This window comes from Listeria sp. ILCC797, from assembly GCF_900186185.1.
In the GTDB taxonomy this organism is placed as follows: Bacteria; Bacillota; Bacilli; order Lactobacillales; family Listeriaceae; genus Listeria; species Listeria goaensis.
This window is the reverse complement of the sequence record NZ_FYBS01000008.1, coordinates 1-57671: the sequence shown is the minus strand read 5'-3', so window position 1 is coordinate 57671 and position 57671 is coordinate 1. Positions and strand designations below refer to the sequence as shown.

General features: G+C 41.0%; 54 protein-coding genes. 47 read left to right on the top strand and 7 right to left on the bottom strand.

Features of this window, described 5'->3' with window-relative positions:
* Window positions 1–340: 340 nt before the first annotated feature.
* The 4 genes from BN1609_RS09380 (at window position 341) to BN1609_RS09365 (ending at window position 3576) form a co-directional block, all read left to right on the top strand.
* Window positions 341–1321, top strand: a complete 981-nt coding sequence (locus BN1609_RS09380) for a mannose/fructose/sorbose PTS transporter subunit IIA (RefSeq protein WP_088810786.1) — start codon at window positions 341–343, stop codon at window positions 1319–1321.
* A gap of 30 nt (window positions 1322–1351) precedes the next feature.
* Complete coding sequence (locus BN1609_RS09375; protein WP_088810785.1) at window positions 1352–2158, top strand: PTS mannose/fructose/sorbose transporter subunit IIC; 807 nt, start codon at window positions 1352–1354, stop codon at window positions 2156–2158.
* Window positions 2159–2182: 24 nt separating this feature from the next.
* Window positions 2183–3094 carry a PTS system mannose/fructose/sorbose family transporter subunit IID gene (locus tag BN1609_RS09370; RefSeq protein ID WP_088810784.1) on the top strand — a complete coding sequence of 304 codons (912 nt, stop codon included), beginning with the start codon at window positions 2183–2185 and terminating at the stop codon, window positions 3092–3094.
* A gap of 98 nt (window positions 3095–3192) precedes the next feature.
* Window positions 3193–3576: a DUF956 family protein gene (locus BN1609_RS09365; RefSeq protein WP_088810783.1), complete on the top strand. Its 384-nt coding sequence runs from the start codon at window positions 3193–3195 to the stop codon at window positions 3574–3576.
* A 35-nt stretch (window positions 3577–3611) separates the two neighbouring features.
* On the opposite strand, the gene BN1609_RS09360 is transcribed toward BN1609_RS09365, so the two are convergent.
* Entirely contained in the window at window positions 3612–3890 is a 279-nt protein-coding gene (locus BN1609_RS09360) for an AbrB/MazE/SpoVT family DNA-binding domain-containing protein (protein WP_088810782.1), read from the bottom strand.
* A gap of 158 nt (window positions 3891–4048) precedes the next feature.
* Here BN1609_RS09360 and BN1609_RS09355 point away from each other — a divergent pair, with 158 nt between their 5' ends.
* The 4 genes from BN1609_RS09355 (at window position 4049) to metG (ending at window position 9444) form a co-directional block, all read left to right on the top strand.
* On the top strand, window positions 4049–4414 hold the full coding sequence (locus tag BN1609_RS09355; protein WP_088810781.1) for a BlaI/MecI/CopY family transcriptional regulator: 366 nt from the start codon (window positions 4049–4051) through the stop codon (window positions 4412–4414).
* A 5-nt stretch (window positions 4415–4419) separates the two neighbouring features.
* A complete protein-coding gene (locus tag BN1609_RS09350; protein ID WP_088840783.1) occupies window positions 4420–6393 on the top strand; it encodes a M56 family metallopeptidase in 1974 nt (657 codons plus the stop codon).
* A 135-nt stretch (window positions 6394–6528) separates the two neighbouring features.
* The gene (locus tag BN1609_RS09345) at window positions 6529–7386 is read left to right on the top strand and encodes a GRP family sugar transporter (RefSeq protein ID WP_088810779.1); all 858 of its coding nucleotides are present in this window, start codon (window positions 6529–6531) and stop codon (window positions 7384–7386) included.
* A gap of 63 nt (window positions 7387–7449) precedes the next feature.
* Entirely contained in the window at window positions 7450–9444 is a 1995-nt protein-coding gene (gene metG / locus BN1609_RS09340; RefSeq protein ID WP_088840782.1) for a methionine--tRNA ligase, read from the top strand.
* A 44-nt stretch (window positions 9445–9488) separates the two neighbouring features.
* On the opposite strand, the gene BN1609_RS09335 is transcribed toward metG, so the two are convergent.
* Window positions 9489–10088, bottom strand: a complete 600-nt coding sequence (locus BN1609_RS09335; RefSeq protein ID WP_088815910.1) for a TetR/AcrR family transcriptional regulator — start codon at window positions 10086–10088, stop codon at window positions 9489–9491.
* Window positions 10089–10387: 299 nt separating this feature from the next.
* Here BN1609_RS09335 and BN1609_RS09330 point away from each other — a divergent pair, with 299 nt between their 5' ends.
* The 22 genes from BN1609_RS09330 to BN1609_RS09225 all read left to right on the top strand — a co-directional run bounded on the left by BN1609_RS09330 (window position 10388) and on the right by BN1609_RS09225 (window position 33371).
* Entirely contained in the window at window positions 10388–11269 is an 882-nt protein-coding gene (locus tag BN1609_RS09330) for an ABC transporter ATP-binding protein (RefSeq protein WP_088825827.1), read from the top strand.
* Between the two features lie 24 nt (window positions 11270–11293).
* Entirely contained in the window at window positions 11294–12907 is a 1614-nt protein-coding gene (locus tag BN1609_RS09325) for an ABC transporter permease (protein ID WP_088825826.1), read from the top strand.
* A gap of 71 nt (window positions 12908–12978) precedes the next feature.
* Window positions 12979–13749, top strand: a complete 771-nt coding sequence (locus BN1609_RS09320; RefSeq protein WP_088810774.1) for a TatD family hydrolase — start codon at window positions 12979–12981, stop codon at window positions 13747–13749.
* Window positions 13750–14040: 291 nt separating this feature from the next.
* Window positions 14041–15261 (top strand): G5 and 3D domain-containing protein, encoded by a 1221-nt coding sequence (locus BN1609_RS09315; protein WP_088810773.1) that lies wholly within the window; start codon window positions 14041–14043, stop codon window positions 15259–15261.
* A gap of 94 nt (window positions 15262–15355) precedes the next feature.
* On the top strand, window positions 15356–15928 hold the full coding sequence (rnmV, locus tag BN1609_RS09310; protein ID WP_088825825.1) for a ribonuclease M5: 573 nt from the start codon (window positions 15356–15358) through the stop codon (window positions 15926–15928).
* On the top strand, window positions 15921–16808 hold the full coding sequence (gene rsmA, locus BN1609_RS09305; protein ID WP_088810771.1) for a 16S rRNA (adenine(1518)-N(6)/adenine(1519)-N(6))-dimethyltransferase RsmA: 888 nt from the start codon (window positions 15921–15923) through the stop codon (window positions 16806–16808). Before rnmV ends, rsmA begins: the two co-directional genes overlap by 8 nt.
* 117 nt (window positions 16809–16925) lie before the next feature.
* Entirely contained in the window at window positions 16926–17183 is a 258-nt protein-coding gene (gene veg, locus BN1609_RS09300; RefSeq protein ID WP_088810770.1) for a biofilm formation stimulator Veg, read from the top strand.
* A 525-nt stretch (window positions 17184–17708) separates the two neighbouring features.
* Complete coding sequence (gene ispE, locus BN1609_RS09295) at window positions 17709–18569, top strand: 4-(cytidine 5'-diphospho)-2-C-methyl-D-erythritol kinase (RefSeq protein ID WP_088815908.1); 861 nt, start codon at window positions 17709–17711, stop codon at window positions 18567–18569.
* 18 nt (window positions 18570–18587) lie between these two features.
* Window positions 18588–19325 (top strand): chitin disaccharide deacetylase, encoded by a 738-nt coding sequence (chbG, locus tag BN1609_RS09290; protein WP_088810768.1) that lies wholly within the window; start codon window positions 18588–18590, stop codon window positions 19323–19325.
* Window positions 19326–19433: 108 nt separating this feature from the next.
* Window positions 19434–20255: a pur operon repressor gene (gene purR, locus BN1609_RS09285; RefSeq protein WP_088810767.1), complete on the top strand. Its 822-nt coding sequence runs from the start codon at window positions 19434–19436 to the stop codon at window positions 20253–20255.
* Between the two features lie 185 nt (window positions 20256–20440).
* Window positions 20441–21112 (top strand): efflux RND transporter periplasmic adaptor subunit, encoded by a 672-nt coding sequence (locus tag BN1609_RS09280; protein ID WP_088810766.1) that lies wholly within the window; start codon window positions 20441–20443, stop codon window positions 21110–21112.
* A 26-nt stretch (window positions 21113–21138) separates the two neighbouring features.
* Window positions 21139–21825, top strand: coding sequence for an ABC transporter ATP-binding protein (locus BN1609_RS09275; RefSeq protein ID WP_088825824.1), 687 nt, complete (start codon window positions 21139–21141; stop codon window positions 21823–21825).
* A complete protein-coding gene (locus BN1609_RS09270; protein ID WP_088810764.1) occupies window positions 21822–23018 on the top strand; it encodes an ABC transporter permease in 1197 nt (398 codons plus the stop codon). Before BN1609_RS09275 ends, BN1609_RS09270 begins: the two co-directional genes overlap by 4 nt.
* A 620-nt stretch (window positions 23019–23638) precedes the next feature.
* On the top strand, window positions 23639–23932 hold the full coding sequence (spoVG, locus tag BN1609_RS09265) for a septation regulator SpoVG (protein ID WP_088810763.1): 294 nt from the start codon (window positions 23639–23641) through the stop codon (window positions 23930–23932).
* A 120-nt stretch (window positions 23933–24052) separates the two neighbouring features.
* Entirely contained in the window at window positions 24053–24358 is a 306-nt protein-coding gene (gene spoVG, locus BN1609_RS09260; protein WP_088810762.1) for a septation regulator SpoVG, read from the top strand.
* A 307-nt stretch (window positions 24359–24665) separates the two neighbouring features.
* The gene (glmU, locus tag BN1609_RS09255; RefSeq protein WP_088815906.1) at window positions 24666–26045 is read left to right on the top strand and encodes a bifunctional UDP-N-acetylglucosamine diphosphorylase/glucosamine-1-phosphate N-acetyltransferase GlmU; all 1380 of its coding nucleotides are present in this window, start codon (window positions 24666–24668) and stop codon (window positions 26043–26045) included.
* 57 nt (window positions 26046–26102) lie between these two features.
* Window positions 26103–27062 (top strand): ribose-phosphate diphosphokinase, encoded by a 960-nt coding sequence (locus tag BN1609_RS09250; RefSeq protein WP_088810760.1) that lies wholly within the window; start codon window positions 26103–26105, stop codon window positions 27060–27062.
* Between the two features lie 67 nt (window positions 27063–27129).
* Window positions 27130–29049 carry a transcription antiterminator gene (locus tag BN1609_RS09245; RefSeq protein ID WP_088810759.1) on the top strand — a complete coding sequence of 640 codons (1920 nt, stop codon included), beginning with the start codon at window positions 27130–27132 and terminating at the stop codon, window positions 29047–29049.
* Window positions 29050–29168: 119 nt separating this feature from the next.
* On the top strand, window positions 29169–30464 hold the full coding sequence (locus tag BN1609_RS09240; protein ID WP_088810758.1) for a PTS sugar transporter subunit IIC: 1296 nt from the start codon (window positions 29169–29171) through the stop codon (window positions 30462–30464).
* A gap of 12 nt (window positions 30465–30476) precedes the next feature.
* Complete coding sequence (locus tag BN1609_RS09235; protein ID WP_088825823.1) at window positions 30477–30779, top strand: PTS sugar transporter subunit IIB; 303 nt, start codon at window positions 30477–30479, stop codon at window positions 30777–30779.
* A gap of 69 nt (window positions 30780–30848) precedes the next feature.
* The gene (locus BN1609_RS09230; RefSeq protein ID WP_088810839.1) at window positions 30849–33047 is read left to right on the top strand and encodes a glycoside hydrolase family 3 N-terminal domain-containing protein; all 2199 of its coding nucleotides are present in this window, start codon (window positions 30849–30851) and stop codon (window positions 33045–33047) included.
* A 3-nt stretch (window positions 33048–33050) separates the two neighbouring features.
* Window positions 33051–33371, top strand: a complete 321-nt coding sequence (locus BN1609_RS09225) for a PTS lactose/cellobiose transporter subunit IIA (protein WP_088810756.1) — start codon at window positions 33051–33053, stop codon at window positions 33369–33371.
* Between the two features lie 101 nt (window positions 33372–33472).
* On the opposite strand, the gene BN1609_RS09220 is transcribed toward BN1609_RS09225, so the two are convergent.
* Window positions 33473–33805: a putative heavy metal-binding protein gene (locus BN1609_RS09220; protein ID WP_088810755.1), complete on the bottom strand. Its 333-nt coding sequence runs from the start codon at window positions 33803–33805 to the stop codon at window positions 33473–33475.
* 102 nt (window positions 33806–33907) lie between these two features.
* Complete coding sequence (locus tag BN1609_RS09215; protein ID WP_088810754.1) at window positions 33908–34846, bottom strand: L-lactate dehydrogenase; 939 nt, start codon at window positions 34844–34846, stop codon at window positions 33908–33910.
* Window positions 34847–35226: 380 nt separating this feature from the next.
* On the opposite strand from BN1609_RS09215, the gene BN1609_RS09210 reads away from it, so the two are divergent.
* From BN1609_RS09210 to BN1609_RS09190, 5 genes are all read left to right on the top strand, one after another.
* A complete protein-coding gene (locus BN1609_RS09210) occupies window positions 35227–35853 on the top strand; it encodes a 50S ribosomal protein L25/general stress protein Ctc (protein WP_088810753.1) in 627 nt (208 codons plus the stop codon).
* A 380-nt stretch (window positions 35854–36233) separates the two neighbouring features.
* On the top strand, window positions 36234–36788 hold the full coding sequence (gene pth, locus BN1609_RS09205) for an aminoacyl-tRNA hydrolase (RefSeq protein WP_088840781.1): 555 nt from the start codon (window positions 36234–36236) through the stop codon (window positions 36786–36788).
* A 110-nt stretch (window positions 36789–36898) separates the two neighbouring features.
* On the top strand, window positions 36899–40438 hold the full coding sequence (gene mfd, locus BN1609_RS09200; protein WP_088840780.1) for a transcription-repair coupling factor: 3540 nt from the start codon (window positions 36899–36901) through the stop codon (window positions 40436–40438).
* Window positions 40439–40468: 30 nt separating this feature from the next.
* Window positions 40469–42061: a polysaccharide biosynthesis protein gene (locus tag BN1609_RS09195; RefSeq protein WP_088810750.1), complete on the top strand. Its 1593-nt coding sequence runs from the start codon at window positions 40469–40471 to the stop codon at window positions 42059–42061.
* A 14-nt stretch (window positions 42062–42075) separates the two neighbouring features.
* Window positions 42076–42339 carry an RNA-binding S4 domain-containing protein gene (locus BN1609_RS09190; RefSeq protein WP_088810749.1) on the top strand — a complete coding sequence of 88 codons (264 nt, stop codon included), beginning with the start codon at window positions 42076–42078 and terminating at the stop codon, window positions 42337–42339.
* 20 nt (window positions 42340–42359) lie between these two features.
* Here the strand turns inward: BN1609_RS09190 and BN1609_RS09185 are convergent, their stop codons facing one another.
* Complete coding sequence (locus tag BN1609_RS09185) at window positions 42360–42932, bottom strand: lipoprotein (RefSeq protein WP_088815903.1); 573 nt, start codon at window positions 42930–42932, stop codon at window positions 42360–42362.
* Window positions 42933–42958: 26 nt separating this feature from the next.
* On the bottom strand, window positions 42959–43504 hold the full coding sequence (locus BN1609_RS09180; RefSeq protein ID WP_088839219.1) for a hypothetical protein: 546 nt from the start codon (window positions 43502–43504) through the stop codon (window positions 42959–42961).
* Window positions 43505–43726: 222 nt separating this feature from the next.
* Between BN1609_RS09180 and BN1609_RS09175 the strand changes: the two genes are divergently transcribed.
* The 7 genes from BN1609_RS09175 to cysK all read left to right on the top strand — a co-directional run bounded on the left by BN1609_RS09175 (window position 43727) and on the right by cysK (window position 51843).
* Window positions 43727–44119, top strand: a complete 393-nt coding sequence (locus tag BN1609_RS09175) for a septum formation initiator family protein (RefSeq protein WP_088810746.1) — start codon at window positions 43727–43729, stop codon at window positions 44117–44119.
* A gap of 84 nt (window positions 44120–44203) precedes the next feature.
* On the top strand, window positions 44204–44629 hold the full coding sequence (locus BN1609_RS09170; RefSeq protein ID WP_088840779.1) for a S1 domain-containing RNA-binding protein: 426 nt from the start codon (window positions 44204–44206) through the stop codon (window positions 44627–44629).
* Between the two features lie 79 nt (window positions 44630–44708).
* Window positions 44709–46649 (top strand): hypoxanthine phosphoribosyltransferase, encoded by a 1941-nt coding sequence (gene hpt / locus BN1609_RS09165; RefSeq protein ID WP_088839223.1) that lies wholly within the window; start codon window positions 44709–44711, stop codon window positions 46647–46649.
* Between the two features lie 305 nt (window positions 46650–46954).
* Window positions 46955–49015 carry an ATP-dependent zinc metalloprotease FtsH gene (gene ftsH, locus BN1609_RS09160; protein WP_088815902.1) on the top strand — a complete coding sequence of 687 codons (2061 nt, stop codon included), beginning with the start codon at window positions 46955–46957 and terminating at the stop codon, window positions 49013–49015.
* Window positions 49016–49079: 64 nt separating this feature from the next.
* Complete coding sequence (locus BN1609_RS09155) at window positions 49080–49856, top strand: type III pantothenate kinase (RefSeq protein WP_088810743.1); 777 nt, start codon at window positions 49080–49082, stop codon at window positions 49854–49856.
* On the top strand, window positions 49853–50737 hold the full coding sequence (gene hslO, locus BN1609_RS09150; RefSeq protein WP_088810742.1) for an Hsp33 family molecular chaperone HslO: 885 nt from the start codon (window positions 49853–49855) through the stop codon (window positions 50735–50737). The genes BN1609_RS09155 and hslO overlap by 4 nt, the downstream gene beginning before the upstream one ends.
* A 179-nt stretch (window positions 50738–50916) precedes the next feature.
* On the top strand, window positions 50917–51843 hold the full coding sequence (cysK, locus tag BN1609_RS09145) for a cysteine synthase A (protein ID WP_088839220.1): 927 nt from the start codon (window positions 50917–50919) through the stop codon (window positions 51841–51843).
* 572 nt (window positions 51844–52415) lie between these two features.
* Here the strand turns inward: cysK and BN1609_RS13880 are convergent.
* On the bottom strand, window positions 52416–52514 hold the full coding sequence (locus BN1609_RS13880) for a type I toxin-antitoxin system Fst family toxin (protein WP_117584604.1): 99 nt from the start codon (window positions 52512–52514) through the stop codon (window positions 52416–52418).
* Between the two features lie 437 nt (window positions 52515–52951).
* Between BN1609_RS13880 and folP the strand changes: the two genes are divergently transcribed.
* From folP to lysS, 5 genes are all read left to right on the top strand, one after another.
* Window positions 52952–53737 (top strand): dihydropteroate synthase, encoded by a 786-nt coding sequence (folP, locus tag BN1609_RS09140; protein WP_088839224.1) that lies wholly within the window; start codon window positions 52952–52954, stop codon window positions 53735–53737.
* Window positions 53738–53741: 4 nt separating this feature from the next.
* Window positions 53742–54110, top strand: a complete 369-nt coding sequence (folB, locus tag BN1609_RS09135; RefSeq protein ID WP_088840778.1) for a dihydroneopterin aldolase — start codon at window positions 53742–53744, stop codon at window positions 54108–54110.
* The gene (folK, locus tag BN1609_RS09130; protein WP_088840777.1) at window positions 54111–54590 is read left to right on the top strand and encodes a 2-amino-4-hydroxy-6-hydroxymethyldihydropteridine diphosphokinase; all 480 of its coding nucleotides are present in this window, start codon (window positions 54111–54113) and stop codon (window positions 54588–54590) included.
* 81 nt (window positions 54591–54671) lie between these two features.
* Complete coding sequence (gene dusB / locus BN1609_RS09125; RefSeq protein ID WP_088810738.1) at window positions 54672–55667, top strand: tRNA dihydrouridine synthase DusB; 996 nt, start codon at window positions 54672–54674, stop codon at window positions 55665–55667.
* A 127-nt stretch (window positions 55668–55794) separates the two neighbouring features.
* Window positions 55795–57288, top strand: coding sequence for a lysine--tRNA ligase (gene lysS, locus BN1609_RS09120; protein WP_088810737.1), 1494 nt, complete (start codon window positions 55795–55797; stop codon window positions 57286–57288).
* Window positions 57289–57671: the final 383 nt, after the last annotated feature.

Below are 57671 nucleotides of genomic sequence, written 5' to 3'. Positions count from 1 at the left end.
ATTCTGCTGCAAAAGCAGAATTTTTTCAAATATAAATGCAAGGTTAGGGCTGGTTTTCGTTAAATAATACACTAATATTTATCAGGAAATAGCGTATTAATCTATAATACACTTCGAGAAATTTAATTTTTAAAATTCGACGGATGAGCGGTATACAATGCCATCCGCTTTGATACACTATATTTGGCACGAAACTTGCAATACATTAAATGGATGCTCTTCGTTAAAAAGGGAGTGCATTTAGATTTTTAAGATAGACAAAAACGGAATCACACATTAAATCTGCCTAGACATTTGACTGTCTATTTTAAACAAAATATTTCACTTAGGAGGTAAAAGAATGGTAGGAATTATCCTTGCAACCCATGGAGAGTTTGCTTCTGGCGTCTTGCAATCTGGTACGATGATTTTTGGAGAGCAAGAAAATGTTCAAGCGATTACGCTGATGCCAAATGAAGGCCCTGACGATGTAAGAGCAAAGATGGAAGCTGCGATTGCAACGTTTGATAACCAAGATCAAGTATTGATTTTAGTTGATCTTTGGGGAGGCACTCCGTTTAATCAAGCGAACAACTTGTTTGAAGCGCATGCTGATTCGTGGGCAATTGTAGCCGGTCTTAACTTACCAATGCTCATCGAAGCCTTTGCATCACGCTTCACTATGGAATCTGCGCAAGAAATTGCGGCGCATATTATTGGGAGTGGCAAAGAAGGAATTCGAGTGAAACCGGAAGAACTAGAACCAGCAGAAGCTGCACCTGTAGCAGCGGAACAAGCAGCAGGCCCGATGGCACCGGGAACTGTTGTTGGAGATGGGAAAATAAAATTTGTTTTAGCACGTGTTGACTCTCGTTTGTTACACGGACAAGTGGCAACAGCTTGGACAAAATCAACGCAACCGAATCGCATCATTGTTGTATCGGATGCTGTTTCGAAAGATGATTTGCGTAAGAAGTTAATTGAACAAGCGGCACCACCAGGCGTTAAAGCAAATGTTATTCCAGTTGACAAAATGATTGAAATCTCAAAAGATACACGTTTTGGGAATACAAAAGCACTTTTATTATTTGAAAATCCAGAAGATGTGTTAAGAGCTGTTGAAGGTGGCGTAGACATTAAGGAAGTAAATGTTGGCTCTATGGCACATTCTGTCGGCAAAGTGGTAGTAAGCAAAGTACTTTCAATGGGACCAGAAGATGTGGCAGCTTTCGATAAGCTAAAAGAAAAAGGTATTAAATTCGATGTTCGTAAAGTTCCAAACGATTCTAGCGCGAACATGGAGGACATCATCAAAAAAGCAAAAGCAGAATTAAAAGGGTAAGCGAATAAATTCAAAAATAGGAGGTACATTATGACTATTATATCAATGATTTTAGTAATAATCGTTGCATTTATAGCGGGTATTGAAGGGATTCTGGATGAATTTCAATTCCATCAACCTTTAGTAGCATGTACATTAATTGGTTTAGTAACAGGGAACTTAACTGCCTGTATCATCCTCGGTGGTACGCTTCAAATGATCGCACTTGGATGGGCAAATATCGGAGCAGCGGTTGCACCGGATGCAGCACTGGCGTCAGTAGCATCAGCAATTATTTTAGTTTTAGGTGGACAAGGTGTAGCAGGTATTCCGTCCGCAATCGCAATTGCAATTCCGCTTGCAGTAGCAGGTCTTTTCTTAACAATGATCGTTCGTACTTTAGCCGTTCCAATCGTTCATATGATGGATAGAGCAGCTGAAAAAGGGCATATGCGAGAAGTTGAATGGTTACACATTTCAGCAATCTGTATGCAAGGTTTACGTATCGCAATTCCAGCAGCGGCGCTATTATTTATCCCAGCAGCCACTGTACAAAATTTCCTAGAATCAATGCCAGCATGGTTAACAGATGGTATGGCAATCGGTGGGGGAATGGTAGTAGCCGTTGGTTATGCACTTGTAATCAACATGATGGCGACAAAAGAAGTATGGCCTTTCTTCGTTATTGGTTTTGTTGTAGCAGCAATTTCCGAGTTAACATTAATCGCACTAGGTGCATTAGGTGTTGCATTAGCGCTTATTTACTTACAACTTTCTAAAATGAGCGGTGGAAACTCTAACGGCGGTGGAAAAGGTAACTCAAGTGATCCGCTCGGGGATATATTAAACGACTATTAAGCCTAAAAAAGGAGGAGAATAAAAATGGCAGAAAAAGTTGAATTAACGAAACGAGACCGCCTGAAAGTAGCATGGCGCTCTACGTTTATTCAAGGTTCTTGGAACTATGAACGTATGCAAAATGGTGGCTGGGTATTCTCAATGCTTCCAGCGATTAAAAAATTATATAAATCTAAAGATGACCGTTCTGAAGCGATGAAACGTCACTTGGAATTCTTTAACACGCACCCATACATTGCCTCACCAATTCTCGGTGTAACGCTTGCGCTAGAAGAAGAACGCGCAAACGGAGCAGAAGTTGATGATGTTGCAATTCAAGGGGTAAAAGTTGGTATGATGGGACCGCTTGCCGGCGTTGGGGATCCGGTATTCTGGTTCACACTACGTCCAATGTTAGGCGCTTTAGGTGCTTCTCTTGCTCTTAGCGGAAACATTCTTGGCCCAATTATCTTTTTCGTTGCTTGGAATATTATTCGTTGGGGCTTCATGTGGTACACACAAGAGTTTGCTTACAAAGCAGGTTCTAAAATTACTGATGACCTTTCTGGTGGACTTCTTCAAGACATTACAAAAGGTGCTTCGATACTCGGTATGTTCGTGCTCGCCGCCCTGGTACAAAGGTGGGTAAACATTCAGTTCGCGCCAATCATCTCTAAAGTTAAACTTGATGAAGGAGCTTATATTGATTGGAACCACTTGCCAGCAGGCGCTCAAGGGATTAAAACAGCTCTTGAACAACAAAATGCCGGCTTAGCACTTTCTGAAATAAAAGTTACGACGTTACAAAATAACTTAGATAGTTTAATTCCAGGACTTGCTGCCTTAGCACTTACATTCTTATGTATGTGGTTGCTTAAGAAAAAAATCAGTCCAATTATTATCATTCTTGGCTTATTCGTAGTAGGTGTAGTTGGACACGTTATCGGACTCTTCTAAAAAGGAAACAGTTAAAGTGGTTGGTTCCCGCCAACCACTTTCTGCTTAATTTTTTGGTATAATGAATGTCAAAGTAAAAAGAAATGGAGCGGATATATTTGGTTCAGTCGATAAATACGAAGGTAGATTTAACAATAGATGCTACTGCTTTTACGGGGCTCACGGATTACGGAAAAATCATGATAGGCGATAAGGGTTTTGAATTTTTTAATTCAAGAGACGTGCGCAAGTTTATTCAAATTCCGTGGGAAGAAGTCGACCAAGTCATTGTTTCAGTTATGCTAAAAGGGAAGTGGATTCCCCGCTATGCTATTAAAACGAAGCAAAATGGCACGTACACTTTTTCTTCTAAAAAGCCAAAAGACGCCTTACGAGCAATACGCGTATACGTCGATCCGGCCAATATGACGCCCTCTATCAGCTTCTTTGATGTTGTAAAAAGTGCTTCTAAAAACATATTTCGTAAGTTTAAGAAAAAGTAATTTGAAAAAGGAGCTTGGATACCCAAGCTCCTTTTTCATGTATCAAACTGACGTTTAATTTCTGCAATCAATTGATTCGCCCCGTCTTTACTTAACGTTAGCTTGCCGTCCAAAAAATGCTTATTCTCCGAAGAAATCGTCCCCGTTACATCGCATTCAAGTCCAGCAATATACTTTTTGAAAATGATGGCATTATCATCAATAAAAATCTCCATCGGATCATGGACATTTATATTAAGTGTGCGCCTAATTTCAATTGGAATAACAACACGCCCTAAATCATCAATTTTTCGAACAATTCCAGTGGACTTCATTGGATTACACCTTCCTTTTATTCCAAATATTCTTCTAGACTTTACCCCTCTTTAAGTAAAAGTATACCTAGTGGGGCAATTTGAATAAAAATACTTGACTTTCCAAAACGACAAATGTATTATAAAGAAAAACGACAATTGTAGAAAGAGGTGCACACATGAAAAAATTGCCAGATTCTGAATTTGAAGTTATGCAAGCTGTATGGAAACTAGCAGGGGCGGTTTCAACGAACGAAATCATCGCTGAACTAGCCGACGACAAGGACTGGAAGCCCCAAACCGTGTTAACTTTATTAACGCGTTTAGTGGAAAAGGAGTTTTTAGAAAGCAGCAAAAATGGGCGTGAACGTCGCTTTTCGCCAATCGTTTCGGAAGAAGAATATTTACAAGTCGAAACGAAAAATTTTATGAAGAAACACTACAATAACTCTATCACACAGTTAGTTAATACATTATATGATGGAAAAGATTTGACACATGATGATATTAATGAATTAAAAGACTGGCTAAACAAGGAAGGATAAACAGCATGGAAAAATTTTTATCACAGCTTTTTGAGATTTCACTTGCCATGTCCTTTATAATTCTCGCTTTTATTGCCTTTAATTATTTTTTTGCAAAAAAATATGCAGCAAAGTGGCGTTATGTTATTTGGATAATCATTTTAATAGGACTTCTCATCCCTTTTCGACCAACATTCGATTTTTCACTGACGAATAATAATCCGCCGCTTGAACGTATTGAAACTGCTCAAGAAGCTTCTGTGTTAGAATCAGAAACTTCCGCGGATAATACGGTTGCAGTTCAAAGCGATGCGGAACGAAATAGCGTACTGGATATTTCAATGATTTTATTTGTTATCTGGTTAACTGGTGCGCTGCTATTTCTAGCCTACACACTCTGGAGCCACATTAAATTTTCCAGATTGGTTAAAAGATGGAGCAGTCCCGTAAGAGATGCAGCAATACTTACTGTTTTAGAACAAGAAAAAGAACGTTTGAATCTGTTACATAAAAAAGTCGCAGTTTATACGTGCAAAATGGAAATTAGTCCCATGTTCATTCATTTGCTGCGCCCAACGATTTTAATACCAAATAAAACAATTTCGGAAGATGAACTCGCTTTTATTTTCCGACATGAGCTCGTCCATTTTAAACGAAAAGATCTTTGGGTGAGATACGCGATGCTTATGATAAATGCGATTTATTGGTTTAATCCGGTGATTTATTTTATGGCGAAAGCACTTCAAAATGATTGCGAAGAATCGTGTGATGAAAAAGTAGTCCGCGGGCTTGATCGCTCCGGCAGAATAGAATATGGTGAAACGATTATTGGCGTTATTGGAAGAGGAAAAACACTGAATACTAAACTATCAACGAACTTTTATGGAGGAAAAAAAACAATGAAAAAAAGACTAACAACGATTATGGATACGAGTAAGAAAAAAGTAGGAGTAGCACTATTAGTATCGGTTCTTACCATTAGTGGAATTGCAGTTTCAGGAAGCATTTGGTTAAACGGAAGTGATTCACATGCGGAAGCAGCCGCGGATATTACGGCGAGTCAGGCTAAAAAAATTGCGCTTAAGGAAACTGGCGGCGGTAAAGTCGTGAAGTATAACCTTGATACTGAAAATGGTAGAAAAGTTTATGAAATTGAAATTGTTAAAGGAAATACGAAATATAGTATAGACATCGGTGCAGCCGATTCACGCATTTATAGTTATGAAGAAAAACAAATCAATTCTGGAACGACTTCAACAAATAAAAAAGAAATTACAGTAACAGAGGCTGAACAAATTGCCCTCAAGAAAGCTGGTGGCGGCAAAGTTACATCTTCTAAAGTAGCTGATGAAAACAATAAAAAAGTTTATGAAATTGAGATTTTAAATGGCAATGTCAAACATGATGTTGAAGTTGGCGCGCTTGATTCTAAAATTTACAAGTATGAAAAAGAAACGGTTAACACGTCTGGACAAGCAAGTCCCAAAACAGGTTCAGAAAACAATACGACAAATAAATCTACATCAGGAACAACTGGCATTTCGCTTGCACAAGCCCAACAAATCGCGCTTGCTAAAACGGGCGGTGGCCGAGTAGTTAACGCTTATACGGATTACGATGATGGACGTAAAGAGTACGATTTTAAAATTGTTAATGGCAACACGGAATATGAAGTTGAAATCGGTGCAGCTGATTCGAAAGTTTACAAGTTCGAAAAAGAAACTATCCGCACTTCAGGCAGTGGCAGTCAGGCGCAAACGAAGTCAAATGGAACGCCAAGCCAAACGGCAGAAATTTCTCTTTCTAAAGCCCAACAAATCGCGCTCGGCAGAACGGGCGGCGGGCGTGTAATCACGAGTGAGGTAGACTACGAGAATGGCCGTAAAGAATATGAATTTGAAATTGTTAAAGGAAACATGGAATATGATGTAACAGTTGGTGCGGCAGACTCTAAAATTTATAACTTTGATCAAGAGACCGTAGACGGCGACGATGACTAATCGTTAAATAGGACAGAAACCAGAAATTCTTCCGAGAAGAATCTCTGGTTTTTTTGTTGCGTGCTATCATTCGAAATAAGTATCCGTTATAATAAGAAGAAGTACAAAATTCGGGTTAAAAGGGGGAGCAAAAGTTTGAACATTTTGATTGCATTAATTCCAGCGGTTTTATGGGGGATTATGCCGCTTGTCATTACGAAGGTCGGGGGAACAGCACGCCAACAAACAATGGGAGTCACACTCGGTGCGTTCGTCTTTGCGTTAATTGTATTTGTATTCAGACAACCTGACTACACCGCTCAAACGCTTGTCGTAAGTTTTTTTACAGGGTGTTTATGGTCTGTTGGTCAAATGTTTCAGTTGCAGTCTTTTAAAGTTATCGGTGTTTCAAAGGCGATGCCGATCTCAACAGGCATGCAACTTGTAGGTACAACGCTTTGCGGCGTACTTTTATTTCATGAGTGGGACACGACGCTACGTCTCGTTCTAGGTTTTTCGGCGCTCGTTCTAATTGTTGGCGGAATTTATCTGACTTCTTATGCCGAGCATCAAACGGACGCGGATAAATCGGTTAGTCGCGGTTTAATGCTTCTAACAATTTCATCGCTGGGCTACATCGGTTATGTGGTTATCATTCAAGGGTTCCATATTAATGGTTTTGATGCAATTTTACCGCAGGCTGCTGGTATGGTGGTGTCTGCTTTTGTGATGACATACAATGGGAAAGAAAAGCGCTTCACGAAGCGGACGTGGCTTATTATGATTCCGGGCATGATTTGGGCGGGCGGAAATCTCGCAATGCTCTATGCAAACGGGCTTGTTGGCGTCGCAACTGGATTCTCTCTATCACAACTTGGCGTCGTAATCTCGACACTAGGCGGCATTTTACTTTTAGGAGAAAAGAAAACGAAAAAAGAAATGGCGTTCGTCATTGTCGGCGTAATACTCGTTGTAATCGGCGGCGTTCTAATTGGTGTCACAAAAGGTATCTAAAAATCTGCATCTGAATGTGCTATAATATAACGGAATCGTTTAGAATTTTAGGAGGGGAAAGGGTTGCCGAAAGAAAAAAATACATTTTATATTACAACGCCCATTTATTATCCAAGTGGAAAAGCGCACATCGGGCATGCGTACACAACCGTTGCAGGAGACGCGATGGCGCGTTATAAACGCTTAAAAGGATTTGACGTTTTTTACTTAACAGGCACAGACGAACACGGGCAAAAAATCCAAGCGAAAGCCGAAGAACAAGGGATTTCAGAACAAGCCTATGTGGATGAAATCGCCAGCGGTTTTAAAGGGCTGTGGGAAAAACTAGAAATTACCAATACGGATTTTATTCGCACCACTGAATCGCGCCACAAAATGGGCGTGGAGAAAATCTTCCAAAAATTAGTAGATCAAGGCGACATCTATTTAGGCGAATATGAAGGTTGGTATTCCGTATCTGATGAAGAATATTTCACAGAAACCCAGCTTGAAGAAGTTTACCGTGATGAAAACGGCAAAGTCATTGGCGGAAAAGCCCCAAGCGGGAATGAAGTGGAGCTCGTTAAAGAAGAATCCTATTTCTTCCGCATGAGCAAATACGCGGCCCGTTTAGTGGACTACTACAATTCGCATCCTGAATTCATTTTGCCGGAATCACGTAAAAATGAAATGCTTAAAAATTTTATCGAACCAGGCCTTGAAGACTTAGCTGTTTCTCGCACGACGTTCGATTGGGGAATTAAAGTACCAGGGAATCCGAAACACGTGGTATACGTTTGGATTGACGCGCTTTCCAATTATATTACGGCACTCGGGTACGGCTCGAATGATGACGCGAAATTCCAGAAATACTGGCCAGCTGACGTACATATTGTCGGAAAAGAAATCGTGCGTTTCCATACAATTTACTGGCCAATCATTTTGATGGCGCTCGATTTACCGCTTCCAAAAATGATTTTCGGGCATGGCTGGATTTTGATGAAAGACGGCAAAATGTCCAAATCAAAAGGAAATGTCGTGGATCCATATATGCTCATTGACCGCTACGGACTAGATGCCGTGCGCTATTATTTGCTCCGTGAAGTCCCGTTCGGCTCAGACGGTTTATTCACCCCGGAAGATTTTGTCGACCGCATCAATTACGACCTCGCGAACGACTTGGGGAACCTTTTAAACCGCACGATTGCGATGATTAACAAATATTTTGATGGCGAAATTCCTAGCTATTCTGGAAAAATTACCGAGTTTGATGAACCGCTTCTTGCATTCAAGGACGCGGTCGTCAAAGAATATGAGGCAAACATGGACCACATGCAGTTTTCAGTTGCGCTGCGCGAACTTTGGTCTTATGTGTCACGAACGAATAAATATATCGATGAAACCGCGCCTTGGGTTTTAGCGAAAGACGAATCAAAACGGGCGGAACTAGGCAGCGTCATGGTGCATCTTGCGGAAAGCTTGCGCATCATTGCCGTATTATTAAAACCATTTTTAACAAAAGCGCCTGAATCCATCTTAGAACAACTCGGCTTAGACAAAAACCAGGATTTCGACTCACTTGTTGGCTTTGGCCACATTCCAGCCGGCACAAAAGTAGTCGCAAAAGGCACGCCAATCTTCCCACGCCTAGATGCAGCGGAAGAAGTAACATATATCCAAGAACAAATGAAAGCGACGCAACCAGTCACCGCCGCTGAAGAAAGAGAAGCCGAAATCACACCGTTTGAAACCCCAGAAATCGGCATCGAAGACTTCGACAAACTCGATTTACGCGTGGCTGAAGTGAAACAAGTGGAAAAAGTAAAAAAAGCCGACAAATTGTTGTGCTTTAAGCTTGATTTAGGCGAAGGCGAACTCCGCCAAGTACTATCCGGCATTGCCCAGTTTTATGCACCAGAAGACTTAATCGGTAAAAAAGTCATTGTCGTAGCCAACCTTAAGCCAGTTAAACTCCGCGGCCTAATGAGCGAAGGCATGATCTTATCCGGCGAGTCAGGCGGCAAACTAAGCGTCATTGAAGCCCCAAGCGGCCTACCAAACGGCGCGAAAGTGAAGTAAACAGTAAAACCCCCGAGTTCAAACTGAACTCGGGGTTTTTTTTATCATTTATTCGGCGGCGCAATCCCTTTCACAAGAAGCTCCGTCCATTCCTCCGTATAAGGCAAAATACGCTCATAAATTGCTGGGCTCGAAATGCCTTCGACGAGTGCCTGAAAATAAAGAATTAAGAACTCATCTGAATATTTCAAGTCCACTTTTCCCTCTTTCCGCCCACGGTGAAATAAATCCAGCATCATATTAAAACTTTGCTTCGTGTACTCCTCCATAATGCGCGTCATGCCGTCGTCCTCTTTTTCAGTGAAATACACCATTAAATCCAAATAAAATTGCTTATTTACTTTGTCTAAAAAACGGATTTTATTTTGACTCATTGCAATGATGGTTTCTTCGAATGGTTTATTCTCCGCCATAATCGCCTTTGCCGATTCGCCCATTTCGTTTAAAAACGTATAGAACACCTCGTGGATGATATTTTCCTTGCTACCAAAATATTTAAAAATGGTCGTTTTGCCGACGTTTGCTGATTTTACGATATCATCGACAGTTAAGTTTTTAACGCCAGCTTCTGTATTCATTAATTTGAAAGCCGCTTCCAAAACGCTTTTTTTCTTTTCTTCCGTGCGTTTTTCGAAACCATTCATGATAATCCCTACTTTCTCAAAAGTCTAAAGTCTATTTTAAAGTTCATAATTATTTTCTCTTCTATTATATATAAACCTTGTAGAAACTTCAATAAAAAAATAGTTCATAAAATTATTGACTTATCCTTGAAATGGGTCTATTATAGGACTCATAAATCTTATTTAGTTTTAAATAAAGTTAAATATCTTTAGTTAAGAACGATGTTATAATTTATAGTTCTTAATTAAAAAGTTTTAAACTCTAGTTTAAAAGGGAATGAGAACATTAATAAAACGCGTCAAAAAAGGAGTCTAGTGTTATGACTGAAATTATGAAAGTGCGAGGATTGCAAAAAAAATTCGGAAAATTCCAAGCGTTAGAAGATGTTACATTTACTGTTGGCGCTGGTGAGGTCGTTGGTTTTATCGGACCAAATGGTGCTGGGAAGTCGACAACAATTCGCACAATACTTGGAATCATTAAACGGGATGCAGGTGATGTTACCGTTTTTGATTTAGATGTTTGGAAGGATAGTCTTGAAATTCATAAGCGTATTTCATACGTACCTGGCGATGTAGCGCTTTGGGGCAGCTTGACGGGCGGAGAGATTATTGATTTGTTTATGAAACTTCACGGCGGCGGCGATAAAGCGAAACGTGATCATTTAATCAAACGTTTTGAACTTGACCCTAAGAAAAAAGCGAAGAGCTATTCGAAGGGAAATCGTCAAAAAGTTGGCTTGATTGCTGCGCTTTCGGTTGAGTCCGATTTGTATATTTTTGATGAGCCAACTTCTGGACTGGATCCGCTCATGGAGTCGGTTTTCCAAGATGAAGTGGAAAAAATTAAGCATGCAGGAAAAGCGATTCTGCTTTCCTCTCATATTTTGAGCGAGGTAGAACGTTTAGCTGATAAAGTCGTAATTATTCGGCAAGGGAATATTGTGGAAACTGGTACGCTTGATGAATTACGTCATTTAACGCGTTCAACGATTACGGTTGTAACAGAAGGCGACGCAGGCGAACTTGCGAATGTGGAAGGCGTACATGATTTTGCGCAACACGAAAATAAAGCCACATTTTCTGCCGACAACCAACATATTAATACGATTTTATTAGCGGCTTCTAAGATCGGTGTCAAAAAATTTGAATCTGTACCTCCTACGCTTGAAGATCTATTCATGCGTCACTATGAAGGTTAGGCGATGGGACTGGAGGGGAATCTAATGAAAGAAAAATTTGCTCGCTGGCATATTTTATTTCTACAATATGCCAAACGCGATTATAAGAAAATTATATTTTGGGTAGTAGGTCTAGGCGCTTTTTCTGGGGCTTACGTTCCAGCGTTTGAAGAAATCGCAAAAGGATCAGGCTTAATTGGTATGTATGAAACGATGCAAAATCCGGCGATGATCTCGATGGTCGGACCAACACCTGTTTCCAGTGCGGCCGATTATACGCTTGGTGCGATGTACTCGAATGAAATGCTCCTTTTCTGTGGCTTATTTGCAATGATCGTTTCGGCGCTGCACGTTGTTGGGCACACGAGAAAAGAAGAAGATTTAGGTTTAACTGAACTTGTGCGCTCGTTCCAAGTTGGTCGCCAATCCAATTCGCTTGCGGTCATTCTGGAAACGATTGTAATCAATGTCCTACTAGGCGCGTTTATCGCCATCATGATGGCAAGTTTTGGCGCAACAAGTATTACGCTGGGCGGTTCGATGCTATTTGGGGCATCAATTGCTGCGGCTGGCTTAATCGGGGCAGTTATCGCCTTGGTGATGGCGCAAATTATGCCGAATTCATCAAGCGCGACAGGCGCTTCGCTTGGAATTGTAGGTCTGTTGTATATTTTGCGTGCTGGAACGGATGTCGCCAATGTCGATTTGTCCATGCTAAATCCAATGGGGTGGACATACTTAACCTACCCTTTTACCGAAAATAATGTTTTGCCGCTTTTATATGCTTTGATTTTCAGTGTGGTGATGATTGTCATCGCGTTTGCGCTTGAACAAAAGCGCGATATGGGTGCAGGTTATTTGCCAGAGCGGGAAGGACGCGCTACGGCGAAAAAATCTTTGCTTTCTGTACCAGGATTATTTTTCAAAATTAATAAAGGCGTGATTATCGGCTGGCTGATTGCATTTGCTGTTATGGGCGCAGCGTACGGCTCGATTTACGGCGATATGCAGTCGTTCCTTGAAAGTAACGACGTGTTGAAACAAATGTTTACGCAAACGGGCGTTTCGATTGAAGAATCTTTCACGGCAACGATTATGATGGTGTTAGTGAGCCTCGTTGCGATTCTGCCGATTGCGATTATTAATAAACTTTTTGTGGAAGAAAGCCGGCTTCGCTTAAGTCAACTTTATTCGACGAAGGTAACCCGCAGTAAATTGTACTGGACATCGGTTTCGCTGGCCATCTTGTCGGCGGTAGCCGGAATTTTACTCGCTGTTAGCAGCCTAGGGGGTACAGCCATTTCTGTGATGAAAAATAATTCAACAATGGATATGGGTGACTTTTTAGCAAGCGGCTTTAATTTCTTGCCTGCCGTACTATTTTTCATCGGTCTTGCTGCATTTGTATTCGGCTTTGCGCCTAAACTTGGCAAACTGGTCTATGTTTACCTTGGCTATTCATTTGCGCTCAACTATTTCAGCGGAATTTTAGACTTGCCAGACTGGTTTTTAAAAACGGCGATTCAAAGTTTTATCCCACAAATGCCTATGGAAAGTTTCGACGCCCCAACGTTTGTGACCATAACAATCATCGGTTGCGCGTTAATTATCCTTGGCTACTTCGGCTATAAGAAACGCGATTTAATTGAAGGTGCCTAAAAGAAGGTGAGCTAGCTCACCTTCTTTTTTTATATTATAATAGAAGAAAGATGAATTTTGGAGGAGTAAAAATGCTTTTTGATACGCATGTACATTTAAATGATGACGCGTTTAATGATGATTTAGAAGAAGTGATTAAACGTGCGAAGGAAAATGATGTTACGAAGATGGCGGTTGTCGGTTTTAATCGCAAAACAATTGAACGCGCGCTTGAACTGGCGGATAAATATGAGTTTATTTATTTGATTTTAGGGTGGCACCCTACAGATGCAATTGATTTCACAGATGCGGATTTAGATTGGCTGCGGGAACTTACGAAGCATCCTAAGATGGTGGCGCTAGGCGAAATGGGGCTTGATTATCATTGGGACACGTCGCCGAAGGAAGTTCAATTTGAGGTTTTTCGCAAACAAATTCGGTTGGCGAGGGAAGTCAAGATGCCCATCGTCATTCATAACCGCGAAGCAACGGATGACATTATCCAAATTTTAAAAGAAGAAAAAGCAGAAGAAGTCGGCGGCATTATGCATTGCTTCGGTGAAACGGTGGAGGTCATGGAGGCGTGCCTTGCGATGAATTTTTATATTTCTTTCGGTGGGACAGTCACTTTTAAAAATGCGAAGTTGCCAAAAATTGCGGCGGAAGCTATACCAATTGATCGGATTTTAATCGAAACTGATGCGCCTTATCTCGCTCCACACCCCAATCGAGGCAAAAGAAATGAACCCGCTTACGTCAAGTTGGTTGCCGAAAAAATCGCCGAATTGAAAGAAATGAAATATGAAGACATTGCTACGGCAACAACGAATAACGCCCAAAAGCTATTTCGAATAGACTTTTAATTGTTACATTCCTGTAATAAAAGCGGCTGTCTGTAATGCATTCTTAAGTTTGTTGGATACAAGGGGGATGGATTAGTCCAAACCCCCTGATTTTATGCCTAAGTCTTGAGTCGTAGTTTTTTGACATCTAATTGACATAAAGTCTAATTTTGTCAAAATGAACATTTTCAAGTGGCTTTATATCAATGTTTTTGATGATATATTGAGAAAATGTGAACAAAGAATTGGTAAAATTGACAGTTCTTTCCTCCCTTGTATATAATCACTAGCGAGTAGAAAGGGGAGAAATATATGACCATGGAAAACAGCAGTAACGTAGACCAACCATCAAAATGGAAATTACCTATTTTGATTGCAGGATTTGTTATTGTAGTAGCACTGGTTTTTTATTTCGTTTTCGAAGGAACAAAAAACGATATCACCATTTTAAATGCAGGTGAAAAAATTGAAGCAAAGACACATGCAGCTACAGTTGGTGAAGCTTTAGATGAATCAGGAATTAAATTAGGTGCACACGATGAAGTGTCACCATCTAAAAATACAAAAATTAAAGATGGCATGGAAATTAAGTTTTCTAACGCTAATCAAGTGAATATTACTGATAACGGTAATGAAACAAAAGTGTGGAGTACAAAGGCGACTGTAGAAGAGTTGCTTAAGGATGAAAATATCACAACTCGTCCTCATGATGTTGTTAATGTGGCACTTGATACGAAATTGAAAGACGGTTTAAACATAAAAATCGACCGTGCGATTAATTTGGTATTACAAAATGGTGCTCAAAAAGAACAAGTTTGGTCCACAAAAGCAAATGTTGGTGACCTTTTAGAAGAGAAGAACATTAAGCTTCAAAAAGATGACCGCGTTTCGCCAGCTAAACATACAGCTTTAAAAGAAAATATGGCAATTTTGGTTACATACGTAGATAAAAAGGCAGAAGAAAAGACCGAAAAAATTAATTTTGATACAGTATATCAAAACGATGCTAGTCTTGAAAAAGGTGAAACAAAGGTTGTTTCTGCCGGTAAACAAGGCTCTAAAAAAGTAAAATATGAAGTTGTTTTAGAAAATGGTAAAGAAAAAGCACGTAAACGCATCAGTGAATCAGTTGTTACAAAAAGTGAAAATCAAGTTGTTGCACGTGGAACAAAAGCCGTCCAAACGGTTTCTGTAAGTCATTCAAGCAAGTCGAAAGCGTCGAACGTGAATCGTTCTTCTCAGGCGTCTGCTCCAAGTGGCGGTAAAACTTTCACAATGCAATCAACAGCTTATACAGGTGGCGGAAGAACTGCGACAGGTATTAATTTAAGTGCGAACCCGGGCTTAAAAGTTGTTGCGGTTGATCCAAGCGTCATTCCACTAGGCTCAAAAGTTTGGGTTGAAGGATACGGCGTTGCGATTGCTGGGGACACAGGTGGAGCAATTAAAGGGAATATCGTTGACGTTTATTTCCCAGACCATGGCTCTTGTGTAAACTGGGGACGCAGAACTGTTACTGTACGTGTTTTATAATTAAGTATATCGAGCGAAGCCTAGCGAAATAGGCTTCGCTTTTTTTGTGGGCTGTGGTATGATAACTTTATTGATTTGAAAAAGGACGTTAAAAATGGAGAAACCAATTATTCAAGAAATTATCGTTGTGGAAGGCCGGGACGACACGGCGGCGCTTGGTCGGGCAGTCATTGCCGACACCATTGAAACAGGCGGTTCAGCAATTAATCAAAGCATCTTAGAGGAGATTAAACACGCCAAAGAAAAACGCGGTGTCATTATTTTTACAGATCCTGATTTTCCGGGAGAAAAAATTAGAAAAACCATCGAGGCGTATGTTCCGGGATGCAAACACGCGTTTATTGCGCGCAAGGATGCACTGCCGAAATATGGCCGGGGACTTGGCGTGGAGCACGCCAGTGTTGAAGTTATTCAAAACGCGCTTTTAAGCTATCACTCGCGTGCGGAAATTGCGGCTGAAACGCTAGTGCCACGCGAAAAAATTATCGCCTCAGGGCTCTTATTTGGCGCCGGTGCGAAACAGCGTCGCACGAAATTAGGTGACATTTTGCGAATTGGTTATACGAACGGCAAACAACTTGAGGTGCGTCTAAAAATGTTCGGCATCACAGAACTGGAATTCGATGGAGCACTAGAAGCCGTTTTACAGGAGGAAAAGAATGAGTAAAGATATTGCAACGCCTATTCGGACGACTGAAATTTTAAAAAAATACGGTTTTTTGTTCAAGAAAAGTCTCGGGCAAAATTTCTTGATTGACCCGAATATTTTGCGGCGAATTGTTGGGACGGCTGATGTTACGAGTGAAACAAATGTCATCGAAATTGGCCCGGGCATTGGGGCTCTGACGGAACATTTGGCGCGTTCTGCGAAACAAGTAGTTGCTTTTGAAATTGATCAAAGGCTACTACCTATTCTTGCGGATACGCTTTCGCCGTATGAAAATATTAAAATTGTTCACTCTGATATTTTAAAAGCGGATGTGCTTAACGTAATGCGTGAGCAGTTTGAAAATCCAGATGCGCCACTCAGAATTGTTGCGAATCTCCCGTATTATGTGACCACGCCAATTATATTGCAGCTTTTGCATGAAAAAGTTCCTGCCAAATCAATGACGTTCATGCTACAAAAAGAGGTCGCGGAACGCATTAGCGCGAATCCAGGAACAAAAAGCTACGGCAGTTTATCGATTGCAATTCAGTTTTACATGGAAGCGGAACTGGCCTTCATTGTGCCGAAAACGGTCTTCATGCCGCAACCGAATGTGGATTCAGCAGTTATTCATTTGGTGAAGCGCGAAAAGCCGGCTGCTGAAGTGAACGATGAAATTTTCTTTTTTGAAGTGACTCGCGCGGCTTTTGCTCAAAGACGTAAAACGCTTTGGAATAATTTAGCGTCCAAATTTCCAAAATTAAAGGAACGAAAAGCTGAATTAGAAGCGCGATTTTCGGAAATAAATATCGATTTATCAAGACGCGGAGAAACATTCAGCATTGCTGAATTTGCTAAAATAAGTAATGAATTACAACTTTTCATAAAAAATGATTAATTTTTTATAAGAAAAGATATATTGTTGTTGACATTGTACCATTTCATTGATAAAATATTCTGTTATTGATTTTCCTCTTGCTTTATGCTATAATTTTATTTAGTGAGGTGGAAAATAATGCCAAAAACCATTGCAAGCATTAAAAAAAGCCTAGACGAGAGACTAGGTAAAGCTTTAACATTGAAAGCAAACGGAGGCCGTAAAAAAACGATTGAACGTTGCGGTGTTTTAGCAGAAACCTATCCATCCGTTTTCATTGTTGAACTAAATCAAGATGAAAACAACTTTGAAAGAGTGTCCTACAGCTACACAGACATTCTAACAGACGCAGTCGAACTTGAGTTCACAGACGACAAGACAGAAGTCGCATTATAATGAAGAGCAAGCCGAACCAGTGGTTCGGCTTTTTGCTTGGACTCTTAGGAAGCGTAGTTTGCTTCCTTAGAGTCCAAGTATGAACTTGGAGCAAAGCTCCGAGTTCGAGCCAAAAAACTCTCTTAGGAAGCGTAGTTTGCTTCCATAGAGTCCAAGTATGAACTTGGAGCGAAGCTCCGAGTTCGAGCCAAAAAGCTCTCTTAGGAAGCGTAGTTTGCTTCCATAGAGTCCAAGTATGAACTTGGAGCGAAGCTCCGAGTTCGAGCCGAAAAGCTCTCTAAGGAAGCGCACCTTGCTTCCATAGAGTCCAAGTATGAACATAGTCATCCGAGCCAAAAAGCCCCCTTAATAATCAAATTAGCTTCCATAGCCCCTAATCCCAAGCATAAACCCTCCTCATTTCCTTCCCCCCCCTCCTCAATTCACCCAATCGCACAGCCATCTCACAATTCAAACTACATATTTTTCCGCGCATATGATAAAATAAACGGAGAGATTTTAGAAGGATGTACGGAGGCCGAAAAAATGAAAATAACGATAAAGGCGCCAGCGAAAATCAATTTATCACTTGATGCCCTATATAAACGCGAAGATGGTTATCACGAAGTGGAAATGGTTATGACGACGATTGATTTATCGGACAGTTTGCAGCTAGAACTTCTTTCCGAGGACCGAATTGAATTAGACGTAAAAGCGCACTTTATTCCTGACGACAAGCGTAACTTAGTGTATCAAGCGGCACAGCTTTTAAAAGATAGGTATCAAGTGGAACAGGGAGTTAGAATTACTCTCGATAAGCAGATCCCAGTTTCTGCAGGACTAGCAGGGGGGAGCACAGATGCGGCAGCTACCTTGAAAGGGTTAAACAAACTTTGGAACTTAGGGCTTTCTTTAGAAAAATTAGCCGATTTAAGTGCCGAGATTGGCTCGGACATTGCGTTTTGTCTTTACGGCGGGACAGCGCTTGCTACAGGGCGCGGTGAGCTAATTGAGCGGCTTAAGCGCATGCCCGGGTGCTGGATTATTTTGGCAAAACCGAATATTGGCGTTTCAACCCCGTCTGTTTACAAGGAACTACGGGTGCAGGAAGTGGCGCATCCCGATACGAAAAAAATGCTCGCGGCGATTGCGACGAGCGATTTAGATGGCATTTGTGCGGCCATGGGAAATGTGCTAGAAAGTGTTACGTTAGAAAAAAATAGTCAAGTGAAGCAATTGAAAGAAAAAATGCTTGAATTCGGTGCTGATGCAGCAATGATGAGCGGTAGCGGACCAACAGTGTTTGCGATTGTGAAGCAGCATTCACGCGCGAAACGAGTGTACAACGGATTAAGAGGCTTTTGCGATGAAGTATACATGGTTAGACCATGGTCATATGACGAATAAATATAGAGGAGGATAACGATGAAACTCATTTTTAATGCTGATGATTTCGGAATGACAAAAGGGGCTGTGTACGGCACGTTAGACGCCTATAAGAACGGTGTTGTGCGTTCGACAACAATGCTTGCAAACGGCCACGCGTTTGATCTTGCGGTTCAAATGGCGAAGGAAAACCCGGGGCTTGATATCGGGGTACATCTTGCGCTTACGTTCGGAAGTCCGGTTTTGAAGGATTTGAAGACGCTCGTAAATTATGAGGGCAAGTTTTATCGGAACATCGGTGAGCTGACACAAAACGCACCGGATTTTAGCCTAGAAGAAGTGGAACGCGAATTCACGGCGCAAATCGAAAAAATCAAGGCGGCGGGCATCCCGTTCACGCACTTTGACGTGCATCACCTGCTTGAACCGCATATTTACGAAGTAGAGCATCGTTTGGCAGAAAAATATGGGGTTAGCGTGCGTAGAAGCCTGCCAGACGTGGACTACAAACGATTGAAAACTCCAGACCTATTTTTAAATGATTTCTACGGCGAAGGAGTCACCATGACCACCATTCGCAAAATTGTTGAAGCTTACAAACATACCGACCAAGTCGTTGAAATCATGACGCACCCAGCGTTTATGGATGAGGAATTATTAGGACTATCATCGTATTCGGACATTCGCATGAAAGAAGTGACGCTACTTACATCAAAAGAACTGCAAAATTATTTAGCGCAAGAGAATGTTACGCTAGCTAGTTTTAGGGATTTGTAATAGCTCTTTTAAGTTGTCAAGAATTGCGAAGTCTTTTATAATAAAGAAAAATACGTACAAAGATTTTGATTTTTGATTTAATATACGGAGTTAAAAGGGAGAGAGATTATGAAAATTCGGCGTAGTGAACGTTTAATCGATATGACAGAGTTTCTATTATCGCATCCGCGCAAGTTAGTTCCACTTACGATGTTTGCTGAACGTTACAGCTCGGCGAAATCGTCTATTAGCGAGGACTTAGTTATTATTAAAAAGACGTTTGAAGACCGCGGAATTGGTACGCTTGAAACCGTTCCAGGAGCGGCAGGCGGCGTACGTTATATTTCTATTGCTGGAAATGCAGATGTGCTTGATTTTGTTCAAACGTTATGTAACCGCATTGCTGAGCCGAATCGCCTTTTGCCAGGCGGCTATTTATATTTATCGGATCTTTTAGGTGAACCAGTAACGCTAAAAGCAATTGGTAAAATTTTGGCGACTAAATTTAATGACCAACCGATCGATGCGATTATGACTGTTGCGACAAAAGGTATTCCAATTGCGCAGGCTGTTGCCGAACATTTAAGCGTACCGTTCGTTATCGTACGCCGTGATAGCAAGGTGACGGAAGGCTCAACGGTAAGCATCAATTATGTATCCGGCTCAACAAAACGAATTGAAAAAATGGAATTGTCAAAGCGCAGTCTTGCAGAAGGCTCAAACGTTTTAGTCGTAGATGATTTCATGAAAGCAGGCGGAACGGTTAACGGAATGAAAAACTTGCTTGAAGAATTCAATGCGAAATTGGTTGGTATCGCTGTTCTAGTTGAATCAGAATACGCAGAAGAACGCCTAATTGATGACTACGTATCGCTTGTTAAAATTAAAAATGTCAATGTAAAAGAAAAGCAAATTGAAGTCGTGGAAGGCAATTATTTCACGGTTAAATAGATGAACTAGAGAAGTCTTATAGCAGGACTTCTTTTTTTGTGCCCGCACATTTTAACTTGAATGCTTCATAAAGCGCACGTTTTTTTCAGAAAGAAATCAGTCTGGGGCTGTACGTTGTTTGTGTGATTTTGTGGTAGAATGTATGAATATTGTAGAATTACATAGTTTGAAGAGGAGGAAAAAAATTGAAAAAATGGATTATCGCAATTATTGTCATCGTAGTGATTGGTGGTGGCGTAATTTGGTTTTTAAATAAAGGTGGCGAAAAGAAATCGGCTGATACGAGCGACTTTGTAACAACAAAAGTGAAGCAAGGTGACATGAAAATTAATGCAACCGGGACAGGTGCGATTGTGCCGCAAAATAAACAGTTCCCTGATTATGATGAACTAGAGTTTCAGGCGCAAATGGATGAACTTGATATCCCGAATATCAAAGTAGATCAGGCTGTTACGGTGAGCGTTACCGCACTTCCTGACAAAACTTTCAAAGGAAAAGTTAAAACGATTGCTGATCAGGGGCAAGCCCAAAACGGCGTATCCTCCTTCCCCGTTACGATTTCTTTAGAGAACACGGATGGGTTGAAATCAGGAATGACTGCAGACGCTTCGATTTTAGTGAACGAGAAGAAAGATGCACTCTACGTGCCAATTGAGGCCGTTCAAAAAGATGACGATAACCGTTATTATGTGATGGTACCGAAGAAAGAAAAAGAAGGACGCACGAAAAAAGAAAAACAATTTGTTGAAACAGGATTGCATAACGAAGATAATATCGAAATTACGAAAGGCCTGAAAAAAGGTGATACGGTTATCTTACCTTCCCAAAAATCCACGACAACAGAAGGCGGCTTTTAATCAAGCGGAAAAGGAGGGAACAAGACATGCATCCACTTATTGAGATGAAAAATATCACCAAAAGTTATACACTTGGTGGCGAAACCTTTAAAGCGCTTGATGATGTGACTTTATCCGTTGATGAAGGTGATTTTGTCACCATCGTAGGGCCGTCTGGTTCTGGGAAATCAACACTTATGAATATGATTGGTTGTCTAGACGTGCCGGATTTCGGCAGCTACGAGCTCGACGGAGTTGATGTTTATCGTTTAAACGATAATAAACTTTCTGAAATACGCAATAAAAAAATCGGGTTTATTTTTCAGCAATTTAATTTACTGACAAAGCTTTCCGCGCTTGAGAATGTCGAGTTGCCACTTGTTTATGGCGGTTACGGATCTTCTACGCGGGAAAAAATGGCGATGGACTGCTTAAACCGAGTCGGCCTTGCTGACAAAAAACGCAACCTGCCAACGCAATTGTCTGGCGGACAACAACAACGGGTAGCAATTGCGCGCGCTTTAGCAACCGAACCGTCGATTCTACTCGCAGACGAACCTACCGGCGCGCTTGATTCCAAAACGGGCAAGGAAGTCATGGGCATCTTGCAATCCTTAAACGCAGCCGGAAACACCATTGTTATGATTACCCATGATTTAGAACTCGCAAAATACGGCACGAAAAGCATTCGCATTCAAGACGGCCGTCTGTATAAAGAGGAGGTAAGCAAATGACAATCCTCCAAAGTATGAAAATGGCATTCAAGCAACTTAAAACGAGCAAGCTACGCTCCTTTTTAACCATGCTAGGTATTATTATTGGGGTTGCATCAGTGATTCTGCTCGTTTCGCTTGGAAAAGGCGTCACGCAAGAGGTTAACAGCCAAATGGGTGACCTCGGCTCGAACTTAGTTACGGTCATGAACAATTCCATGAACCCGAACGATAAAATTTCCTATGATGATGCGATGAAATATCAAAGCATCGATGGGGTTAAAAGTGTATCACCTGAACTATCTGGTCAAGTTAATGCCGCTTATGATTACCAAAATAAAAATATAAAAGTTATCGGTACAAATGACCAATATAAGGGCGCACGTAGTTTAGAACTTGAAAGTGGCCGCTTTTTACTGCCGATTGATGTTGAATACGGCCAAAAAGTAGCAGTGTTAGGCCCAAGCGTGGCTAGCGATTTATTCGGCTTTTCTGACCCAGTTGGGAAAACAATCCGTTTAAATGGCCTGCCATATAAAGTGGTAGGCGTCTTAAAAGAAAAAGGTGCATCTATGATGGGCTCAAGTGATGATCAAGTCTTCATTCCTATTATGGCCGCACAACGAATGTTGAAAGATACGAATGTACGCACGATTTATGTGGAAACAGATTCCGCGGATTCCGTTGATTTCGTTGTGAACACACTTGAATCACGACTTTCTATCCAGCTGAACGATAATGCAGAGGATACCTCCTCGCAATTAGGACCGAAGTATCAAGTTATTAATCAACAAGAGATTTTAAATGCCTTTAATACGATTAGTAACACACTTACTACCGCTTTAGGTGCTATCGCCGCCATTTCGTTAGTAGTGGGTGGAATCGGTATTATGAACATTATGCTCGTTTCCGTTAGTGAACGAACGCGTGAAATTGGAATAAGAAAAGCTTTAGGAGCGAAAAAGCGCGCTATTTTAACACAGTTCTTAATCGAATCTGTTGTTATTAGTGTAGTGGGCGGTGTTATCGGGATAATAATTGGCGTCAGTGGCGCAGTCATTTTTGGCAGCGTGGCGAATATTCCTTCCGGTGTAACGGCTGGCACAATTATATTCTCCTTCGTATTCTCGCTTTGCATAGGCGTTATCTTTGGTATCGCGCCAGCAAATAAGGCTGCTAAACTTCGACCTATTGATGCGCTCAGATCAGAATAAATTAAAAAAACACTTGGCCGGTAATCTAAAACGATTATCGGTCAGGTGTTTTTTTGAAAGTTGTAAAAATACCTATCGAAAAAGTATAAAAATATACGAAATGCTGTCTTGTCATCTATTTTTAATATGTTTGTTACACAATGAAAGTAAATGAGGTCTTAAATACTAAGTGGAAAAGTGGGTATTAGTGTATATCCCTTTGTTATCAATGGTTTCAAGGTTTCATTTTGTAGGGGGTTTGAATGAAAAATTATTTTATTTATGAATTTTTATAGAAATATTTTTGGTTTTAAATTGTGCACGAATTGATGGTGAGTTTTACTTTTAGAATATTTAAGAAATCGGAAACGCGGTTAAATTAGTGTGTCGCAACGATTTTGGTATACTTAATTAAAACTTTTTTAAAACAATTCGATTTGTCAATAACGATTAGTGAGATAGCTTGAATTTTTGAATCGAATTCACAAAGTTGTCAAATTTTCATTTTTTTATTATTATATGTATAGGGAAAATAGAGGTGCCTGGTGAAGAAGTGAAATCTCGATTTTCTTGGTTAGCTTTCCGTGAGACTTTAAGGCTTCGGAAAAAGTATGACAACTAGAATTAAGGTGGTGAAGAAAATGGAAATTACAGATGTGAGATTACGACGTGTTGAAACAGATGGAAGAATGAGAGCAATTTCTTCAATCACGATTGATGGTGAATTTGTTGTTCACGATATTCGTGTCATCGATGGCAACGATGGGCTTTTTGTCGCAATGCCAAGTAAGCGAACTCCAGATGGAGAGTTCCGGGATGTCGCGCATCCAATCAATTCAGATACACGTGCGAAAATACAGGAAGCTGTACTCGCTGCGTATGAAGTGGCTGATGAGCCAGCTGTATCTGAAACAACTTCTGCTGATGCAGAATAACAAAAATCCCTGGAAATTAGGAGCTAGTGAGTGAAACGGACAGAGAGGGATACCTGAATCTGATACCGCAAGCGAACCATCCTTGTTGTAAAGGGGCAAATGGGATAAGGAGTGACGGAAATGCAAGTAACAGATGTGAGATTACGTCGAGTTGAAACTGATGGAAGAATGAGAGCAATTGCCTCAATCACTTTAGATGAGGAGTTCGTCGTACATGATATTCGTGTTATTGACGGAAACAATGGACTTTTTGTCGCAATGCCAAGTAAACGTGGTGTTGACGGAGAATTCCGTGACATTGCCCACCCAATCAACTCTGATACGCGTGGAAAAATTCAAGACGTTGTTCTAGCTGAATATGAACGCGTTGGTGAAGAAGAAGCGAGCGAAGTATCAGAAGAAACCGAATCAGTTTCTGCTGAATAAAATGAATTTAATCACCCGAGCTACTCGTTAAGAGTAGCTCTTTTTTGATTCGTAAAACTATGCTATACTAGTTTTAGACAACTTTTTGAAAAGGGGCTTTATAAAGTGAGTGATTTTACAAAGGTAGCACAACTGATAAGTTTACTTAAAAACAACTCATTTAAGGGACAAATCTCCCCTTTTTTAGAAATACTACTTTACCAGAAAAATGGTAAGGTTTTTTTGCGTCGCGTGTAACCTTGAAAAAAAGTAGGTTTTACGGTATCATTCAATATGGAAGAATAGTGGTAATTGGAGGTCTTTTTATATGACGAATCAATATGCAGTCGTGCTTGCAGCGGGACAAGGCACACGTATGAAATCTAAGCTTTATAAAGTGTTGCACCCAGTTTGTGGAAAGCCGATGGTTGAACATGTTGTGGATCAAATTGCGCAACTAGATATGAAAAAAATAGTTACAATTGTTGGGCACGGAGCAGAAGATGTTCGTGAACATTTAAAGGATAAAAGTGAATTTGTTAAGCAAGAAGAACAATTAGGAACAGCGCATGCCGTTTTGCAAGCAAAGGCTTTACTTGCCGATCTTGACGGTGTAACCATCGTTGTGTGCGGGGATACACCGCTTATTGAAAGTTCGACAATGGGGGCGCTTATCAAGTATCATTCGGAAAAACGTGCGAAAGCGACAATCTTAACAACGCGATTAGAAGATCCAACTGGTTATGGTCGCATTTTGCGTGATGATTTAGGAATTGTTGAACGCATTGTAGAACATAAAGACGCTACTGAAAAAGAACAACGCGTCCAAGAAATTAATACAGGAACATATTGTTTTGATAATCGCTCGCTTTTTGATGCGCTTTCTAAAGTTTCCAACCACAATGCGCAAGGTGAATACTACTTGCCAGATGTGATTAAGATTCTAAAAGATGCAGATGAAGTGGTGGCTGCTTATCGTATGGAAAACTTTGAAGAGTCACTCGGTGTAAACGACCGCGTCGCTTTGGCAGAGGCAAGTAGATTGATGAGAAATCGCATCAATGAACGACACATGCGTGCAGGTGTAACACTCGTTGATCCTTCCAGCACTTATATTGATGTAGATGTTGAAATTGGTCAAGACACAGTCATTGAAGCGAATGTTATGCTGCGTGGGAAAACAAAAATCGGCGAAGATTGCTTAATCTCTAGCGGTTGCGACTTTGACAATGCAACAATAGGAAATCGCACCGTTATTCGCTCTTCTGCCATTGAAGATAGCAAAGTTGGCGATGATGTTCAAATCGGGCCGTACGCGCATTTGCGCCCAGAAACAGACGTGCATAACAACGTCAAAATTGGCAACTACGTAGAAACTAAAAAAGCAACTGTTGGGGAAAATACGAAATTACCGCACTTCATTTATATGGGTGATGCCGAAATCGGCAAGAACGTTAATGTAGGCTGTGGTTCGATTTCCGTCAACTACGATGGCTTCAATAAATTTAAAACGAAAATTGGCGACAATGTATTTGTAGGTTGCAACTCCAATTTGATTGCGCCAATTACAGTCGGCGATGATGCTTATATTGCGGCGGGTTCAACACTGACTAGTGATGTGCCAGATGGTTCACTTGCAGTCGGACGTGCACGCCAAGTAAATAAAGAAGGCTACGCTAAAAAGATCGTAGATAAGTTTAATAAATAATTTTTTCAACCTTTTTTGAAGAAATATCATTTATATAAAAATTTGTGGAGGCTGATTATGTCAAACGATTATTTTGATCCAAAGTTGAAAATTTTCTCGTTGAATTCAAACCGTGCACTAGCGGAAGAAATTGCGAAGGAAGTAGGAATTGAGCTAGGTAAATCGAGTGTAACTCATTTTAGTGATGGCGAAATTCAAATTAACATTGAAGAAAGTATTCGTGGTTGCCATGTGTATGTTGTTCAGTCGACAAGCTACCCAGTTAACCAGAATTTAATGGAACTTTTGATCATGATTGATGCGCTAAAACGAGCTTCAGCAGCTACAATTAATATTGTAATGCCGTACTATGGCTACGCGCGCCAAGATCGTAAAGCAAGAAGCCGTGAACCAATTACGGCGAAATTAGTTGCCAATTTAATTGAAACAGCGGGTGCAACACGAATGATTACGCTAGATATGCATGCACCGCAAATCCAAGGTTTCTTCGATATTCCAATCGACCATTTAAATGCCGTGCGCTTACTTAGCAACTATTTTAGTGAGCAAGGCTTGACAGGCGATGATATTGTTGTTGTTTCTCCTGACCACGGAGGTGTAACGCGTGCGCGTAAAATGGCAGATCGCCTAAAAGCGCCAATCGCAATTATTGATAAACGCCGTCCTCGCCCGAACGTTGCCGAAGTAATGAACATCGTCGGAAAAGTAGATGGCAAAGTATGTATTCTAATTGATGACATTATTGATACAGCAGGTACAATTACACTTGCTGCAAACGCACTTCGTGAAAACGGAGCAACACGCGTATTTGCAAGTTGTACGCACCCTGTTTTATCTGGCCCAGCAATGGACCGAATTCAAGATTCACCAATCGAGAAATTAGTCGTAACAAATTCTATCGATCTTGCAAAAGATAAATGGATTGATAAAATGGAGCAGTTATCTGTTGCAGCTCTTTTAGGCGAAGCAATCGTTCGTGTTCATGAAAACGAATCTGTAAGCTCGCTTTTTGAATAAAATGCAGTGAGAATGAGCAGAGTCTAATCTTTAGATTCTGCTCTACTGTTATCAGGAGTGTTTTTTTATGGCAGAAAAGCAAGTTTTAATTCCGCGGTGGCAAAAATTGCTTCAACAACTATACGCAAAAATGGATTTTATGAGCGGAGAAGAACTCGCTTCTAGCCTGCAGGTGAACTCGCGAACAATTCGGAGTGACGTTAAAACGATAAACGCCATTTTTTTAGTTGATGGAAACAAAATCGAGGCTGTGCGCGGAAAAGGGTATCGACTTGAACTTCAAGATGAAACCGCTTTCCTTGGTTGGCTTGCGCCGTTTAAAGAGGAACGTTTTAATTTGCACGTCATTCCGACGCTCGCCGAAGATCGAGTCGCCTACATCATTCGCTATTTGCTTCTCCAAAACGGCTTTACAAAGCTTGATACGCTCGCCGAAGAGTTGTACGTCAGCAAGTCGACCATTAATTCCGACATTTTGGACGTGAAGCGGAAGCTTGCGGAACATCATTTAACGCTTTCGAAAAGAGCCAGCTACGGGGTAAAAATTGAGGGTTCCGAGGTGAATATTCGGTTTTGTTTCTCGAAATATCTGTTAAGTGATTCTGTAAGCCTACTTGTGAGCGAGGAGGAACAGACTTTCTTTGGTGAAATTGATCTGCGGAAAATCCAGACGATTATTTTGGCGAGCCTTGAACAATATAAAGTGCAAATGACCGATATGGCGATTAAAAATTTGATTATCCACGTCGCAATTGCTGTGCGCCGTATTAAAGGTGCGCAATATGTTCACCAAGGAGACCTTCAAGATTTGGAATTTAATATTCAAGAACTGCGCGCTTCGCAAAAAATCATTCGCGAAATTGAAACGCTTGAATCCATCAAGTTCCCAGAAAGCGAACTGACCTATATTTTGCTACATGTATGTTCGAAGCACGTTTTGCAAAGTTATAATGGTTACCGAGAAATCATCATCGTGAATAAAATGCTTGAGGAAATCAAACGCCAATACGGGTATGATTTTTCAGCGCATCAGCAATTTATAGCGAATTTAGCTTTGCACTTAAAGCCCGCAGTGAACCGGATTAAGTTTAATATGAATATTCATAATCCGTATCTTGAAAATATTAAAACGAATTACCCGCTCGCTTTTGAGTTAGGACTTGTCGCCCGAGAAGTTTTAGCACTCGAATTGGACCAGCCCATCAGCGAATCAGAAGTCGGCTATTTAGCGATTCATTTCCTATACGCGTTAAGCGATGCTTCGAAAGAACGAAAAAAACGCGTTTTACTCGTTTGCGCGTCCGGCATAGGCACAGCGAAATTATTAGAATCGAAAATCCAAAAAATATTTGCCGAAGAAATTGACATAATTGGCAGCTACTCACTGTACGAATATAAAACCGGCAACTGGCAAGCCGACTTTGTCATCTCGACCGTTCCGCTTGGCGACGCATTAGGCGAATACGTTCAGGTGACGCCGTTTTTATCCGAAATAGATATCCGCAACATTCAAAAGCGCCTCCCGAGCATAACTAGCAAAAATAACTTCGAGCAGTTCTTTTCCGCGAACTACTTTGAAATTTTGGAAGAAAAGTACAGTAAAGATCAGGTCCTAACATTGCTCGCGCAAAAATTCGAAGAGACGAGCAGCGACCAGAAAGCCTTCCTAGAGTCCGTCAAAGAACGTGAAGATATCGTGGCAACATACTTAGGAAATGGCCTAGCCGTACCGCATCCCATATTTGCCGAAGTAAGCGAAACTAAAATTGCCGTTTGTATCGCTAGAGAGCCCGTTGTGTGGAATGAAGATGGCGATGTGGCACAAATTATTTTCATGCTGGCGATTAAAAATAAGGAACAAGAACACCTTTCGCAAGTATACGAAATGATAAGCCAAGTCGTTGAAACGCCAAAGCTCGCGAAGGAAATAAAAAAAGCGACGAACTTCAATGAGTTTATCCAAATTTTAGCGCGACTGGAAACATGAGGGTGAAAAATGGCTCTCATGTTTTTTTGATTTCCGCTACTTGCCAGAGGTTGCGGAAAAAGACTGCATTTATTTCCAATAAAGAAAGCGCTATATTTAAGTTATAGGAGGGAATGCACATGAAAAAATTCATTGAAAAATTAACATGGCTATCACAAAAATTAGGCAATCAAATACACTTGAAATCAATGCGAGATGCTTTTGCCACAATTCTTCCATTTATTATGTTATCCGGTTTTATGGTTTTAATTAATAATGTCATCATTAAGCCAGACGGTTTTATGTCCAATATTATTAGTTCCGCCACCTTAACCAAATGGCAAGAGCTTGGAACGAGTATCGTGAACGGGACGCTAGGCATCATCACCTTGCTCATCGGCGCGTCGGTTTCATACTTTTTGGCACAAAATCGGAAATTTGAAAATCCATTTGCGCCTGCGCTACAAACCATTGCTCTTATCGTTATTTTTATTCCACTCATGACTTCGGTTGTACCAGTTGGCGCAAAAGAAGCCGTTGAAGTTTCTGGCGTTATTCCGACAGCGCTTACAGGTTCTGCTGGCATGTTTGTTGGGATTGTCACGGCGCTACTCTCGACAGAAGTTTTTATTCGACTTTCAAAGAGCGAGAAAATGAAAATTCGCATTTCGGGGGAAAGCGTACCGCCAGCAGTTATTAAATCGTTTAACGTTTTAATTCCAACAATGCTTACAGTATTATTATTCGCATTTATTTCGTTCATCGTTAACTTAATCTTTAGCTTAGATTTATATTCCATTATTAGCGCTGTCATTCAACAACCACTAACGTTCTTAGTGACAAGCGTACCTGGTTTCCTTACCTTAATGCTGATTTCGCAAATGTTATATTCCATTGGGATTGCAGGAAGCGGTATACTAGGCCCCATTATGGACCCCGTTTTACTCGCGAATATGCAAGAAAATATGACGGCATTTGCAGACGGCACAACAATTCCGCATATCATCAATACAACTTTCCGTGATATTTTCGGCGTCATGGGTGGCGGTGGTAACACAATTGCGCTGCTTATCGCCATCTTCATTTGGAGCAAACGAAAAGATTACCGCGAAATTGCCGGATTATCCGCTGCACCGGGAATATTCAACATTAATGAACCAGTTGTTTTCGGTCTGCCGATAGTGTACAACCTGAGTTTGATGATTCCGTTTATCTTATCAACTCCGCTTTGTCTATTACTTGCTTACATCGCAACAAGTATCGGCATGATTTCCAAAGTCGTTGTACTCGTACCGTGGACGACACCACCAGTCATATCTGGCTTTTTAGCAACAGGTGGCGACTGGCGAGCGGCTGTTTTTCAAGTCTTCCTAATAGGTGTCTGTATCTTGCTATACCTACCATTCCTAAAAGCAAATGATAATTTAAAAGCGTAGGAGCTGATTTTGATGAAAAAATTGATGTTAATGTGTAACGCTGGAATGTCTACGAGCGTTTTAGTTAAAAAAATGCAAAAAAGTGCTGCTGAGCAAGGTATTGAAATTGAGATTTGGGCGATTTCGGAAACGGATTTTGAAAAAAATTGGCGCCATGCAGATGCGATTTTGCTTGGCCCGCAAGTAAGCTATATGAAAGACAAAGTTGCTGAAATCGTGGGTGACAAACCAGTGGACGTCATCGCAATTGTCGACTACGGTCGAATGAATGGTGAAAAAGTTCTAGAACAAGGACTTGGACTGTTAGCAAAATAATGCCAGAAAGGAGTGTTTCATGTGGCGACACAACCGATTTCTGAACGAGTGGAAGAACTTTTGCAAAAAATGACATTACGAGAAAAATGCGGACAACTAAATCAGCGCTTATATGGCTGGGAAACTTTCGCTTGGAATGAAAACGCTGAACTTGAATTGACGGATAAGTTTAAAGACGAAGTTGAAAGATTTGGTGGCATAGGCGCGTTGTATGGCTTATTTCGGGCAGATCCGTGGTCGAAAATGGACGAATCAACGGGGATTCCCCGCGCACAGTCTGCGAAGGCCGCAAATTTACTTCAAAAATATGTAATGGAAAACACGCGTCTTGGTATTCCAATGCTTCTTTCAGAAGAAGTGCCACATGGGCACCAGGCGGTCGAAAGTGAGTCGTATCCGGTCAATCTCGCGAAAGGGGCTTCATTTAATAAGGGGCTTCAAAAACGGACGGCGAGAGCCGTGGGGGAGGAAATTGCCTCGAAAGGCGTCCATCTAGCTTTAGCCTCAGCGCTTGATGTTTTACGTGACCCGAGATGGGGGCGTTCGGAGGAGTGTTTTGGCGAGGATCCGTATTTGGCGGGTGAGATGACGGAGGCGCTTGTTTCGGGCATGCAGGAAAATCAGCGAATTGCTGTCGTGCTGAAACACTTTGCGGCGCAAGGTGAGCCGGTTGGCGGGCACAATTCGGGGCCGGTTTCAATTGGGGAGCGCGAACTTAGAGAGATATTTTTACCGCCGATGGTTGCTGGGAAAGCGGCAAAGGGCGTCATGGCAGCGTACAATGAAATCGACGGCATCCCTTGTCATGCGAACGAGGCGCTCTTGACGGATATTTTGCGAACGGAAATTGGGTTTTCGGGTGTCGTTATGGCAGATGGCTGCGCACTCGACCGACTTTTGATGCTTGGTGGGACTGAAGAGGCGGCCGCTAAAATGGCGCTTTCAGCCGGGGTGGATTTAAGTTTGTGGGACGAAGTTTACCCGCACATTGAATCGGCTTTTCAACATGGTCTTTTGGAAGAAAAAATAATCGACCGAGCTGTGCGGCGGGTTCTCACCCTGAAATTTGAACTTGGCCTGTTTGACAATCCTTACGTAGATGAGGCAGTTCCGGAAGTTGATTTTCGGGAGATAAATTTGGAGGCAGCCAGAGAAAGTGTTTGCTTGCTGGAAAACCGAAATCAAACGCTGCCTTTTTCAAAAAAAGTAAAAAATATTGCGGTCATCGGCCCGAACGCGGATGCGCTTTACAATCAGCTTGGCGATTATACGGCGCCGCAAAAAGCTGGGCGCGGTGTGACCGTTCTAGCTGGCATGCGGCAGGTGGCGCCTGATGATGTGGTGATTACGCATGAAAAAGGTGCTGAAATTCGCGAACGACTTCCAGAGAGTTTAAACCGCGCGCAAGAAGCTGCGGCGAATGCCGATCACATTGTGCTTGTGCTGGGCGGTTCAAGCGCGCGAAATTTCGATATGGAATTTCTGAAAAACGGCGCGGTTAGCTCAAAGGGGCCGAACATGGACGCTGGCGAAAACGTCGATGTGGCAAGCCTGGAACTCCCGGAATGTCAGATGGAGCTGTACCGAAAGATGCGCGAACTACACATTCCACTCACCGTTGTCATCATTGCCGGTCGACCAAATGCAATCGCTGAAATCGCGGAAACTACAGACGCGCTACTTATGTCGTTTTATCCGGGCGCGCAAGGCGGCGAAGCAATTGCGGAAACGCTATTCGGACACAACAATCCGTCGGCAAAACTGCCTGTTAGCATTCCGCGCCAAACGGGGCAACTGCCCGTGTACTACAACCAAAAGGACGTCGTCTACCAAGAAAACTACTTTGACGGAAGCGGCGCCGCACTATACCCATTCGGCTACGGAAAAAGCTACAGCACGTTTGAATATCAGTCGTTAACCACTGAAAAATCAATTCTTTCTGTAGAAAAACTTGAACAAGGCGAGACTTTTATTTTGAAAGTAGGCGTAGCAAACGTTTCAGCGCGCACTGGAAAAGAAGTCATCCAACTATACGTGCATGGCAGGACTGGTAGTATCACAAGGCGCAAACGCGAATTGAAAGCCTTTTGCAAAATGGAACTAAAAGCTAATGAACATCAAACGATGTGCTTTAAAATTGGAAAAAAAGAACTTGAAGTTTGGTCTAGTCAGAAAAAATACCAACTTGAACCCGGGAAAGTCGATATTTTCATTGGAAACGGCCGGGAAACTTTTTTAGAAACAGTGATAGAGATTGAGGAGGCTTAACTCATGGAAGGGATGGAATTAGCGTCGTTTGAAATTATTAGTTCAGTCGGCGCAGCTAGAAGTTGTATTATTGAAGCCATGCAGCTAGCGAGGCAGGGGAAGTTTAAAATCGCCTACGGGAAAATCGATGAGGCGAATCGCTATTTAAGTGATGGGCACAAGAAGCATGTTGAACTCATTCAAAAAGAATCTGAAGGCGACGAAGTGCCTGTTTCCATTCTTTTTATGCATGCAGAAGACCAATTTATGACCACATACTCATTGCGCGATGTTGCGTATGAAATGATTGCAATATGGGAAGAACTCAAATCAGAAAAAGTTTAAGCTATAGTTAGATTTTATTCTGTAAAAATAAAGAAGCATACATCTAGTGATAATGCCATCTTGGATAATGGTTTTCATTAGATGTATGCTTGTTTTTACGCTTAATAATCTTGAACTTCAATCACAACCGCAGTGCCAGATGCTGTGACCATCAGCATACCATTGTCAGCGCCGAGTACCTCATAATCGATGTCTACGCCGATAATCGCATTCGCTCCAAGTTGTTCAGCGCGGTTTTCCATTTCGCGAATCGCTTCTTCACGCGCCGCAATTAATTCGTCCTCATAGCCTTGCGAACGACCGCCGAAGAAATTCCGCAAACCAGCACCGATATCTTTGACGAAATTCACGCCTGTAATGACTTCACCGAATACAATTTTCTTATACTCGACGATTTTTTGCCCTTCAATATTTGGAGATGTTGTTGTAATCATATGTCAGCCTCCTTTATTTTTCTTTAGTGTACCTCGTTTTAAAAAGAAAATCAAAGAAGCTAGGAAAGTGATTCCTAGCTTCTTTACGTGGGTGTTGTTCAATTAAATTTCTTTCATTGCGTCACTTAAAACTTTTTTAAGTGTTTCAGCTGAGTTGCGCATTTGTTCTTTTTCTACGTCATTTAGTTTCATTTCAACAATGTGGCGCACGCCTTGGCGGTTAACGACCGCTGGAGCACCAATGTAGATATCGTTTAAGCCGTAGTGGCCATCTAAATAGACAGAAAGTGGCAAAATTGCGTTTTCGTTGTTTAAAATCGCTTTGGAAATACGTGCTAGAGCTGCTGCAATACCATAGAAAGTTGCGCCTTTTTTATTGATAATTTCATAGGCTGCATCACGCACGCTGATGAAAATCGTATCCATCGCACCTTGTTCATTTTCTGAAATCCATTCTGTGATAGGAAGTCCGCCGACAGTTGTGTGGCTCCACGCTGGGAACTCTGTGTCACCATGTTCGCCTAAAATGTACCCGTGTACATTACGCGCATCTACTTTTAAATAATCAGCAATAGACATACGGAAACGAGCAGTATCAAGACTTGTGCCAGAACCGATGACGCGTTCTTTAGGAAGTCCAGAGAATTTCCAAGTCGCATAAGTAAGGATATCAACTGGATTTGAGGCAATTAAGAAAATCCCGTCAAAGCCACTTGCCATAACTTCATCGACAATCCCTTTCATAATTTTTATATTACGATTAACAAGATCAAGACGTGTTTCGCCTGGTTTTTGAGCTGTACCAGCTGTGACAACTACTAAATCTGCATCGTGGCAATCGCTATAATTAGCGGAATAGATTTTTTTAGGTGCGGAAAAAGGAACAGCATGACTTAAATCGATAGCATCTCCGATAGTTCTGTCCTTATCGATATCGATAATACCGAATTCTTGGCCGATATTTAAATTTACACAAGCAAATGCGTAACTTGAACCAACAGCTCCATCACCGACTAAAATTATTTTTTGGTGGTCTTTCATAATTAAATTTCCTCCTTAGCAAACTTTTTACTAATACAGTATAACACTTTATTACACATTGTGAAACCCTGAACGTCCTTAATTTGGAAATTTGTACTAATAAATTTATGAAAACGCTGTAATACAGTTTGAAAGCTCTTCCATTCCAAATATTTCTATAATTAACGCAGTAATTTTTTGAGAAATACATCGGATTGCGCTAAAATTGAAGTATGATAACTAAATTTCACGCTAGTTTCTGTTTACCTTTTATGAAAGAAAATAAACCTTGTTTGCCGAAAAACTTGGTTTAAGGCGACTTTCTAATTGTTTTAACTTTTACTACTAGGGTAAAGATAGTTATTGTAGAATACAAAATGAATGAGTGGAGTGAATTTTTTATGGCAACTAATTTAGAAGTTCAAAAAAGAGATACGAAACAACATTCGCAAGTGACAGAAATCCGTGTGGCAGGTCGTATTCCAGGTATTATTTACGGTTATCAATCTGAGAATATTACGATTTCAGTTGATTCCCTTGAGTTAATTAAAACGATTCGAGAACATGGGCGTAATGCAGTATTCTCAGTAACTATTGATGGAAAAAAATTAAATGTTCTTTTACACGAATACCAAATAGATCCACTAAAAGACGAACTAATCCATGTCGATTTCTTAGCCGTGAACATGAGCGAAGAAGTTGAAGCAGATGTGCGTATTGATTTAGTAGGAGAATCTTCTGGGGTTAAAGAAGGCGGCGTCTTGCAACAAGTCCTTTATGAAGTGACGGTTGCCGCAACGCCAGATAAGCTTCCAGAAGCAATTGAAGTAGATATTACAAAATTAGCGATTGGTGACTCACTTGCAGTGGGTGATATTCCTAAAAATACCGATTTTGAAATTAAAACAGACGTGGAAGAAGCTGTAGTAACTGTTGCTGCACCACGTACCGAAGTTGAAACAACAGCCGGTGAAGAAGTTGCCGAACCAGAAGCAGCTCACGGGTCAGCAGAAGAGCCAGTTGAATAAATAAGAAAAAGCGCAAGGTTTTTGTTTTGAAAACCTTGCGCTTCATTTTTGTTTACGGAAATGAAGTAAGGGTTTAGAATGCAAACAGCGAATAAGTAATTTAAATGGGGTAAAGCTCATCAATAGAAGAAAGTATAGAATCACCAGATGAATTCTTGCTTAAAGGCTGCTCAACTTAATTGTTGAGTTTTTTTATTTTATAGAAGTTAATATCAGGCATTGCAATGTCTATCTGCCCTTTTTTAGTTAACTGATATTTACATTCTGTTATATGAAAAACTTTCAAAACTCTAAATCGCATGTTATAATTTAGGCAATAACTTTCTAGTGAAACCAGTTCATTTATGAAGTGGTTTTCGTGTGCATAGGAGAATAAATGGATGAAGATGATTGTTGGACTGGGAAATCCAGGAAAAAAATATGAACGAACAAGGCACAATGTTGGGTTCATGGTAGTTGATGAACTTAGCTATCGTTTTAGTGCGCCTTGGAAAAGTTCGAAATTTAATGGCATGGTGAGTCAGCTCGTAATAAACGGCGAGAAAGTGTTGCTCGTAAAACCGCTGACGTTTATGAATGTATCTGGTGAGTGTGTTCGTCCGCTTATGGATTATTATCAAATTGATATAGAAGATTTAATCGTTGTATATGATGATTTGGATTTGCCAGTTGGGAAAATCAGGCTGCGGCAAAAAGGCAGTGCAGGTGGACATAACGGGATGCGTTCGTTGATTCAACATTTAAAAACACAAGATTTTAACCGAATTCGTGTAGGGATTGACCGACCGCCAAAAGGTGAAATCATTCATTACGTGCTCGGGGATTTTCAAAAAATAGAACAACCAGATATAATTGCGGCCATAAAAAAAAGCGCAGATGCCATTGAAGATGCGACTAAAATGCCGTTTCTAGATGTAATGAATCGCTATAACTAAGCGTGCTGAGCTAGTAAGAGTCTAGCTTATGCGTGCTTAGTTGCTCGTGTTGGGAAGAAGGAATTTTCTGACAAATAAGCAATTGAAGATGGGAAGAGGAGAGGTTGACTTTGAAAGGTTTAAAACAATTAATTTTTGAACAAAAAGAAATCCGCCAAATCATTAGTGCGGTTAACGATAAAAAAGAATCACAACTCGTAACAGGATTATCGGGTTCATCGCGCGCACTTTTTGCGAGCGTACTCGAAGGAGCGACACAAAAACAAACGTTGCTCGTCACACATAATTTGTATCACGCGCAAAAATTGTACGATGATTTGCTCACATTAATCGACTTTGACCGCCTATTTTTATACCCGGCAGACGAACTCATTTCCTCCGAACTAAGCGTATCAAGCCCCGAACTTCGCGGTCAGCGCGTAGAAGCACTCGACTTTCTTCTTTCGGAAAAACCGGGAATTTTAGTTGTCCCTGTAGCAGGGCTTCGAAAAATACTTCCGCCCGTTTCGTTATGGAAAAAATACAACCTGCAAATTGTTCAAGGTGAGGAAATTGATCCCGAACAGCTAAAAGAAAGCCTCGTGACAATGGGCTATACAATGAGTGGTATGGTCAATACGCCCGGAGAATTCAGCATTCGCGGTGGCATTATCGATGTCTATCCAATCACAGAAGAATTCCCCGTGCGCATTGAACTTTTTGATACAGAAATTGATTCGCTTCGCTATTTCGATGTTGAAACGCAGCGTTCGCATCAGAAACTTGCTGAATTTCGCATCTTGCCCGCAACGGAAATTTTGCTTGAGCAAGCTTATTTCCCAGATATTGTGACGCGCCTTGAAAAAGGTCTTGCTGCAACGTTAAAAAACATGAAAAACGAAGAAGACAAGCAAGGCTTAATGGAAAATATCGAAACGGATTTGGAACTGCTTCGTTCGGGAATAAAGCCGGATATGTTCTTTAAATATATTGGACTAGCCTACCCAGATCCCGCCTCGATCCTCGACTATGCCGCACAAGATATGCTTTTCGTTTTAGACGAGTATGGACGCATTCAAGAAACCGACGAACGTTTAGAAAAAGAAGAAGCAGAATGGCATACGGAAACGCTCAGCCGGCTAGAAACCGTGCGCGATGTCAAATTGGGTCACCATTTTAAAGAGCTTATGGAAAGCGTGCGGACGCCGAAAATTTATTTGACGTTATTCCAAAAAGCACATAGCGCCATGCGCGTTTCGCAAACAACCAATTTAGTTTATAAACAAATGCAACAATTTCACGGACAAATGTCTGTTTTAAAAACGGAATTAGATAGTTGGCACAAAAATAATTATGCGGTCGTCATTTTGGCGCCTTCCGTAGAACGGGCAACTAAAATGCAACAGACTTTGGCAGATTATGACATGGAAAGTGTCATTTTAACGCGCGAAGAAGATGTGCCAAAATACGGCGCTGTCCAATTTGTCATCGGTACCTTCCAAAACGGCTTTGAATTACCGCTTGCAAAAGTGGTCATCATTAGCGAAACAGAACTTTTTAATAAAAAGACGAAAAAAGTTAAAAAACGCCAGAAACTTTCAAATGCTGAACGAATTCAAAGTTATTCGGAACTTAAAGTTGGTGATTATGTCGTTCACGTCAACCACGGTATCGCACGCTATGTCGGCATGGAAACCCTTGAAATTAGCGGTGTTCATAAGGATTATTTGCTACTGGTTTACCAAGGTGAAGACAAATTATTTATCCCTGTGGAACAGCTCGATTTAGTCCAAAAATATGTAGGGGCTGAGGGGAAAGCACCGAAATTAAATAAGCTTGGCGGTTCAGAGTGGAAGCGCGTCAAAACAAAAGTGAAGGCGTCTGTGCAAGATATTGCGGATGATTTGATTAAGCTTTACGCAGAACGTGAGGCGGAGAAAGGCTTTGCGTTTAGTCCGGATAGCGATATGCAGCGCGAATTTGAGGATTCATTTCCGTATCAACCAACTGAAGACCAAATTCGTTCGATTCGGGAAATTAAGCATGACATGGAACGCATTCGCCCGATGGACCGGCTTCTCGTTGGAGATGTTGGTTACGGGAAAACGGAAGTTGCGCTTCGTGCGGCGTTTAAGGCGGTCATGGACGGCAAGCAAGTCGCATTTTTAGTACCGACGACCATTTTGGCGCAGCAACATTTTGAAACGATGAAAGAACGCTTCCAAGGTTTTCCAATTAATATTGGGCTATTAAGCCGTTTTAGAACGCGGAAACAACAAAACGAAACAATTTCCGGTTTGGCGTCTGGGACGGTGGACATTGTCGTCGGGACGCATCGCCTTCTTTCGAAAGACGTAAAATATCGCGACCTCGGCTTCCTAATTGTCGACGAGGAACAACGCTTTGGTGTGACGCACAAGGAAAAAATCAAACAAATCCGGTCTAAAATTGATGTTTTAACCTTGACGGCGACGCCGATTCCGCGGACGTTACACATGTCCATGCTCGGCGTGCGTGATTTGTCTGTCATTGAAACGCCACCGGCAAATAGATTTCCTGTGCAAACGTATGTTACAGAACAAAATAACGTTTTAGTTCGCGAGGCAATTGAGCGGGAACTAGCACGCGAGGGACAAGTGTATTATTTATATAATCGAGTCGAATCGATTTTGCAAAAAGCAGATGAAATTTCCATGCTCGTTCCAGATGCGCGTGTGGCTGTAGCGCACGGTCAAATGACAGAATCTGAGTTAGAATCGGTCATCTTAAGCTTCCTTGAAGGGGAGTATGACGTGTTAGTGACGACGACGATTATTGAAACGGGCGTGGATATTCCAAACGTGAATACGCTGTTTGTTCAAAACGCCGATCATATGGGGCTCTCGCAGCTCTACCAATTACGTGGTCGGGTTGGGCGTTGGAACCGCATCGCCTATGCTTACTTTATGTATCAAAAGGATAAAATTCTACGTGAGGAAGCTGAAAAACGACTTCAAGCGATTAAGGAATTTACTGAACTAGGCTCTGGATTTAAAATTGCGATGCGCGATTTGTCTATCCGCGGCGCGGGTAATATACTAGGAGCACAGCAACATGGCTTTATTGATTCAGTCGGATTTGACCTTTATTCGCAAATGCTTAAAGAAGCGATTGAAGCGCGCCGGCCGAAGGAAGAACAAGAACCCGTTGCACCAGTTGAAATCGACATTCAAGTTGATGCTTACATTCCAGAATATTATATTACGGACAGCAGACAGAAAATCGAAATGTATAAACGCTTCCGAAATGTCCTAGATGTGGAAGAACTTGAATCGCTGAAAAGCGATATGATGGATCGTTTTGGGGAATATCCAGAAGAAGTGGAGTACTTATTTACGGTGACAGAACTTCGTGTGCATGCGCTTCTTGTTGGTGTAGAGCTAATCAAGGAAGAAGCGAAAAAAATCACGATTCTCTTCTCGGAAAAAGGAACGGGAAATATTCGCGGTGACAAAGTGATGGAAGTGATTTCGGAATACGGGAGAAATGTTGGTGTTGGCATGGAAGGGACTTGCCTAAAACTCACGATGAACGTGCAAAACAAGAGTTTGCAGGAATGGCTGTATGCGGTGAAAGTCATCATCGAAAACTTGAAAACCGCTTTAAAAGAGCCGAGTGAGGTTGAAAACTAAAGGGGAAATGTAGCAGAAAGGCGGCATAGTATGTCAGAACGCTCGATTAAAAACTTAATGCGCGGCGCAATGTGGCTCACAATTGCCTCGCTAATTTCCAAAATTCTAAGCGCCATTTATCGTGTACCGTTCCAAAACATGGTCGGCGATGTCGGTTTTTATATTTTTCAACAAGTTTATCCGTTTTACGGGATTGCGATGACTTTTGCGCTAGGCGGCTTCCCAGTTGTCATTTCGAAAATGATGGCCGAAGCTGAAGGAAACACGAGGCGCCAACAAATTATTTTGCAATCCATTTACCGGACACTCCGAGTAGTGAGCATCTTACTGTTTCTATTTCTATTTGCCTTCGCGTACAGCATTGCAAATATGATGGGCGACTTGCAACTTGCACCGCTCATTCAAACCGTAAGTTTTGTTTTCCTGCTCACACCGCAACTCGCTTTTTTGCGCGGCTATTTCCAAGGCCAAGATGACATGATACCAACCGCCGTTTCACAAACCATCGAACAGCTCATTCGCGTCGGCATCATCATCGTCGGCGCATGGCTCGCAGTCAAAAGCGGCCAAAGTCTCTACACAGCAGGCAGTATGGCCATGAGCGGCGCCTTTTTCGGCGGACTTGCTGCCGTCTTAATATTAAGGCATTTTCATAAGAAAAGACTTTCCGAAGGTGGCTTAAAAGTTTGGGGAAGCTTCCCGAGCAAAACTGAAAAGCGAGGAATTGCTAAGGCGTTTCTCATTCAAAGTCTAGCCATTTGTACAGTTAGCGCCATGCTAATTATTTTCCAACTGCTCGATTCCTTTCAAGTCTATCGCCTAATGATTGAAGGTGGCATTCCAGATTTAGTAGCTAAATCGCTTAAAGGGGTATACGATAGAGGGCAGCCCATTTTACAGCTCGGTCTAGTCCTTTCAACCGGCCTTGCGCTTGCGCTTGTACCAATGATTACCGCGGCACGAGTGAGCGGCGAACGCAAAAAATTGGAACGCTCCGTGCTTCTCGGCATGAAACTCACACTCATTTTATCCGCCGCAGAAACAGTCGGACTTATCGTCATCATGCGCCCGCTAAACCAGATGCTCTTTGAAACGAGCGACGGCACGCTAGTCTTGCAGCTTTTTATGCCCGCCGTCTTTTTGAGCTCGCTTATCATTATGACAAGCAGCATTTTGCAAGGCTTCGGCAAGATTTCCGTTCCCGCAGTGGCCGTTTTAATTGGGGCAATAACAAAATGTGCAGCGAACGCATTTCTTGTCCCCCGTTACGCCACGCTCGGCGCGTCTTTAGCCACGTGTATCGGTCTCTTTGTTATTTTAGTGGTTTGTTATTTTGCACTAAAGCAGAATGCCGACGTGCCATTTTTCGAACGGCAGACCATCTTCAATTTATGCGGCGCCCTTCTTGTGATGTGTGTGTTCCCAGTGTTGTGGGAGTGGCTTGCGCCCGCCGTAACAAGAACAGGCAGCGCCGTACAAGCAGTCCTAAGTGTAGCACTTGGCGGCGGCGTATTTTTAATCTTCGCGCTCCGCTACAAACTGCTCACTGCTCGTGATTTCACATACCTACCATTTGGCGCCAGATTATTATGGCTCAGTCAAAAGGTAGTAAAAAATAAATAAAGAGGTGTAAAAAAATGCGTTTAGATAAATTTTTAAAAGTTTCTAGATTAATAAAACGCCGTACAGTTGCAAAAGAAGTAGCTGAAAAAGGGCGAATTGCAATTAACGGAGTTGTTGCCAAACCAGGTACAAATGTAAAAGTAGGTGACGAGCTTGTTATTCGCTTTGGTCCAAAAACGGTGACAGCGAAAATCGACCGTTTAGAAGAAAATGCCAGAAAAGAAGCAGCTGCAGAAATGTATACGATTATAAGCGAAACGCGAAATGATGCTGAATAAAAAAAGCCCAAACCAAGTCGTTAATTGGTTTGGGCTTCTTTTTGTTTTGTAAAAGATGAGCGGACGTTTGTTATTGAAGAAAAGTCTTCATCTTCTTGCTCATATATAAGTGTATCGTCTAATAATTTGAACGTCGCTGAAATGTTTTCTTTTGTAAACTCGATATAATATTTATCATTTTTTTCGGTTTCTGTTATTTGACTTATATTTTTATTTTTTTTAAGACTATTTAAATGAGTAGGGATGCTCCCTCTGTCGGAAGCGGTTTTATATGAATAGATTTTAAGTACTTTTACTTCGCCTGTTAACTCATATCCCTCTTTATCTTGGCGAGGTTTCGTCTGATACTTCGTGATAGTTGTTTCAACCATATTCTTAACCGTATGCTTCACTTCCCCGTTGGAAGAAATTTCGATATGTGTTTTGACATGGCTACCTTTCGCATCATAAGTCATAGGCTCCTCGTCGTCAAGAGTTACGGTCGATTCTTCAATATTCCAAGTCCCTACATACTGTTTGTCGATTTTGCTCCCACAACCACTGAGAAGTGCAAGGATTAAAATAAATAGAGTGCTAAAAATAAATTTTTTCATATAGTAATTCTCCTAAGTTAGTAAAGTTATTTTGTGAAAATGGAGGTACTTTTTGCATTTCCGTAATTTTTATTGAATTGAGTTTGGACAAGGGTCTTGTTTTTAAATTTTAAATTAATTCGGATGCCCGTAGAAAATTTTTGGGTATATTCGATACGGTACTCGCCATTTTTTTCTTTCCCCGAAACATCGCTAAGCTCTTCTGATGATTTCAAATCGGCAAGTGTACTTTTCGCAAATTCTTTATCTAAATCCGTTTTGTAAGGTAGGGTAATACTTTTTTTATAATCGCCCGTTAACCGATATTTTCCTTTTTCGTCCACAGGCTCAAGCTTATAGTCAGCTTTTGATTTGACATCACCATTGATGGTTTTTTCTTCGACTTTACCATTAGCGGAAATTTTTATATGGCCAACGGGTGTAATACTTCCTTTCCTTTCTTTACCATCGATAAGCAGAGTGAAATTTTTTAGCGACCACTTGCCAGCGTGTGCATCATCAACTACGTTACCGCAACCTCCGAGTAAAGTTAAAGGTAAAACAATTAACAAGCTAAAAATCATTTTTTTCATGTTGTATACTCCTTTTTATGTTTTGACAATTATCGTTTTAGTTTAACATAAAAAATTAACCAATGGGAAAAGAATTTTAAGCCTACGTAGTCATTGTTTTTTCAACGGTTTTTATTTTTGTAAAAAAATAGTCGATTTCACGGATACCAATAGACAAACAGAAAAAAAATTGTTATTATTTTAGATAGGAGAATCTTTTTACTTGACTAGGAGGTGCGATAGATGAAGAATGAAAAAAATGTGACGCGTATGCAGAATCGCTATATTAAAGACACGCAAACGTTGAAGAAAATTAAAAATCGTCGTCGCGTTGCCTTAGCTAGAAGGCTTACAGGCCTTGTAGTTGTTTTAGTCATTGTTTTCGGTGCGTTATTTTTCACTTATACAAAACAAGCATTATTGTTACAAGAGAAAAAAACTGAAAAAGTAAAAACAGAGCAAAAGCTCGCTGATTCAAAAAAGGAAGAAAAAGCTTTGAAGAGTCAAATCAATAAATTGCATGATGATGATTATATTGCGAAACTAGCTAGAAGCGAGTATTATCTTTCGAAGGAAGGCGAGATTATTTTTAATACGCCAACTGGAGATGATGAGAAAAAAACATCGTCAAATTAGTAGAGCAAACTATTTTGACATGGCTTTAAATAACGTTATAATAAATGTTGTAAAGAGTGATTTTTAAGGAGGAAGCTTTTTTTTATGTCGATCGAAGTAGGCAACAAGTTGCAAGGGAAAGTTACTGGGATTACTAATTTTGGAGCGTTTGTGGAGCTTGAAGGTGGCAAAACAGGTCTGGTCCATATTAGTGAGGTTGCAGATAATTATGTGAAAGATATTAATGATATTTTGACTGTTGGGGATGAAGTTACCGTTAAAATTATGAATGTTTCTGATGAGGGGAAAATTGGTCTTTCAATTCGTAAAGCTGTAGATCGTCCAGAGCGTCCAGAACGCAATTACGATAAGAAGCCTAAATTCAATAAGAAGCCGGTAAGAAGTGCGAAGCCAGCGGAGAATTTTGAAGATATCATGGCTCAATTTTTAAAAGATAGTGAAGATCGTCTATCGACAATTAAACGTCAAACAGAATCAAAACGTGGTGGTCGTGGCGCTCGTCGCGGCTAAACCGATTATAGAAATAAATTAGGATGGGTGAAGCCCATCCTTGTTTTCTCATATAAAGATGGAAGAAAGGTCTTTTTTCATGGATGATTTTTTAAGACGTGTTGAAAATGAAATAGTGAAATATGACCTAATCCGGCCAAATGAAAAGTTGCTTGTCGCAGTTTCAGGTGGTCCGGATTCTTTGGCGTTGCTGCATTTCCTAATGAATCGCCAAGGCGCAAACAATCTAGTTGTTCTCCACGTGAATCATTTGCTTCGCGCTGAGTCAGACGAGGAAGCGGATTTCGTTCGCAGCTTTGCGGAGAGGCACAATCTTGCTTTTATCCAAAAGAAAGTAGACGTTCAGAGCTTGGCGGTTTCTGAAAAAAGAGGGATTGAAGAGACGGCGCGTCTTGTGAGGTATCGTTTTTTTGAGGAGTCGATGCTGGAGTCGGGGATTCAGAAAATTGCGCTTGCGCACCATGCTGATGATCAAATTGAAACGATTTTGATGCGTCTTGTTCGCGGAAGTTCGGGTACGGGGTTTTCTGGAATCCGTCCGATGCGTATGCTAGGTGAAGGTCATGTTATTCGTCCGTTTCTTTCCGTTTCGAAAAAAGATATTTTAGCCTATACGTCGGAACATAAGCTTCCATTTGTTGTCGATGCATCTAATGAAATGGATAATTTTACGCGGAATCGTTTTAGAAAACATATTGTTCCGCTACTTGAAAAGGAAAACGTTGGCATTGCTGAGCATTTTAAAAATTTTTCGGATGAAACGTGGGAGGATTTTCACTTTTTAGATGAAATGGCACTGTCCGAATTTGAGAAAATTGCTGTAAAAGAAGAGGGCTTTGTTAAAATAGAGCGAAATGCAGTAGAAAATATGGCGAATCCTTTACAACGGCGCATAATTCATTTACTATTAAAATATCTGTATAATAATGATATTCAAGATATTTCAAAGCGTCATATAGAAGCAATTTATGGTGTTATTCATGGAAATAATCCTTCTGCCACACTCAATTTGCCAAAAAACGTCATCTTTAGGCGTACATATGACCAACTAGAAGCATTTTTCTATAAAGAAGAGGTAAAGAAGGAATTTTATTATCAGATAGCTCCGAATGATCGGATTGAAATGTTAGACGGTTCTGTTTTTAAAATGCGACAAAAAAGCTCTGTCGTTCAAACAGCAGGCCTAAATGGCATTATTATAGATGCTGAGGCCGTTTCCTTACCCCTTGTTATTCGTAATCGCCTTCCGGGTGACAGAATGACACTCAAAGGGACTGGCGGGACGAAAAAATTAAAAGACATTTTTATCGATGCTAAAATCCCTAAATTCTTACGAGATACGATTCCTGTTGTAACAGATGATAATGGGAAAGTTTTGTGGGTGCCAGGTGTTAAGGAATCCTGTTATGTTGTAAAACCAAGTCGCGAAAAAAAGCAATTTATTATGAGGTATAGCAAGAATTTAGGAGGAAAGAAAAGCATGCATAACGATATTCAAAAGGTGCTAATTAGTGAAGAGGAAATTCAAAAGAAGATTCGTGAGCTTGGTGTTGAGTTAACGACAGAATATGAGGGACGTAATCCGCTAGTTATTGGCGTGTTAAAAGGTGCAACGCCGTTTATGACAGATTTAATTAAACGAGTCGACACCTACTTAGAAATGGATTTCATGGACGTTTCAAGTTACGGAAATGGCATGGTTTCGTCTGGTGAAGTCAAAATCATTAAAGATTTAAATACATCTGTTGAAGGACGAGATGTTTTAATTGTAGAAGATATTATTGATAGCGGACGTACACTTAGTTATTTAGTAGACTTGATTAAGTATCGAAAAGCAAAATCGGTGAAGCTCGTAACGTTACTCGATAAACCAGAAGGCCGAAATGTTGATATTGATGCCGACTATGTTGGGTTTATTGTCCCAAATGAATTTGTCGTTGGGTACGGACTTGATTTTGCTGAAAGATATCGTAACTTACCGTATATTGGTGTTTTAAAACCGGAAATTTATTCGGAGTGATAAAATTTCACTTTTGCCACGCTTTTTTGCTAAAATGTAAAGTATAAGTAAAAAGGTTGATAAAGTAAGTAGAAATTTTGCGAAACATGCAAATTAGTAGGCAACACGCCAGCGTTATGCTATTATTAATCTTAGTTTTTTAGCTCATAATACCTATTGGGGAATGACTTTACTAATAAATGAATCTTCGTGAGAGAAATTGAATTTCGGATGTGTTTTTTCGGAAAAATAGGGAAAAGTTTGTTGTTTCCTTGAAGCCAATTTTAAAAGTATAATCCAGGCTCTTACGTGGGAGGAGGTACGGAATGAACAGATTTTTTAGAAATGCAATATTTTATGTCATAATATTCCTAGTCATCATTGGAATTGTAGCTTCCTTTAACAATAATAAAGAGGCAGCCAAGGATATTAGTTATTCAGAGTTTATGACGAAACTGGAGGACGGGGATGTAAAATCATTTACTATCCAACCTGATCGCAGTGTTTATACAATTGAAGGTGAATTTAAATCTTCAGATAAATCATCAGAGGATGATAAGAAAGTATTAGGCCAAAATAAAAGTGATACGGCCTTCACAACTTATGCGCTTAGTAGTGATACGCTATTAACGGATATGCAAAAAGAAGCAGATAGCAATAAAACTAAATGGGAAGTTGTCCCAGCTAAACAAAATAATGGATGGGTTACCTTCCTTTCTTCCATTATTCCGTTCCTAATTATCATTATCCTGTTCTTCTTCTTAATGAGCCAGTCACAAGGTGGCGGCGGTGGTAAAGTGATGAGCTTTGGTAAGAGCAAAGCAAAACTTTACAATGACGATAAGAAGAAAGTGCGATTTACAGATGTTGCAGGAGCAGATGAGGAGAAACAAGAACTTGTTGAAGTGGTTGAGTTCTTGAAAGATCCGCGTAAATTTGCTGATTTAGGTGCACGTATTCCAAAAGGTGTGCTTTTAGTCGGACCACCGGGAACAGGTAAAACGTTACTTGCCCGTGCTGTAGCAGGAGAAGCGGGTGTGCCATTCTTCTCAATCAGTGGTTCTGACTTTGTAGAAATGTTTGTTGGTGTCGGTGCGAGCCGTGTTCGTGATTTGTTCGAAAATGCGAAGAAAAATGCGCCATGTATTATCTTTATCGATGAAATTGATGCTGTAGGTCGTCAGCGTGGTGCTGGCATGGGCGGTGGTCACGATGAACGTGAACAAACGCTTAACCAATTGCTCGTTGAAATGGATGGTTTCGGTGGTAATGAAGGTATTATCATTATCGCAGCAACGAACCGTGCAGATGTACTTGACCCAGCCCTTCTTCGTCCAGGCCGTTTCGACCGTCAAATTATGGTTGACCGCCCAGACGTAAAAGGCCGTGAAGCAGTATTACGCGTACATGCTAGAAACAAACCTTTAGCCAAAAGTGTTGATTTAAAAGCGATTGCGCAACGTACGCCTGGTTTCTCCGGGGCAGACCTAGAAAACTTACTAAATGAAGCGGCATTAGTTGCTGCTCGTGCTGATAAAAAGCAAATTGATATGAGTGATTTAGACGAAGCGAGCGACCGCGTTATTGCTGGTCCTGCTAAGAAAAATCGCGTTATTTCTAAAAAAGAACGCCGCACAGTTGCTTACCACGAAAGTGGGCATACAGTTGTCGGTATGGTGCTTGATGAAGCCGAAACAGTTCATAAAGTAACCATTGTTCCACGTGGGCAAGCCGGCGGTTACGCTGTCATGCTTCCGAAAGAAGACCGCTTCTTAATGACGAAAGCAGAACTTCTTGACCGAATTACGGGCTTGCTTGGTGGACGTGTTGCTGAAGAAATTACGTTCGGTGAAGTTACAACAGGCGCAAGTAATGACTTTGAACGCGCAACAGAAATTGCACGCCGCATGGTAACAGAATGGGGTATGAGTGATAAAATTGGACCGCTTCAATTCACATCAGGAAACGGTCAAGTGTTCATGGGTCGCGACTTCGGGAGCGATAAAGGATTCTCTGATAAGATTGCTTATGAAATTGACACAGAAGTTCAAAGCCTTATTCGCTACTGTTACGACCGCGCCAAAAATATTCTTTTAGAACATAAAGAGCAACATGTTCTAATCGCGGAAACACTTCTTGAAGTGGAAACGCTAGATGCTCGCCAAATTCGTTCGCTATTTGATGACGGTGTAATGCCTCCAGATGCGGATACATTAACGGTTGAAGAATATCCTTCCGAAAAAGATGATGAAGAACCAAAATCTTTTGATGAAGAAAAAGCGGAATTGAAGCACGAAGAAGCAACTGAAGAGAAAACGCAAGAAACGACATCAGAAGAAGCTGAAAGTGCAGAAGAAAAACCACAAGATAAAAAAGACAACGAATAATAATAGAAAGGACTAAGCATACGTGCTTAGTCCTTTCTTAGAACAAAAACGAGGTGTGAAGGCAATGATTTTAGTCATCGACGTAGGAAATACAAATTGCACGTTTGGGGTTTATGACGGTGAGGAGTTGAAGCGGACTTTTCGGATTGCGACAGATAAGGCGAGGACGGCAGATGAATTAGGGATGCTCGTATTAAGCTTTTTAAACCATGAAAAAATATTACCAGAACAAGTGACGGATGTTGTGATTTGTTCGGTAGTGCCACCCGTTATGCATGCTGTTCAAACGATGAGCACACGCTATTTCCAAGTTGAACCGCTCGTTGTCGGGCCAGGGATTAAAACGGGTTTGAATTTAAAAGTGGAAAATCCGCGGGAACTGGGCGCCGACAGAATTGTGAATGCGGTCGCGGCTCTTGAAGAATACAAAAGCCCGATTATTATTGTTGATTTTGGCACAGCCACAACATTTTGCTACATTGACGAAAAAGGCACCTATCAAGGCGGAGCGATTGCACCAGGCATCATGACGGCAACGGAAGCACTGTACAATCACGCCGCAAAACTACCTCGGGTGGATATAAAAGCTTCGCAAAACGTAATTGGCAAGACGACAGTGACCTCTATGCAGGCCGGCATTTTTTATGGCTTCATCGGCCAATGTGAAGGGATTATTTCGGTGATGAAAAAAGAAGCCGGAACAAACCCAATTGTTGTCGCGACTGGTGGTTTGGCGCGTCTGATTACTGAGAAATCGACACTTGTCGATGTGGTGGATCCCTTTTTAACCTTAAAAGGATTGTACGTATTATATAAGCGAAATAAAGGAGAAAAGAAATGAACGATTATTTAGTGAAAGCTTTAGCATATGATGGTCGCGTGCGAATTTATGCAGCGATTACAACAGAAACAGTTAGCGAAGGGCAAAGGCGCCATGATACGTGGCCGGTAGCTTCCGCTGCGCTTGGCCGTACGATGACAGCGACGCTCTTTTTAGGTGCGATGCAAAAAGAAAATCAGAAAATCACAGCAAAAATTGAAGGAAATGGCCCAATCGGCGCAATTATTGCGGATAGTAATACGCAAGGTGGGGTCCGCGGTTACGTCACTAATCCGCACGTCAATTTTGCGGATTTAAATGAAGCCGGGAAACTAGATGTGCGCCGCGGCGTTGGGACAGAAGGAACGCTTTCTATTGTAAAAGATTTAGGTTTTGGCGAAAATTTTACTGGCCAAATTCCAATTGTATCAGGGGAAATTGCTGAGGACTTCACGTATTATTTGGCAAACTCCGAACAAATCAACTCATCTGTAGGTGTAGGCGTCCTTGTTAATCCTGATACGACAATCAAAGCGGCCGGCGGTTTTATGCTGCAACTTCTGCCAGGTGCTGATGACGCGCTAATTACCGAAATCGAAAAGAATTTGGCGAAATGCCCAACTGTTTCGCGCATGATTGATAGCGGGGAAACACCAGAAAGTATCATCGCGCTTCTTGCGGGTGGTGCTGAAAAAGTAAAAATTTTAGAAACGATTCCTGTCCGTTTTGAATGCAACTGTTCAAAAGAGCGCTTTAAAACAGCGATTATTTCATTAGGCAAAGACGAAATTCGTGCAATGATTGATGAAGAACACGGGGCGGAAACGGAATGCCATTTTTGCCGAAACCATTACCATTTTTCGGAAGAAGAGTTGGAAAGTTTATATGAAGAAGCGAAATAAAAAATCATCCGCGTTATGCGGATGATTTTTTATTTAATCACTCGTCGCCACCATTCTTACCATAAAAATACATTAGAAAGCTGTTTCAAACGATAAAGATTCCCAATCGATTTTTAAAATTGACAAAACAACTCGGAATTAGGTAAAGTAAAAGAAAAGCTATTTGGAGGAGTGTTGAAATGAAAATTGCGAATTCAATTACAGAATTAATTGGAAATACCCCTATTGTAAAGTTAAATCGCTTACCGGAAAAAGGTAGTGCGGACGTTTATGTGAAGTTAGAATTTCAAAATCCAGGTGGGAGCGTGAAAGATCGCATTGCAAATGCTATGATTGAAGCAGCTGAAAAAGAAGGTGTCTTGAAGCCTGGTGATACAATCATTGAGCCGACAAGTGGAAACACAGGAATTGGTCTTGCGATGGTAGCAGCTGCAAAAGGGTACCATGCAATTTTCGTTATGCCAGATACAATGAGCCTTGAAAGACGTAAACTTCTTCAAGCATACGGTGCAGAACTTGTGCTCACAAAAGGTGCAGACGGTATGAAAGGGGCCATTCAAAAAGCAGATGAACTTGCTAAAGAACATGGTTATTTTATCCCGCAACAATTTCACAACCCTGCAAACCCACAGGTTCATGAAAAAACGACTGGTCCAGAGATTGTCGAAGCTTTCGGTAAAGATGGGCTTGACGCGTTCATTTCCGGCGTAGGAACTGGTGGTACTGTTACTGGTGCAGGACACGTGTTACGAAAAAATTATCCGGATATTAAAATCTATGCTTTAGAACCAGAAGAATCGCCTGTATTAAGTGGTGGTGTTCCTTCGCCGCATAAAATCCAAGGCATTGGGGCTGGATTTGTTCCAGATACACTGGATACAAAAGTATATGATGGTGTCCTTAAAGTGGCTAGTGAAGATGCTCTAGTTACCGCGCGTGAAGTTGCGAAAAAAGAAGGGATTTTAGTTGGGATTTCTTCTGGAGCGACAATTAAAGCTGCTTTAGACCTTGCTAAGGAGCTTGGCGAAGGAAAAAAAGTGCTTGCAGTTGTGGCGAGCAACGGTGAACGCTATTTAAGCACTGCGTTATATAATTTTGATGAGTAATAGATAATAGAAGGAGATGAGTGTCGTCACTCATCTCTTTTTATGTAAAGAAATAAAATTCTAATCTTTTTCTAATCTTCTACACAGTAGAAACACTTTTTTTGCGCGTATGATGCATTTATAAGCTAACAACAAACAAAACATTTTCATTTCTTTCCCTTTTTAGAATGAAAATCCAAAACTCCCTTTTGGACCAATGCGGTTTACTCCCTTTTTTCCGCATTGGTTTTTGTTTGCGTAAAATGAAAAAAAGAAAATGAAACTCTTAACAAACTTTCATTTTCCTCACAGAAGGTTTTAGGGAAATCTGTTTATTATATAGTTATAAGCTAACAACAAACAAAACATTTTCATTTTCCCCTTTTAAATGAAAATCCCAAAACTCCCTTTTTTAGCCAGTGTGGTTACTCCCTTTTCCACACTGGTTTTTTATGTCTAAAAGAAAACGTATATTCGCAAAGATTTTGAAATCTGTTAAAATATAGTTGTATAAGAATTGTCATTGTGACACCCAAATACCCTAACTGGTCAGAGCTAGGGTATTTTTTATGGGTTCAGAAGTTTGTTGTCGTCTAATTTCCATTACGCCGACCTTCTAATATGTGTTTGAAAAGCGTAATTACGCAACCAACTACAATCGGCGCAATTAAACTGGTATATAGAATTGCCATGTGTGCACCTGCCCTCTAACGAAATTCGTCAAAGGTAGACAATCATTTTATTATACCTTTTCATTCAAGAGGTGGCTATAGAATCACTGATAAAGCTAGATTTGGCGAAGTTTTACTATCTTTATGGAATAAAAAATAGAATGAGAAGAAAAAAATTGATTTCTTAATGAACTTTCATTTTTCTCACAGTAGATTTTAGGGAAATCTGTTTATTATATAGTCATAAGCTAACAACAACAAAACATTTTCATTTCTCCCCTTTGAATGAAAATCCCAAAACTCCCTTTTTGACCAACGTGGTTTACTCCCTTTTCCACGTTGGTTTTTTATGTGCTTTAAAACAAAAGAGGCTGCTATGAGCTGTTTTGATGCTATAATAATGAAGAGAGGTGAGGCTATTGGTTAAAAAATGGGAAAAGTCACAAACCAGTCTAGTGATGGGGATTTTAAATATTACACCAGATTCATTTTCAGATGGTGGCGCATATATGGACGTGCAGGAAGCTGTTTTACATGCTGAAAAGATGGTGCGAGATGGTGCTAGTATTATTGATGTTGGTGGTGTTTCCACTCGCCCGGGACATTCGGAGGTTTCGATTCATGAGGAAACAAACCGTGTTATTCCTGTTATTAAAGCTCTACGCAAGGCGCTGCCAAATACATATTTATCCATTGATACATGGCGCAGTGAGGTGGCGGAAGCAGCAGTGCTCGCTGGTGCCGATTTGTTAAATGATCAATGGGGCGCGAAAAAAGATTCTAAAATGGCGGCAATTGCTGCTAAATATGATATTCCGATTTGTTTGATGCATAACCGAATGGACCGGGATTATGAAAATTTTATGGAAGAAGTGAAGGCTGACCTAGAAGAAAGTGTTGCAATTTGTCGGCGGGCTGGCGTTAAAGATGAACATATTATTTTAGATCCGGGATTTGGATTTGCAAAATCGGTTGAGCAAAATTTGGAAGTCCTACGCCGCATTGACGAAATTGTCGCGCTAGGCTTTGAAGTTTTACTTGGAACGAGCCGTAAGTCAACAATCGGTCAAGTTTTAAACCTAGAAACAAACGATCGTATTGAAGGCACGGGAGCAACCGTCGTGTACGGTCTGGCGAAAGGCTGTCGTATTGTTCGTGTTCACGATGTGCTTGAAATAGCAAGAATGGTTAGAATGACAGATGCTATTATGGGACATATTGCTTTAAAAAACGAAAAAGGGTGAGAAAATGGATAAAATCTACTTAAATGAACTAAATTTCTATGGTTATCATGGTGTTTTGCCGCAAGAAAACCAGTTGGGGCAAGTTTTTCAAGTGTCGCTGGTGCTTCATTTATCGACGAAAGAAGCAGGGCAGACGGATAGTGTTGAGGATACGGTAAGTTATGCGGACGTTTACGAAACGGTGAAGGAAATTACTGAGGCGCGCGAGTTCAAATTGATTGAAGCACTTGCGGAAACAATTGCTACGGAAGTTTTGCGAGATTATGCAAAGCTTGAAGCCGTCACAGTGAAAGTCATTAAACCGAATCCGCCAATTCCGGGCCATTATCATTCTGTTGCGGTTGAAATTTATCGTGAGCGGAGTGTGGACTAAATGGCGCAAGCATTTTTATCTCTCGGTTCTAACATTGGTGAAAAGCTGGAAAATCTCACGCAAGCGGTTAAATTGCTGGCAGAAAATCCGAACATCACTGTTGAAAAAGTTTCCAGTGTTTACCAAACGGAGCCAGTTGGTTATGAGGATCAGGATATATTTTTTAACATTGCCGTTCAAATCGAGACATGCCTCGCGCCAGAAGCGCTTCTCGATACATGTTTAAATGTTGAAAAGGAACTCGGTCGCGTGCGCTTGTTTAAATGGGGACCGCGGCTCATCGATGTAGATGTTTTGCTCTATGATGACATTCAAATCGATACCGAAAAACTCAAAATTCCACACCCTTTTATGCAGGAAAGAGCCTTTGTGATGTTGCCTCTTTCAGAAATTGCGGAGGAAGTCGCCAAAACTTACTTAGTTGAAAAATTAATCGAAAATCAAGGGATAAAACGGACAAATTTTCATCTAAAGTGGTAAAAAAAGCACTTGCGAAACTTTTAAACTGTGTTAACATAACACTAGCGTATGAAAAAGGAAAGAGGAAGGGGCTTTAAAAGCATGTTTCAAATTGGTGATGTGGAGATTAAAAACCGTGTAGTCGTTGCTCCGATGGCCGGAATATCAAACTCCGCTTTTAGACTTACAGTGAAAGAATTTGGTGCTGGCCTAGTGTGCTGCGAAATGATTAGCGGCAAAGGCATTGAGTACCGCAACCAAAAAACGATTGATATGCTCTATATAGATGAAAAAGAAAAGCCGTTAAGCTTACAAATTTTTGGCGGTGAGAAGGAAACGCTTGTGGAAGCTGCGAAATTTGTTGCAGAAAATACGACGGCGGACATTATCGACATTAACATGGGTTGTCCAGTTAATAAAATTATTAAATGTGAAGCGGGCGCCAAATGGTTGCTTGACCCGAACAAAGTGCACGATATGGTAAAAGCAGTCGTGGCGGCAATTGACAAGCCAGTTACCGTGAAAATGCGTATTGGCTGGGATGATGAGCATGTTTTTGCTGTAGAAAATGCCTTGGCTGCTGAAAGCGCTGGTGCCGCAGCAATTGCGATGCACGGGCGGACGCGTGTACAAATGTACGAAGGTGTCGCAAATTGGGATATCTTGCGCGATGTAAAAAAGGCTATCAAAATTCCGTTTATGGGAAACGGCGATGTGAAAACGCCAGAAGATGCCAAACGAATGCTTGAAGAAACGGGTGCTGACGGTGTCATGATTGGTCGTGCTGCACTTGGGAACCCGTGGATGATTTATCGTACGGTGAAATATTTGGAGACGGGCGAACTTATGCCAGAACCAGAACCGCGCGAAAAAATTGAAACGGCCTTGCTCCACTTAGACCGCTTAATCGCACTTAAAGGTGAAAATATTGCGGTTCGTGAGTTTCGTCAACATGCCGCTTACTATTTAAAAGGCGCGCGTGGGAGCACTCGAGCAAAAGTTGCGGTGAATCAAGCGACTGAAAAGGCAGAAATGGAAAAAATTCTACTTGATTTCGTTAATCAATATGAAGAGAAAAACCTGATTAAACCGTCTTAAATTCACTTTTAAAAGTTGGCACGCAAATTTGTGTCAACTTTTTCTATAATTAGGGTGGAAAAATAGTATATAAAAAGCGTATAATGAAATCATCTGTTTATAATGAAAAGAATAGGAGTGTCATGATATGACTCACGAAAACCACGAAGAATTAAATGATCAGTTAATCGTTCGCCGTGAAAAAGTTGATACTTTGCGGAATATCGGTGTGGATCCCTTTGGTGAAAAATTTGTCCGTTCCATTAGTCCGGAAGAAATGGAAGTAAAATACAAGGACAAATCAAAGGAAGACTTAGAAGAAGCAAATATCGAAGTTTCTGTCGCGGGACGAATCATGACAAAACGCGTAAAAGGGAAAGTTGGTTTCACGCACATTCAGGATCGTTTCCACCAAGTTCAAATATACATCCGCAAAGATAATATCGGTGAGGAAAAATACGATGTCTTTAAACTAGCGGATCTAGGCGATATCATTGGCATTAAAGGAACTGTTTTCCGCACAAACACTGGGGAACTTTCGGTTAAAGCAACGGATTTTATGATGCTGACAAAAGCGCTTCGCCCGCTTCCAGATAAATACCACGGCTTAAAAGATGTGGAGCAAAGATACCGTCAACGTTATTTAGATCTCATTACCAACGAAGAAAGCCAAAAGCGTTTTGTTATGCGTAGCAAAATCTTAAAATATACACGCGACTATTTAGATGATAACGGTTATTTAGAAGTCGAGACGCCGGTGTTGCACACTGTTGCCGGCGGAGCAGCCGCAAAACCATTTACAACGCACCACAACGCGCTTGACATGGACTTGTATTTGCGTATCGCACTAGAACTCCATTTAAAACGCCTTATCGTAGGAGGTATGGACAAAGTCTACGAAATCGGCCGAGTTTTCCGCAACGAAGGAATTTCAACTCGCCATAACCCAGAATTCACAATGCTTGAATCCTATGCTGCATATGAGGATTTTGAAGATGTGATGGACTTAGTCGAAGGGCTCGTATCCTACGTAGCGGAAAAAACTACAGGTGGAACAACGGTAACTTACGGCGAACACGAAGTAAAACTAGCGCCAGGCTGGACGCGAATCCACATGGCAGACGCTGTCAAAGAATATGCAGGTGTTGATTTATGGAATGTCACAACTGAAGAAGCTCGCGAACTTGCGAAAAAACACAATGTCGAAATCACAGAACACATGACATATGGCCATATTCTAAACGAATTTTTCGAGACTTTCGTCGAAGAAAAGCTCATTCAACCAACATTCGTATACGGACACCCAGTTGAAATCTCTCCTCTGGCTAAAATGAGTAAAACTGACAGTCGTTTCACCGACCGTTTTGAACTCTTCATTGTTGGACGCGAACACGCAAATGCCTTTTCGGAGCTAAACGACCCAATTGACCAACGCTCCCGTTTTGAATCCCAACTAATCGAACGCGAACAAGGAAATGACGAAGCACACGAAATGGACGACGACTTCCTAGTAGCGCTTGAACAAGGCTTGCCCCCAACCGGCGGCTTAGGGATAGGCATGGACCGTTTGATTATGCTGCTTACAAATGCGCCATCAATTAGAGATGTATTGCTGTTCCCTACGATGAAACATAGAGACTAATAAAAAGCGTGTAGCATTTATAAATTGCTACACGCTTTTTTAAAAGTTAAACGGAGGATAATTTTCTGTAAAAAAACAATTTTTCCTAAGAGAAAAAACTTTTGTAAATATGCTTGCAAAGCCTTTTGAAACATGGTATATTTATAAACGTTCCAGCCAAATGTGTGGAGGTTGAAAAAGTTTTTTAGAAATAAAAAAAGTATTGACTTTACATACTGACTGGTGTAAGATATAAGAGTTGCTGAAAGAAGCAATGTGACCTTTGAAAACTGAACAAAACGAAGATGAAAAAGCGATGAAACAGATGTTTCACCAATCAATTCATAGGACAGGAAACAAAAAGATGTTTCCAAAAAAAGTAAGAAACAAGCTAGCAAAGTCAA

Coding starts and splice junctions, on each gene's coding strand:
- BN1609_RS09335 (WP_088815910.1), bottom strand. CDS start 10,088: ATGAATGGTTTCGAAAAACGCACGGAAGAAAAGAAAAAAAGCGTTTTG.
- BN1609_RS09330 (WP_088825827.1), top strand. CDS start 10,388: ATGACTGAAATTATGAAAGTGCGAGGATTGCAAAAAAAATTCGGAAAA.
- BN1609_RS13880 (WP_117584604.1), bottom strand. CDS start 52,514: ATGGCAATTCTATATACCAGTTTAATTGCGCCGATTGTAGTTGGTTGC.
- hslO (WP_088810742.1), top strand. CDS start 49,853: ATGAACGATTATTTAGTGAAAGCTTTAGCATATGATGGTCGCGTGCGA.
- veg (WP_088810770.1), top strand. CDS start 16,926: ATGCCAAAAACCATTGCAAGCATTAAAAAAAGCCTAGACGAGAGACTA.
- BN1609_RS09350 (WP_088840783.1), top strand. CDS start 4,420: ATGGAAAAATTTTTATCACAGCTTTTTGAGATTTCACTTGCCATGTCC.
- BN1609_RS09380 (WP_088810786.1), top strand. CDS start 341: ATGGTAGGAATTATCCTTGCAACCCATGGAGAGTTTGCTTCTGGCGTC.
- BN1609_RS09220 (WP_088810755.1), bottom strand. CDS start 33,805: ATGATTACAACAACATCTCCAAATATTGAAGGGCAAAAAATCGTCGAG.
- BN1609_RS09175 (WP_088810746.1), top strand. CDS start 43,727: ATGAAGAATGAAAAAAATGTGACGCGTATGCAGAATCGCTATATTAAA.
- BN1609_RS09245 (WP_088810759.1), top strand. CDS start 27,130: ATGGCAGAAAAGCAAGTTTTAATTCCGCGGTGGCAAAAATTGCTTCAA.
- BN1609_RS09190 (WP_088810749.1), top strand. CDS start 42,076: ATGCGTTTAGATAAATTTTTAAAAGTTTCTAGATTAATAAAACGCCGT.
- BN1609_RS09235 (WP_088825823.1), top strand. CDS start 30,477: ATGAAAAAATTGATGTTAATGTGTAACGCTGGAATGTCTACGAGCGTT.
- glmU (WP_088815906.1), top strand. CDS start 24,666: ATGACGAATCAATATGCAGTCGTGCTTGCAGCGGGACAAGGCACACGT.
- BN1609_RS09155 (WP_088810743.1), top strand. CDS start 49,080: ATGATTTTAGTCATCGACGTAGGAAATACAAATTGCACGTTTGGGGTT.
- ispE (WP_088815908.1), top strand. CDS start 17,709: ATGAAAATAACGATAAAGGCGCCAGCGAAAATCAATTTATCACTTGAT.
- BN1609_RS09320 (WP_088810774.1), top strand. CDS start 12,979: ATGCTTTTTGATACGCATGTACATTTAAATGATGACGCGTTTAATGAT.
- BN1609_RS09375 (WP_088810785.1), top strand. CDS start 1,352: ATGACTATTATATCAATGATTTTAGTAATAATCGTTGCATTTATAGCG.
- purR (WP_088810767.1), top strand. CDS start 19,434: ATGAAAATTCGGCGTAGTGAACGTTTAATCGATATGACAGAGTTTCTA.
- BN1609_RS09210 (WP_088810753.1), top strand. CDS start 35,227: ATGGCAACTAATTTAGAAGTTCAAAAAAGAGATACGAAACAACATTCG.
- folK (WP_088840777.1), top strand. CDS start 54,111: ATGGCGCAAGCATTTTTATCTCTCGGTTCTAACATTGGTGAAAAGCTG.
- BN1609_RS09195 (WP_088810750.1), top strand. CDS start 40,469: ATGTCAGAACGCTCGATTAAAAACTTAATGCGCGGCGCAATGTGGCTC.
- BN1609_RS09170 (WP_088840779.1), top strand. CDS start 44,204: ATGTCGATCGAAGTAGGCAACAAGTTGCAAGGGAAAGTTACTGGGATT.
- BN1609_RS09180 (WP_088839219.1), bottom strand. CDS start 43,504: ATGAAAAAAATGATTTTTAGCTTGTTAATTGTTTTACCTTTAACTTTA.
- BN1609_RS09185 (WP_088815903.1), bottom strand. CDS start 42,932: ATGAAAAAATTTATTTTTAGCACTCTATTTATTTTAATCCTTGCACTT.
- rsmA (WP_088810771.1), top strand. CDS start 15,921: ATGAGTAAAGATATTGCAACGCCTATTCGGACGACTGAAATTTTAAAA.
- BN1609_RS09230 (WP_088810839.1), top strand. CDS start 30,849: ATGACATTACGAGAAAAATGCGGACAACTAAATCAGCGCTTATATGGC.
- BN1609_RS09325 (WP_088825826.1), top strand. CDS start 11,294: ATGAAAGAAAAATTTGCTCGCTGGCATATTTTATTTCTACAATATGCC.
- rnmV (WP_088825825.1), top strand. CDS start 15,356: ATGGAGAAACCAATTATTCAAGAAATTATCGTTGTGGAAGGCCGGGAC.
- lysS (WP_088810737.1), top strand. CDS start 55,795: ATGACTCACGAAAACCACGAAGAATTAAATGATCAGTTAATCGTTCGC.
- BN1609_RS09240 (WP_088810758.1), top strand. CDS start 29,169: ATGAAAAAATTCATTGAAAAATTAACATGGCTATCACAAAAATTAGGC.
- BN1609_RS09355 (WP_088810781.1), top strand. CDS start 4,049: ATGAAAAAATTGCCAGATTCTGAATTTGAAGTTATGCAAGCTGTATGG.
- BN1609_RS09225 (WP_088810756.1), top strand. CDS start 33,051: ATGGAAGGGATGGAATTAGCGTCGTTTGAAATTATTAGTTCAGTCGGC.
- BN1609_RS09215 (WP_088810754.1), bottom strand. CDS start 34,846: ATGAAAGACCACCAAAAAATAATTTTAGTCGGTGATGGAGCTGTTGGT.
- BN1609_RS09270 (WP_088810764.1), top strand. CDS start 21,822: ATGACAATCCTCCAAAGTATGAAAATGGCATTCAAGCAACTTAAAACG.
- folB (WP_088840778.1), top strand. CDS start 53,742: ATGGATAAAATCTACTTAAATGAACTAAATTTCTATGGTTATCATGGT.
- spoVG (WP_088810762.1), top strand. CDS start 24,053: ATGCAAGTAACAGATGTGAGATTACGTCGAGTTGAAACTGATGGAAGA.
- BN1609_RS09275 (WP_088825824.1), top strand. CDS start 21,139: ATGCATCCACTTATTGAGATGAAAAATATCACCAAAAGTTATACACTT.
- pth (WP_088840781.1), top strand. CDS start 36,234: ATGAAGATGATTGTTGGACTGGGAAATCCAGGAAAAAAATATGAACGA.
- chbG (WP_088810768.1), top strand. CDS start 18,588: ATGAAACTCATTTTTAATGCTGATGATTTCGGAATGACAAAAGGGGCT.
- dusB (WP_088810738.1), top strand. CDS start 54,672: ATGTTTCAAATTGGTGATGTGGAGATTAAAAACCGTGTAGTCGTTGCT.
- folP (WP_088839224.1), top strand. CDS start 52,952: ATGGGGATTTTAAATATTACACCAGATTCATTTTCAGATGGTGGCGCA.
- hpt (WP_088839223.1), top strand. CDS start 44,709: ATGGATGATTTTTTAAGACGTGTTGAAAATGAAATAGTGAAATATGAC.
- cysK (WP_088839220.1), top strand. CDS start 50,917: ATGAAAATTGCGAATTCAATTACAGAATTAATTGGAAATACCCCTATT.
- BN1609_RS09315 (WP_088810773.1), top strand. CDS start 14,041: ATGACCATGGAAAACAGCAGTAACGTAGACCAACCATCAAAATGGAAA.
- spoVG (WP_088810763.1), top strand. CDS start 23,639: ATGGAAATTACAGATGTGAGATTACGACGTGTTGAAACAGATGGAAGA.
- ftsH (WP_088815902.1), top strand. CDS start 46,955: ATGAACAGATTTTTTAGAAATGCAATATTTTATGTCATAATATTCCTA.
- BN1609_RS09370 (WP_088810784.1), top strand. CDS start 2,183: ATGGCAGAAAAAGTTGAATTAACGAAACGAGACCGCCTGAAAGTAGCA.
- BN1609_RS09250 (WP_088810760.1), top strand. CDS start 26,103: ATGTCAAACGATTATTTTGATCCAAAGTTGAAAATTTTCTCGTTGAAT.
- BN1609_RS09360 (WP_088810782.1), bottom strand. CDS start 3,890: ATGAAGTCCACTGGAATTGTTCGAAAAATTGATGATTTAGGGCGTGTT.